Source organism: Streptomyces sp. NPDC001393 (genome assembly GCF_053597455.1).
Genome location: NZ_JBSFIH010000001.1, coordinates 511576 through 567678 on the forward strand (window position 1 = coordinate 511576; position 56103 = coordinate 567678).

The following is a 56103-nucleotide window of genomic DNA, read 5'->3' on the forward strand; positions in this document are numbered from 1 at the left end:
TCCGCTGCGCCTCAGTTCGACCTCGAACTCCGTGTTGCCGTCGGACGACGTACGGGGCGCGAAGCGTTCGAGGCGGACGTCCGGGAAGCGTGCCGCGACGGCCGCCATGAGCCCCTCGGGACCGCAGGCGTAGACGGCGGCCCCTGCGGGCACCTCCAGCGCGTCGAGGTCGGGCCGCCCCGCCACGACGGTCACCCGGTCCCCGCCCAGCTTCCCGACCTCCTCCAGGAACGGCATCGAGGCCCGGTCGCGCCCCGCGTACAGCAGCCGCCACTCGGCGTGCTCCGGCAGGGCCCGCAGCATCGGCAGGAGCGGGGTGATCCCGATCCCGCCGGCCACGAAGACGTACGACTCCGCCTCGACCAGCGGAAAGCGGTTCCGCGGGCCCCGCACCTCCAGCTCCATGCCCTCGGTGACCTGCTCGTGCACCTCGCGCGAGCCGCCCCGCCCGTTCTCGACCAGCCGGGTCGCGACCGTGTACGAGGAGGTGTCCTCGGGGTCGCCACACAACGAGTACTGCCGCACGAGTCCCGACGGCAGGACGAGGTCGAGATGGGCTCCGGGCTCCCAGCGCGGCAAGTCCCGCCCTTCCAGCCGGAGTTGCACGACCCCGTCGGCCACCGTCTCGCGCGCGGTCACCAGCAGCCGCAGCGCCCGCGAGCGCGGCCGGCCCGACGTGGGCTCCTCCAGGGCGGGCATCGGCCACAGCGGTGAGACCTGGATGCGGCGGCGCAGGGCACCCCGGGTCAGCAGCACGGCACCCGCGACGAGCGCGACGGTACGCAGCTTCGGCATCAGGCGCCCCTCTTCTCCGCCGCCGTGGCCGCCGGGGAGGCGGCCAGGTAGGCGACGGCCTGCGCGGTGTCGCCCTCCTGCGAGGGGTGGTAGTCCCGGCTCAGATAGCGGGGGATGGACCTGAGCATGTCCCCGGTCGCGGGGAGCAGCCCCTGCCTGCCGCGGACATAGAGGTCCTTGAGGGAGGCCCTGCCGTCGACGAGGGTCGGGTCGTTCTCCATGAAGAACCGCGTCCCGCGCTGCCACAGGAACACCAGCGCCGTGAAGGCCGTGGCCCAGGTCCGTACGCGCCGGCGGTAGCTGCCGTCGACGTGCATGAACAGCTCGAAGGCGACGGAGCGGTGCTCGACCTCTTCCGCGCCGTGCCAGCGCAGCAGGTCCAGCATGGTCGGGTCGGCGCCGCGCCGGTCCAGTTCCTCGGCGTTGAGCACCCAGTTGCCGAGGAACGCGGTGTAGTGCTCGATGGCCGCGATGAGCGCGACCCGCTCCATCAGCCACCAGCGGCGCGGCCGGCCCGGCGGCAGCGTCCGGTCGCCGAGCAGCTTCTCGAAGAACCAGTCGACCTGCGCGGTGTACGGCGTCGGATCGAGCCCCTGCCCCCGCAGGTGCGGCAGCACCTCGTCGTGGGCCTGGGAGTGCATGGCCTCCTGGCCGATGAACCCGATGACGTCCTCGCGCAGCCGCTCGTCGCGGATGTACGGCAGCACCTGCTTGTAGACGTGCACGAACCACCGCTCACCGGCGGGCAGCAGCAGGTGCAGCACGTTGATGGTGTGCGTGGTGAACGGATCCTCCGGCACCCAGTGCAGCGGCGTGCCGTCCCAGGAGAAGGACACCTTGCGTGCCTTGAGCGGCACCCGGGCCTGCGTGTTAGACATGGCGTCAATGTACTGACGGGTAGGCCCGCTGAGAACCCCTGTGGCAGGGCTTATTTACGGTGCTGTCAACAAAGGGGGCCTGTCAACAGAGGGGGCCTGTCAACAAAGGGGCTACTTCAATCCGCCGACCTCGGTTCCGTCGGCCAGCGTGCCCTTCAGCGTGGCCCGGGCCCCCTGCTTGGCGCGGGCCGCCAGGAACTGTCCCTGACCCGCGGCCTTGACCTGGCCGCCCGCCTGGATCGACGCCGTGTCCCGGTCGCCCGCCGCCAGCAGATACCAGTGCCCGGCCGCGGACTTCCACAGCACCCCGGCGAGCACATGGGGATCACGAGGACCGCAGGACCGCGCGTCCGTGCCCCTGGCGACCGCCGCCCCGACCCGGTGGCCCGGCAGGCCGAACAGGGCCAGCGAACCCGTACCGTCGCCGCGCCAGGTCTCGGCCCTGGCGCACACCCATGCGGCCGATCCGCTGCCGTCGGGCAGCGGCTGCTCGGCGAACGACCAGGCGTTGACGCTGCGCACCCCGCCGGAGCGCTCCGCGTCCAACGCGCAGGCGAACGGCGCCCAGGCCCGCAGCCCGGCCGACCCGGACGCCTCGCCGGCCGAGCCGGGCCCACCCGCGGTGAGATGGGCCGGTACCAGCTCGCCCAGGTCGGTGGTGAGCGCGGTGCCGGAGGCGCCGGTCAGCTGGAGCACGGTCCAGGAGGTGCACTTGCCGGGCTGCAGCGCGGGGCTGGCCAGCGGGGCGGTGACGCCGTCGGTGACCTTCAGGGGGGTCGCGGCCGAGTCCGGCTTCGTCAGGTCCCGGGCGGCCACCTTCTTCACCCAGGGCGCGGTCAGGTACTGGACGTTGCCGTCGGAGCGGCCCAGCACCAGCGCGCTCGCCTCGGCGCCGGTCGCACCGTCGGCCCGGGCGAGGTCCAGGGCCGCGCCCTGGGTGCCGTCGACCGGCTCGGCGTAACGGGCGATGCGCAGACCGTCGTAGAACATCACCACGCGGGCGCCCCCGACCTGGCCTGCGTACAGCAGCTGGGGCGGGCCGGCCGGGCCGCCGGTCTGGGTGCCGGGGGTCGCCGAGACGTGGACCGTCGCGCCGGGGCGGGCCCACACCGCGAGGGCGCGGTGCAGCAGGGCCGTGTCCCCGGTGAGCGGGCCGCGCGCGGGCCACACCGAGAAGTCGGTGCGGGCGGCGGTCGTCCAGTCGGCGGGGGAGGCCTGGATCAGCCGGGCCGGGTCGAGGGCGGCCTCGGCGGCCGGGTTCTGGGCGTAGACGGGCGCGGCGGCGCCGTCCGGGCCCCAGCCGCCCGGGGGCAGGGCGACCAGCGCGCCGCAGACCGCGAGCGCCGCGGCGGCGGCGAGGGCGGCCTTGGTGTGCTGGCGGCGGCGCATCAGGTCGGTGGGCCGGGCCTGGAGCAGACAGGGGTCGAACTCGGGGGAGGAGAGCAGCGCGGGCTGGGTGGGCACGCCGTTCGCCGAGGCCAGCGCGCCGCCCGGGTCGTCCACTCCGGCGGCGGTGAGCAGTGTGCGGATCTCGGCGTCGGAGAGCTTCTCCAGGCCGCGCAGCACATACGCGGCGCGGGCCGGGCCGGACAGCGCGGACAGCCGCTGGTCCAGGGCGAGTTCGTCGGCGCCGCCCGAGCGCGGGAACAGCTTCAGGCCCCACACCTGGGGCAGCAGGGGCGGCAGCTGGGAGAGCCGGGGCAGGCCCTTGCGGGGCCGGGCCGCCTCCAGCGCCATACGCAGGACGCGCTCGCGCAGGAAGGCGTACCCCGGGTCGCCCTCCCGCCCGGAGGCCGGGGCCGGGATCGCGGGCTGCTGCTTCCGGCCGCTGGGCAGGGCACGCTGGGCGAGGGAGTGCGCGGTCAGCACCCGGCGGTTGCGGCCGAGACCCGGCGGCAGCACCAGATAGGCGATCCGGACCAGCCGTGGATAGTGCTCGACGAGCGCGGCCTCGGCCTGCTCGACATCGACCGGTCCGGCGTTCTCGGAGGCGGGCGCGTGACGCTGGGCTACATCCTGTGACTGCACGTCATGCACAACGAGCGAACCGTGGGTTGGTCACCACCGGATGGGTGATTCACTCGACCGCCATCCCGCCCCCGGCCCGCCGACGGCCTGTCCTCAGGTCCGCCGACGGCCTGCCCCTGGCTCGCCGACGGCCTGTCTTTCGGTCCCGCCGATCGTCCGCCTCCGGGTCTACCGACGGCCTGCTCTTCGGTCTGCCGAGGGACCGCGCCCGGTCCGCACCTCGGTCGGCCGACAGCCGGGCTCTCAGTCGGCCGACGGCCTGCGCTGCGGCCGCTGGCAGCCCGGCGCGCTTGGTCCGTCACAGGCCGCGTCCCAGTCGGCCGACGGCCAGGCTCTCGGTTCGACGGCAGCAGCCCCTGAGCCCGCTGCGACGGTCGGCCTTTGGTTCGCCGGGCGGTCGCCCCTCAGCCTTCCGCCACGGTCGGCCCTCGACGGCGGGCATCCCGCCCCGGGTTCGCCAGCCGCGCGGCTCCCCGGCCGACGGCAGCGTGGCTCCCGGGTTGCCGGTGATGTGGCTCCCGGTGTGCCGGTCGCCCGTTCTCAGTCCTGCGGGGTGACCAGGGCGCGGGCGTAGTTTGCCATCGAGCGTTGGTAGCGGGGCAGGTGGGGGGCCAGGGCGCCGAGGGCCAGGGACAGGCCCTCGCGGTCGCGGCCGAGGCTGGACAGGCACAGGGCGAGACAGGCCCGAACCGCGTCGTCCAGTTCGTCGGAGGGGGCGTCGAGTTCGGGGGTGAGCAGCTTGAGGCCCTCCTCCGCCTCGCCGATGTTGCGAAGCGAGCTCGACAGCTGGATCTTGGCCCGGCGGCCCTTGTACTGGCTCGCCTCGCTCAGCCCGCGCGCCAGCGCCTCCCGGTACAGCGGCACCGCCTTGTCCGAGTGCCCGGTGGAGTCCCAGGCGCTGGCCTGCTCGAACAGGCCCAGCGGGCTGCCGTCCGGCAACTCGGCGACCAACGCGTCGATCAGCGCGCGGAACTCGTGCGCGCGCTCTTCCGGATAGTCGTCGAGGGTGGCCCAGGCGGCGGCCACGCGGTCTTCCCAGTCCTTGTTCACCGGGTCACCTTCGCACACCTGTGCCACTCCGGCAGCGGATTTGAGCGGACGGCGCCCCTCAGCCGTATCCGAAGGAGCTGAGTCATGCTTGGCCCACAGGACCGGAGGAACAGATGAGGGTGACACGACTGCTGCCGGCCGCCGCGGCCGTACTGGCGCTGGCGGGCTGCGGTTCGGGCGGGGACACCAAGGCGGTCCCGCCCACCGCCACCGGCAGCCTGGAGAGCCTGGCCGCCGAGGTGAAGTGCAGGCCGAACATGCAGACCGACGCCGACACGATCCGCCAGGCCATCTGCACCAACACCGACGGCAAGTTCATCCTCGCCACCTTCTCCACCGACCGCGGCCAGCGCGAGTGGATCAACGACGCGAAGGACTACGGCGGTTACTACCTCGTCGGCCGCAAGTGGGTCGCCGTCGGTGACGACGGGGTGGTCAAGGCGCTGCGCGGCACCCTCGGCGGGGACGTGGAGATCGGCACGAACCACGCCGCCCACGCCTCCCATTCCGGGCACGGCGGCTGACACACACGGGCGCTGACACACCCGCGCTGACACACACGCGCTGACACACACGGGAAAGGCCGGTGACGGGAGGGGGGTCCGTCACCGGCCTCGTTCTCGGCCCGGTCAGCAGGTCAGGCCCGGTCAGCAGGTCATGCGCAGTTCTGACCGTTGTTGATGCAGCTGGCGATCCTGTTGGCCAGGCCGCCGGTCGTGACGCTGATGAAGTCGTCGTGGTCGGTGATCGGCTTGTGCAGCTCCTCGGGGAAGCCGTCCACCGCGTAGGCGTTCTTCACCGTGCCGTCCGCCTGGATGACCGGCTGCGGCACGTTGTACACCAACCGCATCGTCAGCTGCGGGATCGCCTTGAAGCCGTTCGGGCAGACACCGCTGCCGGGGTCGGCGAAGGCCACGTGCGTACGGTGGTTGGCGCTGTCGATGTTCTGACCGTCCCAGCAGCTCTGGAAGGCGAACGAGCGCACCACCTTGCTGCCCGCCGGACAGATCGGGTACTTGTCCGTCAGCTGCACCCTGTTCTCGAAGCCGGTGCAGCTCCAGTGCGCGTTCGCGTTCTTCGGACCGTTGACGAAGGCCTTGGCGTCACCGGTGATGATCCGCAGGAACTGCGGCATCGCGACGACCTTGCTCGCCGGGCTGCCCACGTACTTGATCTGGGCCTGCTGGGCGACCAGGATCTTGCCGACGTTGAGGTCCTTGCCACCGCCGTCCGCGTTCGCGTCCTTCTCCTGGGTGCCGTCCTGCTCGCGGATGACCGGCCAGTAGTACGCCGACAGGTCGTTGCGGTTCTGGCAGCTGGTGCCGCCCTGCAGGAACGTCTGGTTGCTGGAGAACGCGTTGACCTTCTGGTTGCCGACGTAGTCGTGCACGTGGTGGGCACCGTTGGTCACGCCGGGCGCGACGATCACGTTGTCGCTGTTGTGGTTCTGGTTCGCGTTCACACCGCAGCGCGTGGTGAACGTGCCCGTCGAGGCGTTGGGCGTCTTGTTCGGCTTGGACTGGACGTTCGGCGCGACCTTGGTGATGTCCACGAAGTCCGCCGCGGAGGGCCCGTCGCCGGCCTGGCCGCCGTTGTTGCCCTGCTGCCCGCCCTGCTGCTGCCCGCCTTGCTGTTGGCCGCCCTGCTGCTGGCCACCGTTGTTCTGTTGCTGGCCGCCGTTGTTCTGCTGCTGGCCACCGCTGTTCCCCCCGGCGGTGGTCTGGTTGGCGGTCTGCGTCGTACAGGCGGCCAGCTGCGACAGGGCGTTGTTGAAGCTCCCGCCGACGCGCTGGATGTCGATCCGGATCCGGTCGATCGTCGCCGCCCTCTTGTCCTTGAGGGGACCGACGATCGCGTTCTGTACGAAGCTCGGATCCTTGGACTGCGCGTCGCGCGTGGAGGCGAGCCGGGTGTAGGCCTCGGTGATCTGCTTGTCGAGGTTGGCCAGCTCCGTTGCCACACCCTGGCGGGCCCGCCAGGGCACATTGGTCAGCTGCTGCTGGACGTCCGGACAGGAGATCGTCGCGACCTGCGCCGTCGCGGCCTTCGTCTGGTTGCCTCCCCACGTCTGGTTGTTCGACTCGTGTGCAGAGGCGTAGAAGTTCGCCCAGATCAGCCCGCCCCCACCGAGCGCTAGGGCCGCCGATGCGGCTATGGCCTTGGCAGCCAGCGGCGTACGGCGTTTTCGTGTGTTGCGTCCCATGGAACTCCTCTGACTTCCTTGCGGGGCAGCATCGAGGCGCCCGACAGGAGTGAAGCGGCGCCCTTCCATACGGACGCCGCCCCAGAGGTGTTCACCGGTCTCACAAATTCCTCGCAGAAACAGGCGAGTTGCCAGGTCAGCGGTCCCGGTCCAGATAGGCGAGGACCGCCAGCACGCGCCGGTTGTCGTCGTCCGACACCTCCAGGCCCAGCTTGGTGAAGATGTTGGAGGTGTGCTTGGCGACGGCCCGTTCGGTCACCACCAGCTGGGCCGCGATGCCCGCGTTCGACCGGCCCTGGGCCATCAGCTCCAGCACCTCCAGCTCGCGCGGGGTGAGGCCCGCGAGCGGCCGGTCGTCGGCCCTCCGGGACAGCAGCTGCTGGATCACCTGCGGGTCCATCGCCGTACCGCCGGCCGCGACGCGCCGTACGGCGTCGATGAACTGCTCGGCGTCGAACACCCGGTCCTTGAGCAGATAGCCGATCCCGCCGCCTCCGTCGGCGAGCAGCTCGCGCGCGTACAGCTGCTCCACGTGCTGGGAGAGGACCAGCACCGGCAGCCCCGGCCGCGCCGTGCGGGCCGCGAGCGCGCACTGCAGGCCCTCGTCGGTGTGCGTGGGCGGCAGCCGTACGTCGACCACGGCCACGTCCGGCACCAACTCGGCCAGGGCCCGGGCGAGTTCGGGTCCGGACTCGACGGCGGCCGCGATCTCGAAGCCGAAGGCCTCCAGCATCCGGACCAGCCCGTCGCGCAGCAGAAACAGGTCTTCGGCTAGGACAACGCGCACGGGATCTCCATGGTCACCAGGGTGGGGCCGCCGACGGGGCTGCTGACGGCCAGGACGCCGTCGAAGGTACCGAGCCGGCGCTCGACCCCGGCGAGCCCCGACCCGGCGCCGACCGCCGCGCCGCCCCTGCCGTTGTCGGTCACCGTGATCCGCAGCCGGCCGTCGGCGTGCAGCACATCGACCCAGACCCGGTCGGCGCCGGAGTGCTTGGCGGCGTTGGTGAGCACCTCGCTGACCGCGAAGTAGGCCGCCGACTCCACCGGCGCCTCCGCCCGGCCGGGCAGCTCCACGCTCACCTCGGCCGGCAGCGGCAGCCGCAGCGCCAGCGCCCGTAGGGCGTCGCCGAGTCCGCGTTCGGCGAGGACCGGCGGGTGGATGCCCCGCACCAGGTCGCGCAGCTCCTCCAGGGCCTCGGCGGAGTTCCGGCGGGCCTGGGCGAGCAGCCGCCTCGCCTGGGCGGGGTCCCGTTCCACCAGCATCTCGATGGTGCCGAGGTCCATGCCCATGGCGACCAGCCGGGCCTGCGCCCCGTCGTGCAGGTCCCGCTCGATGCGCCGCAGTTCGGCGGCGGAGGTGTCCACGGCGTCCCGCCGGGTCTCGGTCAGCACCCGGACGCGCTCGGCGAGTTCCGCGTCCCCGCCGAGCACGGCCCGGGCGAGCCGGAAGTGCGCGGTCAGCAGGCGCGGAACGAGACGCCAGGCGACGGCGAGGACCGCGGCGCCGAGCGCGGCGGCGAGGAGGGCGGTGCCCTGACCGGAGACCGGCACGAAGGCGTACCAGTAGGTGCCGCCGCCGCTCACGTACGGCCGCCACAGCCCGGCGGCCAGCAAGAACCCCTCGACCGGGTAGAACAGCAGCACCGCCGGCAGCAGCGCGGTCACGAAGCCCGCCGTCATGGCGACCGGCAGCCACCGCACGTCCCGGAGCACCTGGGGGTCGCGCAGCAGGGCGAAGGTGAGCGTCCAGGGGTTGCGGCTCGCGGGGAGCGGCCGGTACACCGCCGGGATCCGGATCCCGCGCCACTCCGCGGCCAGCCTGCGGTGGACGCCGGCCAGCACCCGTACGCCGGTCAGCACCGCCGGCGTCGTGACGAGCCCGACGCCGAGCGGCACGAACGCCACGGAGAGCAGGGTCAGGACGAGGAAGGCCACCGAGCAGGGCAGGACCGCTACGGCCAGCACGAGCCCCCGTACGGCGTCCAGCACCACCCCTCGGGCCCGGGCACGGAAGTCGTCCGTGTGCGTGTCGGTCGTCATGCCGCCAGTCTCACCGAGCGCGGCGTGCGGGTCACTCGTGCGAGGCCCCCTCTTCGGAGGTGGTGTCAGGTACACCATCCGCCGCGGCCAGCACCTTTGCCTCCGCCTCCGGATCGAGCCCCAGCGGCGGCCGGTCCGGACGCCGAGGTGCCGTACCGCCGATGTCCGTCAGCCACCGCCAGGTGTCCGCGACGGTCTCCCGGACCGGCCGGCATCGCAGGCCCGTGGCCAGTGCCCGGGACACGTCACCGCGGTGTGCGGCGTCGTGCAGGTCCGTGCCCGGCGGCGTCCACACCGGCAGCTGGGTCCACGGCGCGATCCCGGCATCGAGGATCACCTGCGGGTCGGTCCAGCGCAGCTCGGCGTCCGCGCCGGTGACCCGGACGCACTCCTGGAGCAGCTCGCCCATGGTGGTGTGCCCGGACGGGCCGGCCAGGTCGTACGGCCCGCTCAGCCGCTGCTCGGCCGCGCCGAGGATCCAGTCCGCGAGGTCGCGTGCGTCGATGTACTGCAGCGGCAGCTCGCGCGGCCCCGGGGCCAGGACCGGGCCACCGCGGGCGATCCGGGTCAGCCACCAGGGCAGCCGGCCGACGTTCTCGTACGGGCCGAGGATCAGCCCGGCCCGCACCAGCAGCGAGCCGTCCGCGCCGAAGGACTCGACCGCGGCCAGCTCGCCGCCCCGCTTGTCCCGCTCGTAGTCCGTCGGCCCCGCGTCGGCGGCGGCGCCCTCGACCACCGGTCCTTCCTCGGCGGGCCCGCCCAGGGACGGCCAGGGCCAGGTGTACACGGACCGGCTGGAGACGTACACGTACCGCTCGGAACGGCCCCGCAGCAGTCGTGCCGCCGCCAGCACGGCCCGCGGCTCGGCCGACCAGGTGTCGATCACGACGTCCCAGGAGCCGGGCTCGGAGGCCAGCGCGGCAAGGCCGTCCGGGGCGGTGCGGTCGCCGTGCAACGCCCTTGCACCGGGCGGGGGTTGGTGCCGTCCCCGGTTGAAGACGGTCACCTCCCAGCCCCGCTCGAGCGCCGCCTCGGCGACGGCCCGCCCGACGAACTCCGTACCGCCCAGCACCAGAAGTCTCATACCCCTGATCGTGCCCGCTCCGGGCGCGCGGCGGTACGGGACTCTGCTCAGGGCAGAGCGGCGGCCGCGTCAGCGGGCGGTCGGCGGAGTGTACTTGTAGCCGACCCGGCGCACCGTCTGGATCGACTGGCGGTGCTCGGCGCCCAGCTTGCGGCGCAGCCGGGCGATGTGCACGTCGACAGTGCGGCCGTCCCCGACATGGCCGTAGCCCCACACCGTGGTGACCAGCTGGTCGCGGGTGTGCACCCGGTGCGGATGGGCCACCAGGTGCGCGAGCAGCTCGAACTCCAGGTAGGTGAGGTCGAGTTCACGGCCGTCGACACTGGCGGTGCGCTGCACGGGGTCGATCTGTACCACCGGGGCGGTCTGCGGGTCCGGGCCCGGGGCCGCCGTCTCCTGCTGGTCCGGCGCCGCGACCGGCAGGAACGGCGGGTGCTGGTCGGCCGGGACCAGCACCAGGTAGCCGACCATCGGCGGCTGCCCGGGCAGGGTCGGCAGGGTGTGCTGCGGCGCGGGCAGCCAGGTGGCGCCCGGCGGCAGGAAGTCCGCGACGTCGACCACCTCGTCCCGGTCGACGGCGCGCAGCCGGTGCCGGGCGGGGGCGGTGAGGGTGGAGGCGGGGGAGAGAGAACGAGTGGTCGCCATGAGAGGTCAGCTCTTTCGCGCGAGAGGTTCGTCGAGGGGAGCGACGGCCGCGATTCGTGGTCGGGCGCGCCGGAGGACGTACGTCGTTCGCGCTGGCCGAAGGCCGGGGGTTACGGCTTTAGAGGGCCCGCGCGTTCACCGCGCGGCAACACACCCGGTCGAAGTCGTGGTGCTGACGGGAAGGCCAGAAGGGCTCGAGGTCATGGCGACCCGTCGCGGTGTACTTCTGGAAGCTGGCCATGGGCCCATTGAAGCAGACGCGGGCCTCGGAGAGGACCCCTGCGCGAGATGTCGTCTCGGTATCCGGACAGCGCATCGCTCAGACCTCGCCGGGCAGCGGCAGTTCGGCGGTGCGCAGCAGGTTCTCGGCGGCGAGCCGTACGCGGGGCCAGGGGTGGCCTCCCCCTCCCAGTCGGTCTCCATCGGGCGCACGATACGCAGCAGGGGCGCCCACCATGGCGGTGGGCGCCCCTGTCGGAAGCGGGACGGATCAGACCTGGCCGGCCTTCTCCAGCGCGGTGCAGCAGGTGTCCACCAGCAGGCGGGTCACCACGTACGGGTCGACGTTGGCGTTCGGGCGGCGGTCCTCGATGTAGCCCTTGCCGTCCTTCTCGACCTGCCACGGGATGCGGACCGAGGCGCCGCGGTCGGAGACGCCGTAGGAGAACTTGTCCCACGGGGCGGTCTCGTGCAGACCCGTCAGGCGCTCGTCGATGCCGGCGCCGTAGTTCTTGACGTGGTCCAGCGGCTTGGAGCCCTCGCCGAGCGACTCGCACGCGGTGATGATCGCGTCGTAGCCCTCGCGCATGGCCTTGGTGGAGAAGTTGGTGTGCGCGCCCGCGCCGTTCCAGTCGCCCTTGACCGGCTTGGGGTCGAGGGTCGCGGAGATGCCGAAGTCCTCGGCGGTGCGGTAGAGCAGCCAGCGGGCCACCCACAGCTGGTCGGAGACCTCCAGCGGGGCGAGCGGGCCGACCTGGAACTCCCACTGGCCCGGCATGACCTCGGCGTTGATGCCCGAGATGCCGAGACCGGCCTTCAGGCAGTTCTCCAGGTGGGCCTCGACGATGTCACGGCCGAAGATCTCGTCGGCGCCGACACCGCAGTAGTAGCCGCCCTGCGGGGCCGGGAAACCGCCCTCGGGGAAGCCGAGCGGGCGGGAGCCGTCGAAGAAGGTGTACTCCTGCTCGATGCCGAAGACCGGTTCCTGCGCGGCGAACCGCTCGGCGACCTCGGTCAGCGCGGCCCGCGTGTTGGAGGCGTGCGGGGTCATGTCCGTGTTGAGGACCTCGCACAGCACCAGGACGTCGTCGCCGCCGCGGATCGGGTCCGGGCAGCTGAAGACCGGCTTGAGCACACGGTCGGAGGCGTGGCCCTCGGCCTGGTTGGTGGAGGAGCCGTCGAAGCCCCAGATGGGCAGCGCGTCGAGACCGGCCGGGGCACCCGTGATGATCTTCGTCTTGGAACGGAGCTTGGCCGTAGGCGCGGTGCCGTCGATCCAGATGTACTCGGCCTTGAAGGTCACGGGGCCACTTCCTTCGGGGTGGTCGGGCGCACTCGGTGCGGGTGCTGCGGGGTGCTGCGGCGCTACGGCACCGGGGCGCCGCGTCGATCTGCCGCGCAGCCTGTCAACAGGCGGTTTCCCGGCCATTGCTCTTGTGTGAACCCCGTGTTACCTGGTCGTTCTGTGTCCCGGCTCATGTTGTGAGGTCTCGGCGGGCGGGGTATGGACCCCCTCCGCCGCGACCTGCCGCACCCCGTCGAGGAAGTCCCGGATCGCGGCCCGCTGGTGGTCGTCGTAGCCGCGCAGCAGCTCCAGCGTCCGCTCGATCAGCGGCCCGAAGGAGGCCTGTCCGAGGTCCACGGCATCCTCCGTCACCTCCACCACGACCTTCCGCCGGTCGGTCGTGCCGCGCACCCGCCGGACGTGGCCGGCCCGCTCCAGTCGGTCCAGCAGAGCGGTCGTCCCCGCCGAGTTGAGCCCGAGCAGGGCCCCGAGCCGCCCGGCGGTCAGCTCCTCGCCGGACCGCCGGGCGTCCATGAGCGCGATGAGGGCGCGTACGTCCGTGGGGTGCATGCCGTTCGCCTGCGCGAACCGGGCGCTGTGCAGGCCGAGTTCGACGGCGACGGCACGCAGGAGGTGGACGATCTCCATGTCGGGCTGCACGCAGGACCTCCGAAGCTATTATCTCGTTGAGCGAATGTCTCGCTCAACGAGATAATAGGGGGCAGTGCCGTGGCGGGATACGACAGCGGGGCCTTCCGGGTTGCGTACGACAGACTTCTGGCCGCGTGGCCCGCCGAACGGGAGGCGCTGACCGTCGCCACGCCCTTCGGCGACACCCGCGTCAACACCTGCGGCCCCCGCGACGCGCCCCCGCTGCTCCTGCTGCCGGGCGGCGGCGGAGCCACCTCGCTGTCCTGGTACGCCCAGGTCGCGGAGCTGGCCCGGGTGCGCCGGGTGCACGCGGTCGACGTGATCGGCGCGCCGGGCCTGAGCGTCCCGGCCGGCGACCGCCACCCCCGTGCGGTCGCCGACCTGACGCTCTGGCTGGACGCGGTGCTGGACGGCCTGGGCGTCACCTCGGCCGACCTGGGCGGGCACTCGTACGGCGGCTGGATCGCCCTGCACTACGCCCTGCGCGCCCCCGACCGGACACGCCGCCTGTTCCTCCTGGACCCGACCCAGTGTTTCGCCGGGTTCAAGGCGGCGTATCTGTTCCGCGCCCTGCCGATGCTGCTGCGGCCCGCGCCCCGCCGGGTCCGCGCCTTCCTGGAGTGGGAGGCCGGGGGAGCACCTCTGGACCGGGACTGGCTCGCGCTCCAGGAGGCGGCGGCCGGCTTCCCGGCCGCGAAGCCGGTGACCGGCCCGCGCCCGGCGGCACAGGCGCTGCGGTCCCTGGACGTGCGGGTCCTGCTGCTCGTGGCCGCGAACAGCAGGACCCATGACCCCGCTGAGGTGGCTGCCAGGGCCGAGGCGCTGCTGCCGCGCGTGGAGACCGCCGTACTGCCGGACGTCTCGCACCACGCGCTGCCGCAGGCGGCACCCGCCGCCCTGGCCCGCCGCCTCACCGAGTTCCTGTGCGGTCCCTGAGCCTCACCCCACCTTCTCGATCCGGGCGTGGCGGATGAGGAACTTGCCGGGTTCCCGGACCTGTTCGAAGGCCGCGTTGTTGAGGAGCACACAGCTGCCGGAGACCGAGGTCACCTTCACCGTCGTGGACTTGTTGTTGTCCAGGTTGGTGACCTTCAGCGTGGTCCCGGCCGGGAACTGGTTGCTGGAGGCGGCCGGGGCGCCGGCCTCACCGGAGAGCGTGACCGTGGAGCCGTTGCAGACCTGCTGACCGGAGGCCGCGGCGGCGCCACCGCCGTTGTTCCCCGCGGCGGCGGACTGCGAGGGCTGCGCGCTCTGCTGCCCCGCGCCCTGTCCGGCCTGTTGACCGGCACCCTGCTGACCCGCGCCCTGTTGGCCGGCGCCCTGCTGCCCTGCGCTCTGCTGGCCGGAGCCCTGCTGACCCGCCTGCTGCCCGGTCTGGGAGCCCTGAGCCGACTCCCCAACCGTGCAACCGGCCGCCTTCTGCTGGACCTCGATCTGTTTGATGACCGCCTCGCGGTTGGCGATCCGGGCCGCCGACTGCGCGTCCGGGTGCGCCTTCTGGTCCGCGATGAACCGGTCGTTGTTCCCGTGGGCCGTGGCCAGCCCCTGGCAGACGGTCGAGTTGTCCGCGGCCGACAGGGTCTTCGCGCCCTGCGCGGGCTGGGCCGCGTTGGACGTCGTGGCCAGCGCGAAGGCCCCGCCGCCGGCCACCGCCGCGGCACTGACGAGCACCGCGAGCTTCTTCTTCGTACTGAGCGTGCGCCTACGCGACATGCGCGCCTCCTGGAGAGGTAGGGGAGCGTACGCCGCTATGTACGAGATACCGAACGGGGTTACTCAGCGGTTGTGGAGGTCGGTGAAGTGTCGTGTATCACAGGGGAGTTGAGCACGGCTCAGCTCTTGCTGTGGTCCAGGGCCTCCCGTACCGCGTCCTCCGAGCGGGCGACCAGGGCCGTTCCGTCGTCGGCGGTGATGATCGGCCGCTGGATGAGCTTGGGGTGCTCGGAGAGCGCGGCGATCCACCGGTCCCGGGAGTCGTCGTCCCGCGGCCAGTCCTTGAGCCCCAGCTCCTTGGCGACCGCCTCGCCGGTCCGGGTGATGTCCCACGGCTCCAGGTTCAGCCGCTCCAGCACGGCCCTGATCTCGTCCTTGCTCGGCACGTCCTCCAGGTAGCGGCGGACGGTGTACTCGGCCCCCTCGGCGTCGAGCAAGCTGATGGCGCTGCGGCACTTGGAGCAGGCCGGATTGATCCAGATTTCCATGCCGGACACGGTAGCGAAGCCCCGCCGCCGCCCGGCGGCACAGGTCACTCCCGGAGCCGGACCGTGTCCGCGACGACCGCGGTGCCTCCCACCCGCACCTGCGGTACGGCCGTCCGCCCGGACCGAGGCCGTACGGTCGCGGTGACGGTGGCCGGGGAGCCGATGGCGTCCCCCAGGTCGGCGGTGATGCCGGCAAGGCCCCGGCCGGCGAGATGGGCGGCGAGACAGCCGGTGCTGTTGGCGTTCGCGATGTCCTCGGCCACGCCGATCGACGGCGCGAACATCCGGGCCGCGAGGCGCCCCCCGGCCGTCGGCTCCGTGTACACGTAGCAGCCCAGCAGCCCGCTGCGGTCGCAGGCCGAGCGCAGCAGGTCGACGTCCGGTGCCAGTGCGGCGAGGCGGGACCGGGTGGCTACGGGGACGAGCAGCCGTGGCCGGCCCACCGAGGCCACCCGGAGCGGGCCGGACAGCGCCCGTACGGCGATGCCCAGGGCGTCTAGGACGGGCTCCGGTTCGCCGGGCCCGGGTGCGCGCAGGCCGACGGGGCCCAGGGTGAACTCCGCGTCGAGGCGGCCGTTCGTGCGGACCGTCTGCCCGGTGAAGACGCGTTCCCGGGTGCGGAGGGTGGCCCGGTACTCCACGCCTCCGGCGCGTTCGGCCAGGCATGCCAGTGCGGCGACCGTGCCGTGGCCGCAGGCCGGCAGTTCCCCGGTGGCGGTGAAGAAGCGCAGGGTGACCTCGGGGCCGCCGGGACCGGTGTCCCGCGTGCCGACGAAGACCGCGTGGGACGTGCCCGCCAGGCCCGGCACGGCCTGCCGGGCGGCGTCGTCCAGGCCGGTGTCCGCCAGTACCGCGGTGGGGCTGCCGCCGACGCCGTCCCGTACGCACGCGTGCACGATCGTCGCGGTGAGGGCGTCGCCGCCGGACATGTCGTCGTCAGGCATCCGGGCGTCCGTCGGCCGGGAACCCGGGGGCCCAGCTCTCCGGCTCCAGCAGAAGGGAGTTGGCGACCTGGCTGATGGTCCGGTACCAGCCCACCAGGACGAGGAACTCCAGCAGCCGGGAGTCGTCGTAGTGGGCACGCAGGCCGTCCCAGGCCGAGGGGGAGAGGTGGGCGGTGTCGTGCAGTTCGTCGACGGCGTCGAGCAGGGCCCGGTGGCGCGGCGTCCACGCGGCACCGGCCGCGGGGTCGGGCCGGGTGGTCGCCCGGAGCCGGTCCGGACCGAGGCCGACCTGTGCGGCGAAGGCGGCGGCGTGTACGCCCCACTCGTAGGCGCATCCGGCGCGCGCGGTGACCCGGGCGATGACGATCTCGCGGTCGAGGGCGGGCAGCAGCCCATGGCCCAGCAGCCCGGCGCCCAGGGCGAACATCCGCGAGGCGAGCTCGGGATTGCGGTGCAGCACCCGGAACAGGGCGATCGGCTCCCGCGCGACGCCGGGCGGCATCCAGCGGCGCAGCGCCCGGTCGACGGGGTCGGGATAGGGAGGGGCGAGTGGTTCGATGCGGGGCATGCGACAACACCTCCTGCTTCGATTTCCGAAACATCGTTGCGCTTCGAATTCAGAAGCGCAAGGGGGTGTGGACGGCGAGCGGAGCGGAGGGGGTTCAGTCGCCGGCGCCCGGATGCTTCTCCGTGGACCCGGTGAGCGTTTCCGCCCATCGGCTCGACCAGCGCACGAGGGGGCGCAGGGCGGAGTGGGCCTCCGTGCCGAGTGGTGTGAGGCCGTATTCCGTGCCGTCCTGCTGGGTGACGAGTCCCGCCTCGGTCAGTTCGCGGAGCCGCTGGCGCAGCACGCTGGAGGACATGCCGTCGCAGCGCTGCTGCAGGGTGCGGAAGCCGATGGGTCCCGCGTGCAGCTCCCAGAGGATGCGCAGGGTCCAGCGCCGTCCGAACAGGTCGAGTGCCGCCATCAGGGGGCGGCCCGTGGCCGATCCCCGGACCGGTCGTCCGGGCCTGGGTGCCGTCATGCCGTCCGTCCGTGCAATCCGTGGCGATGTGTCTGTTTCCGAAACGCTAGCATCGGTCGCCGCACTGCGGCGTGTTCGAATTGATGCCGGCTCACCCGCCACTTCGGGAACTGGTGTGACACGGCGCCAGTTTCCATGCTGAGCTGGGGATTTGGCAGGACTCGCAGTCCCCCCGTTGTCAGTGGCCGGCAGTAGACTGGAAGCAGCGTTCGAGGGCATCGCCGGGCTGTCCGGCCGGTGCCCGACCGCGACAGGAGGATGCCCGTGCCCGCTGCCGCCCTGAAGCCCAAGCCGTCGCCGACCCAGTCCACCGCCCAGCATCCCGTGCTGTTCGACTCGCCCTACGTGCCCCGGGCGAAGCGGCCGCTGCCGGCCGGACGGCCGCGCGAGTGGTACGTCGCCCACAACCGCCGCCTGAAGGCCATGCGCCTGGCCATAGCCCTGCTCGACTCCGGCATCTACCTCCCGGCCCAGGCCCGCGACGACACGATCCGCAGCACGGCGGAGGAGATCGGCATGCGCCCGCCGTCCGACACCACGTGCCGCATGGTCCGGGCGTTCATGCGCTACAGCCGCTGACACCGGCCCCGGGTACCCCCGCGCGTTCCTCGGGGGTACCCGGCGCCGCAGCGGTGTGCGGGATCTCTCAGCCGTACCGCTCCAGCAGCCCGCGCACATACGCCTCCATGCGCGCGCCCAGCACCTCCGGGGTCAGATCCGTACGGCCGAGCCCGCGCCACGGTCCGGCCAGTTTCTCCGCGCCGGACGCGTAGTGGAGGGCGTCCAGCAGCCGCCAGTACAGATGGTCCCGGCCGTCGGCCAGGCCGTGCCCGCCCTGCCGCTCGTACCGGTCCCGGAAGGCCAGCCCGTGCTCCGGGCCGTGCAGCAGGGCCAGCGCGGTCGAGCAGTGCGCCACGTCCAGGTCGGCCGGGCCCCAGGAGGTCTCCACCCAGTCCACGACCCCGCTGATCCGCAGTTCGTCGCCCGCGCCCGTGAAGAGCACGTTCCCCGGGTGGTAGTCCCGGTGCAGGAAGCGCCCCCGGTACGGCGGCGGGTCCCGGCGGAGCGCGTCCAGGGCGCGCTCCCACAGGTCCCCGGCCGGGACGCGGACGTGCTCGGGCGAGGTCCACGCCTCGTACGCACGCGGGCGGTCGTCCGGAACCACCGCGTGGATCCGGACCAGTTGGGCCGCCAGGAGGTCGAGCCGGTGGCCCAGGGCGGCCCGGTCCCCGCCGTCCACCAGGACCCGGCCCGGCAGCCGGGTCATCAGCAGGGACGGATGGTCGCAGTGCTCGGCAGTCGCGTCCACGGCGACCAGGGCCGGCGCCGGGACGTCCGCCTCGCCGGCGAGCAGTGCGAGGACCGCCGCCTCCCGGGACAGCAGAGCGGGCGCGTGCCGCCGGAAGAAGGGCTTCACGAAGCTGCGCAGCACCAGTTCCTCCCCGTCGTCGAGGACGAGCCCGCGCATCTGCGACGACCAGCCGCCCTGGAGCATCCGGGTGCCCGTGACGGTACGGCCGGCGGGCACCTGCTTGGCCACCCAGCCCCGGGTCGCGGCCCACCCCCGCTCCCCGTCGAGCCCGCTCACCAGCGCCGTCACGAACTCCCGCCGGTCCTCGGCGTGGTCGCGGAACCACAGCCCCAACCGGTGCTCGGCCTCCGGGAGTTCGAAGCGCGTGTACTGGGCGCGAGTCGACAGCGCGTCCTGTACGGCCTCGGTCACGGCCGGCGGGATGACCGCGTCGGTGCCCGGGACCGCCAGCACCGCCCGGCCCTCGTACGCCCGGAACGCCTCCAGGGCGGGCGAGGCCCGCCAGCTGTCCGGGGTGCGGATGATCCCGCTGAACCGGCCCCGGCTGTCTCCGAACGGCACCTCCCAGGCCTCGGAGGCGTACACGGCGGGTGCGCACAGCCCGACGGCCGCCACCCGCGGGCCGTAGTGCCGTACGAGATCGGCCACCGTCTGCCCGCTCATACTGAAGCCGACCAGGACGAGCGGACCCTGAGCCGGTGTGTGCGCGTCGACCACCGCCACCGCCTGCTCGAACCGCCGACGCAGGCTGAGCTCCGCTAGGGATCCGGTGCTCTCGCCATGGCCGGTGAAGTCGAACGCCAGCGCGTGGCAGCCGTGCTCGGCGAACTCCGTGAGCAGGGGCAGCAGGCGCTGCTTGCTGCCGGCACCCGCGCCGTGCAGCAGTACGGCCGTGGCCCGGCCTGGTGCTCCCGCGGTCAGGCCGTGAAGGCGTTCGCCGTCGAAGTCGTGGGTGAATGGGGTGAGTTCGCTCATGAGGCCATTCACTCACGGCGGGCCCGCGCCCGGCCGAAAACGGGATGCGGTCGCCGCCACCGCGTCCCTACGCTGAACAAACGGCACGAAGCCGACACACTCCACCCCAGCCACCCGCGCCCCACGGAGGAGGTCCGTCATGCGTGGCATCGTCGCAACCGGGACCGTCGTCCTGGTGATCCTCGGAATCGGAAACCATCTGTGGTGGCTCGCCGCCGTCGCACTGCTGTATCTGTACGCGACGCACGGACGTGGTTCCCCCGGCACACCACCACCCGCCGGCGCGGGCACCCCGCCGACGCCGGAGAGCTACCGCGCCTACCGCGAGCGCCGGGACCGGCTGGCGAAGTGGGAGCGCCGCTACCGCAGGGAGCGCCCCTTCGAGACCCGCCGGCAGGAGCGCGAGAAGAGCAGGTGAGCCACGGCGTCCCCGGTCACAGGCCGGGGGCGCCCCACACCGGGAACCAGCGGCCGAGGTCCTGCTCGATCCTGAGGTCGTTCGCGAGCGTCGCCTTCACCTGGAGCTCCAGCGCGTTGTCCCGCCGCTCGGCGCTGCCGGGCAGCGGGGCGAAGGGGTAGAAGGTGCCCCGCTTGTAGAGGTAGACCAGCGCCAGCCTGCGGCCGCCGTCGTCCGTGAAGGCGGCCAGGGAGCACAGCAGCTGCGGGCCGAAGCCGTTGATCTCCATCGCGCTGTTCACCGCGTGCAGGTCGTTGACCAGCTCCGGCAGCTGCTCGGGGCCGCGCGCGGACACCAGCCAGGAGTAGCCGTAGCCGTCCCGCCGCAGCTCCACCGGCGGGCCGCTGCGGTCGGTGTCCGCGTCCAGCAGCGCCTGCACCTCCCGGTGGGTCTGCTCGAAGGCCGCGCCCTCCACCGTGGCGAAGCACACCGCGCCGGTCCCGGTCGGTGTGAAACCGGCCGCGGCCTGAAGGGTCACGGCCGCCGAAGGCAGCGCGAAGAGCTGGTCGAGATCGGGCGCGACCGGTTTCGTACGGCCCAGCAGGATGTCCAGCAGCCCCAACGCTCAGCCCGCCTTCCGTAGTGCCATGTGTTCAGCTCGCTCCGCCCGGGGTGGCGGCCTCGCCCAGCTCCGCCGAGATCCGGCCCAGCTGTTCCAGCCGCTGCTCCAGGGTCGGGTGCGTGGAGAAGTACCGCTCGATGCCCGGCTCCTTGCCGGTCGCCGGGGTGAAGTAGAAGGCGTTGAAGGCCTGGGCGGTGCGCAGGTCCTCGGTCGGGATCCGGGCGATGTCCCCGGTGACCTTGGTGAGCGCCGAGGCGAGGGCCGACGGGCGGCCGGTGAGATGGGCGGCCGCACGGTCGGCCGCCAGCTCCCGGTACCGGGACAGTGCCCGGATCAGCAGGAAGCTGATCGCGTACACCGCCGCGGAGACGCCCATGATCGCGGCGAAGGCGACGGCGGTGTTCTGGTCCCTGCGGCCGCCGCCGAAGAGCTGGGAGTAGAAGGCGAACCGCACGATCAGGCCCGCCAGCACACCGAGGAAGGACGCGATCGTGATCACGGCGACGTCCTTGTGCGCCACGTGCGACAGCTCGTGCGCCAGCACGCCCTCCAGCTCGGCCGGCTCCAGCCGCCGTAGCAGCCCCGTGGTCACGCAGACCACGGCATGGTCGGGATTGCGGCCGGTCGCGAACGCATTCGGCATGTCCATGTCGGACACGGCGACCACCGGTTTGGGCATGTCCGCGAGTCCGCACAGCCGGTCGACCACCGCGTGCAGCTCGGGATACTCCTCCCGCTCCACCACCCGGCCGTGCATCGCGAACATGGCGATCCGGTCGGAGAACCAGAACTGCGCCACGAACATCGCCCCGACCACCACGACGACCAGCACCCAGGACCTCAGCAGCGCGATCAGCGCGGCAACGAAGCCCACGTACAGCAGACCGAGCAGGAACATCGTCAGACCCATGCGCACGGTCAGCCGTCGGTCGCTCCGGAAGCGGCTCTGCATCTTGCATCACCCCGCAGTCAGGCACTCGTCCCGCTGTCCAGTGTGCACCAGCCGACCCCCATGAACAGGTCCTGAAGGGCCCTAGGAGCAGCAAAACGTATCTGTGAGTCGGCCGGCTGTCGCTGAGCGTCCCCGGTTCCCGCGCGCCGGGTACGACCGTCCTAGTAGGAGGAGCCGAACTGCACCAGCCCGATCAGCACCATGACCACGATCACGCAGCCGATGACCACGGCCGTCGACGCCCATGACGTCCGGCGCGTCACCGGTTCCGGGTCGGCGCGGAAGGGCGCCGGATTCGGCGGGTTCTCCTTCCAGCGCGCGGCCAGCATCCGGGCCCGGGCCGAGGGCTCCTTGTGCTCGGCGGAATTCGCCCAGCGGTGATCGAACTCCCGCTCCCAGTCGTCCTGTTCCGTCATCCCCGTTCAACCTCTCTCGTCCGGCACGGTCAGGAGGGATGATCCCCCGACAATAGGAAGTCTGTGAAGCGGGAAAAGTTGCACCGGGCGGCGGGGCGGGCGCGGCGCACGGGCCGGGGGCACGGGGAAGGCCCCCCGGCTGAGCCGGGGGGCCTTCCTCATCCGCAGGGGACCGATCCGCAGGGGACTGGCCCGCAGGGACCGTCTGTCACACGTCGAAGTACAGCTCGAACTCGTGCGGGTGCGGACGCAGCTGCAGCGGCGCGATCTCGTTGGTGCGCTTGAAGTCGATCCACGTCTCGATCAGGTCCGGCGTGAAGACGTCGCCCTGGAGGAGGAACTCGTGGTCGGCCTCGAGCGAGTCGAGAACGGCCGGCAGCGAGGTCGGGACCTGGGCGACGTTCGCGTGCTCCTCGGGAGCCAGCTCGTACAGGTCCTTGTCGATCGGCTCGGCCGGCTCGATCTTGTTCTTGATGCCGTCCAGGCCCGCCAGCAGCAGGGCGGAGAACGCCAGGTACGGGTTGCCGGAGGAGTCGGGCGCGCGGAACTCGACGCGCTTGGCCTTCGGGTTGGAGCCGGTGATCGGGATACGCATGGCCGCGGAGCGGTTGCGCTGCGAGTACACCAGGTTGATCGGCGCCTCGAAGCCCGGGACCAGACGGTGGTACGAGTTCACCGTCGGGTTGGTGAAGGCCAGCAGCGACGGGGCGTGCCTGAGGATGCCGCCGATGTAGTAGCGGGCGGTGTCCGACAGGCCCGCGTAACCGGCCTCGTCGTAGAACAGCGGGTCGCCGTTGCTCCACAGCGACTGGTGCACGTGCATGCCCGAGCCGTTGTCGCCGAAGATCGGCTTCGGCATGAAGGTCGCGGTCTTGCCGTTGCGCCAGGCCACGTTCTTCACGATGTACTTGAACAACTGCAGGTCGTCGGCGGCGGCCAGCAGGGTGTTGAACTTGTAGTTGATCTCCGCCTGCCCGGCGGTGCCCACCTCGTGGTGCTGGCGCTCGACCTTCAGGCCGGCCTTCTCCAGCTCCAGGGAGATCTCGGCGCGCAGGTCGGCGAAGTGGTCGACCGGCGGGACCGGGAAGTAGCCGCCCTTGTAGCGGACCTTGTAACCACGGTTGTCCTCCAGGGCACCGGTGTTCCAGGCGCCCGCCTCGGAGTCGATGTGGTAGAAGGACTCGTTCGCCGAGGTGGCGAAACGCACGCTGTCGAAGACGTAGAACTCGGCCTCGGGGCCGAAGTAGGCGGTGTCGGCGATACCGGTCGACGCCAGGTACGCCTCGGCCTTCTTCGCCACGTTGCGCGGGTCACGGGAGTACTGCTCGCCCGTGATCGGGTCGTGGATGAAGAAGTTGATGTTGAGCGTCTTGTCCCGGCGGAACGGGTCCACACGGGCGGTGGACAGGTCCGCGCGCAGGGCCATGTCGGACTCGTGGATGGCCTGGAAACCACGGATCGACGATCCGTCGAAGGCGAGCTCCTCGTCCGGGTCGAACGCCTCAACGGGCACCGTGAAGTGCTGCATGACGCCCGGCAGGTCGCAGAAGCGGACGTCGACGAACTTGACGTCCTCGTCCGCGATGAACTTCTTGGCCTCGTCGGCGTTCTGGAACATCCAGCTCCTCCTACTCCCGACCGTCCTCGCCGGGGTGGTAGATCGTTCGTGCGGCCAGTGCGGTGGCACACGCTGGTCATGACCCTAGGGACGGGTGATTTCTCGGGCGTGACCCATTTGTTTCGCAGAAGTTAACCGGCCACCTGTCCACCGTAGCCCCGGCACACCCCTCGGCGCAGTGCCCGGAACCGGGCCCAGTACCGTGGACGGGTGGACAACAGGCAAGCACTCGGATCGTGGCTCTCCGGGCCCCGCGCGGCCATGGAGGAGGCCGGTGCGGACTTCGGCTACCGGGGTGAGCAGCTCGGGCTCCCCGAGGAGGGGCCGAACTCCGTCGCCCGGCCGGGCCGGCGGCTCGGCGCGCTGGCGGTGGACTGGGGCCTGAGTGTCCTGATCGCATACAGCTTGATCACGGGTGGCTACAAGGTCCCTGCCACGAGTAACTGGGCGCTCGGCGTCTTCTTCGTCATGAGCGTGCTGACCGTGGGCACGATCGGCTTCACCCCGGGCAAGCGGCTCTTCGGCATCCGGGTGGTGGCCCTGGAGACCGGCACGGTCAACCCGCTGCGGTCGCTGCTCCGCACGGTCCTGTTGTGCCTCGCGATCCCGGCGCTGATCTGGGACCGGGACGGGCGCGGCCTGCACGACCGGCTGGCGAAGACCGTGGAAGTACGGGTCTGACCCTTTTCGGCTGCGCCTTCGTGGGGACCTGCGCGACAGGCCACGACGGACCCGCACCCGGCAATGCTCCAGATGCCCCCATCCGGTTGCCCGGTACATCCCCCGACGGCATCGTCGCCGTATGACCGATGCGCAGGATGTGATCGCGGCCGAGGTGACGCCCGAGGAGTTCCGGGACGCCATGGCCCGCTTTCCGTCGGGCGTGGTGGTGGTGACCGCCCGCTGCGAGGACGGCACCCCGCGCGGCTTCACGGCGAGCTCCTTCTGTTCCGTCTCCCTGGAGCCACCGCTGGTCCTGGTGTGTCTCGCGGAGACGGCCGACTCGGCGGCGGTCTTCGCGCGGTGCGACCACTTCGCGGTGAGCGTGCTCGCCCCGGAGCACCAGCCGCTGGCCCTGCTGTTCGCCACGAAGGGCGCGGACAAGTTCTCCGACGCCCTCCTGCAGCCGAGCCCCTCCGGGCTGCCGACGGTGCGGCAGGCGCCCGTACAGCTGGACTGTGCCGCATACGCGCGTTACCCGGCCGGGGATCACACGATCCTGATCGGCCGGGTAACGGGAGTACGGCTGGGCGAGGGTTCGCCGATGGTCTACTGCGAGCGGCGGTTCCGGTCGCTGAACTGAGGGAGCTCAGCGCCCCTTCGGCATCCGCATGCCCCTGGGCATGGGCCCCTTTGGCAGCGGCATGTTGCTCATCAGGTCGCCCATGGCCCGCAGGCGGTCGTTGGTGGCCGTCACCTGGGGGCCGGTGAGTACGCGCGGGAACTTCAGCAGGGTCGTGCGCAGCTTCTTCAGCTCGACCTGGCCCTCGCCGTTGCCGACGATCACGTCGTGCACCGGCACGTCCGCGACGATCCGGTTCATCTTCTTCTTCTCGGCGGCCAGCAGGCTCTTCACCCGGTTGGGGTTGCCCTCGGCGACCAGCACGATGCCGGCCTTGCCGACCGCCCGGTGCACCACGTCCTGGCTGCGGTTCATCGCCACCGCCGGAGTCGTGGTCCAGCCGCGGCCGATGTTGTCCAGCACGGCGGCCGCGGCGCCCGGCTGGCCCTCCATCTGGCCGAAGGCGGCGCGCTCGGCCCGGCGGCCGAACACGATCGCCGCCGCCAGCAGACCGATCAGCAGGCCGAAGATGCCCAGGTAGACCGGGTGGCCGAGCAAGAAGCCGATCACAAGGAAGACAGCGAGGGTGCCGATGCCGACGGCCCCGAGCACAAGACCGATCTTCTTGTCGACCTTGCGGGTCATCTTGTAGGTGAGAGCGATCTGCTTCAGTCGCCCTGCGTTCGCGGCGTCCGCCGCGGTTTCCTTCCTCGCCATGTCACGAAGTCTACGTGGCCCCGGGAGTGCGGACGACGGCAGTGCCCGGTGCGCGGGGACCTGTGACTCAGGAGCGGCCGGCGGCCTGCTCCAGGACGCGCTGCGCCTCGACCCGGTCCTTGGCGCGCCGGCGGTCCTCCAGCACGGAGGTCCACGCGTTGCGCCGGGCGGTGCGCTGACCGCCGCTCATGAGCAGGGACTCGACGGCGCGGAGAGCATCGGTGAAGGACGGGATGACGGTGGCGCGTACGGGCGCGGCCTGCATGATCGAGGTCTCCCCTCGGATCGGATGGTGTACGAGGCGTGATACCAGAGTCACTGATTGGTGTTACCAGGGCGTGTCCGACCGGTCAAACGCCAATGAAGCCTTGATGCGGAGCGCTGAAACGCCGACGCGGCCCTGACGCCCGCCCTCATCAGCGAGGACGGTCAGGACCGCGTCGACTCGGCCATTACTGGCCAGTAAGTGCTTGTGCGCGAATTCACACAGCCTGCGTGGCCACGTAGGTGCCGCGCTTCTCGACGGCCATCTGGTACAGGCGCCCGGCCCGGTACGACGACCGGACCAGCGGACCCGACATCACACCGGAGAAGCCGATCTGCTCGGCCTCCTCCTTCAGCTCCACGAACTCCTGCGGCTTCACCCAGCGCTCGACGGGGTGGTGCCGGACGGAGGGGCGCAGGTACTGGGTGATGGTGACCAGCTCGCAGCCGGCGTCGTGCAGCTGCTGCAGTGCCTCGCTGACCTCCTCGCGGGTCTCGCCCATGCCGAGGATCAGGTTGGACTTGGTCACCAGGCCGTAGTCGCGGGCCTCGGTGATGACCTTCAGGGAGCGCTCGTAGCGGAAGCCGGGGCGGATCCGCTTGAAGATCCGGGGGACCGTCTCGACGTTGTGCGCGAAGACCTCGGGCCGGGCGGAGAAGACCTCGGCGAGTTGCTCGGGGACCGCGTTGAAGTCGGGGGCGAGGAGTTCGACCTTCGTACGGCCGCCCTCCCGGCCGGCGGTCTGCTGATGGATCTGCCGGACCGTCTCCGCGTACAGCCAGGCGCCGCCGTCCTCCAGGTCGTCGCGGGCGACGCCGGTGATGGTGGCGTAGTTCAGGTCCATCGTGACGACCGACTCGCCCACGCGGCGCGGCTCGTCCCGGTCGAGGGCCTCGGGCTTGCCGGTGTCGATCTGGCAGAAGTCACAGCGCCGGGTGCACTGGTCGCCGCCGATGAGGAAGGTCGCCTCGCGGTCCTCCCAGCACTCGTAGATGTTCGGGCAGCCGGCTTCCTGGCAGACCGTGTGCAGGCCCTCGCTCTTCACGAGGTTCTGCATCTTCGTGTACTCGGGACCCATTTTCGCCCGGGTCTTGATCCACTCGGGCTTGCGCTCGATGGGGGTCTGGCTGTTGCGGACCTCCAGGCGCAGCATCTTGCGTCCGTCGGGTGCGACTGCGGACACGTCGGCTCCCTGTAGCTTCGATTCTTCGGCGTACACAAGGGTACGCCCGTGTTCATTGCGCCCTGCCGACGAGATCAACCTCGCGCTCGCAGGGTGCATTCCCCCGGACGGCCGACGGCTCAGGCGGTCGCCTTCTCGATCACCCGCGGCTTGAGGTCCGCGTTCTCCAGGATGTCCTTCAGGTGTTTCTCGGCCACCGGCAGGACCTCCTCGATGGTGACGTCCCGGCCCAGCTCGCCCGCGAGGGAGGCGACCCCCGCGTCCCGGATGCCGCACGGGATGATCCGGTCGAACCACTTGTTGTCGGGGTTCACGTTGAGGGCGAAGCCGTGCATCGTGACGCCCTTGGCGACCCGGATGCCGATCGCGGCGATCTTGCGGTCCTCGCGGCGCTGGCCCGCGTTGGACGGGGCGTACTCGGGGCCGTTGAGCCGGGGGTCGAACTCCGGGTCGCTCATCCGCGGGTCGAAGTCCAGGGCCAGCCCGCCGAGCGCCGGCCGCTGCTCGATCGGGTCGCCGAGCACCCACACGCCGCTGCGGCCCTCGACCCGGGTGGTCTGCAGGCCGAACTCGGCGCAGGTGCGGATCAGCGCCTCCTCCAGGCGCCGTACGTGCGCGACCACGTCCACCGGGCGGGGGAGCTTCTGGATCGGGTAGCCCACCAGCTGGCCGGGGCCGTGCCAGGTGATCTTGCCGCCGCGGTCCACGTCGATGACCGGGGTGCCGTCCAGCGGGCGCTCGCTGTCCTCGGTACGCCGGCCGGCCGTGTACACCGGGGGGTGCTCCAGGAGGAGCACGGTGTCCGGGACCTCGTCGGCGAACCGGGCTGCGTGCACCCGGCGCTGCTCGTCCCAGGCCTCCTGGTAATCGACGGCATCCGCACCGAACCCCATGCGGACGAACCGCAACTCACTCACGGCAAGCGCCTCCCTCAGCGACCGGTGTGTCAGGCACGTAAAGCGCCCACGCCACTGTACGTCCGACCGGCGTACGTCAGCCCTGCGGGCGTTTCTCACACGATCGGATGAATGCCGGGCGGAATGTGCGATCGCCTGCTCACTCTCCGCTACATTCGCGCCGTTCGGGTGGCCATAAGGGCTGCTCAGAGGCAGACCGGGCAGTTCACAGGCCCGGAAGGCAGGAGACCGCACCGCAGATGACGGACCGACCCGCGCAGCGCACCCCCAACCGCCAGCTCGCCGCGCTCATCGCAGAAGCTGGGTTCTCCAACGCGGGTCTGGCCCGTCGCGTCGACCAGCTCGGCCTGGAGCACGGGCTGGACCTGAGATACGACAAGACCTCGGTCACCCGCTGGCTGCGCGGACAGCAGCCCAGGGGCACGACCCCCGCCCTGATCGCCGAGGTCTTCACGCGCCGCCTCGGGCGTCGGCTCACGGCCCAGGATCTCGGCCTGGACGCCTGCGCGCCGGTGTACGCCGGGCTGGAGTTCGCGGCCACCCCGGAGGAGGCCGTCGACATCGTCAGCGGGCTGTGGCGCAAGGACTCCGGCAGCCACGCCGAGCTGCGCAAGATCGCGTTCACCCCGGCGGGGCTCGTGGTGCCCAGCCGGGACTGGCTGATCGGCAAGGCCGACGACAAGGTGGCCCGCGAACCGGCACCCCGGGTGCCCGCCCAGGGCCGCCCCGCCCCGGCCAAGCCCCAGGGCCGGCCGGCGCTCGCCCTCCCGCCCCGGGCGCGCGGGCAGGCCGAGCGCGCCCCCGGCAACAAGGTCACCAACGGCGACATCAACGCGCTGCGCTCGGTCGGCGAGCTGTTCCGCACCCTCGACGACCGGTACGGCGGCGGCCACGCCCGGCAGGCCCTGGTGCGCTACCTGGAGCACGAGTGCGAGCCGATGCTCCGCGGCTCCTACGACGAGCAGACCGGCCGCCGCCTCTTCGGTGCCGCCGCCGACCTCACCCGCCTGGCGGGCTGGACCTCGTACGACATCGCCGCGCACGGACTCGCCCAGCGCTACTTCGTGCAGGCCCTGCGGCTCGCCCAGGCGGCCGGCGACCGGGCGTACGGCTCCTACGTCCTGGTCACCATGAGCCGCCAGGCCGTCTATCTCGGCCACGGCAGGGAGGCCGTACAGCTGGCCCGGGTCGCCCAGCAGGGCGCGGGGACCGGTGGACCGCCGGTCGTGCAGGCGCTGCTGCACGCCTCCGAGGCGAGGGCGCACGGCGTGCTCGGTGAGGTGCGGGCGTGCACGGCGGCGCTCGTGCGGGCCGAACGCGCCCTGGAGGCGGCCCGGCCCGGGGACGAGGTGCCGTACTGGGCCACGTTCTTCGACGAGGCGCAGCTCGCCGACGAGTTCGGGCACTGCCACCGGGATCTGCAGCAGTTCCGGGCGGCCGCCCAGCACGCCGAACGCTCGCTCCAGCTCCGCGCGCCCTCCTACGCCCGCAGCCGGCTCTTCTGCCGCGTCGTCCTCGCCACGGCCCGCCTCGGCCTCGGCGAACTCGACCAGGCGTGCGCGCTGGCCGCGGAGGCCGCCGGGCAGGCCGCGGAGATGCGGAGCGCTCGCGCGATCGAGTACGTGCGGGATTTCGAACGGCGACTGGAGCCTTATCGGGATGCGGCGCCGGTGCGGGGGTATCGGGAGAAGGTGGCGGCGTTGGGGTAGCTACTCGCCGTTCTGCCTTGCGGTTGTCTGTTCGGTTTCGCGCTGTCGTGGCTTGTCGCGCTCACGCGGCGGAGCCGCATATCGATACGGCCCCGCGCCCCTTCGGGGCGCCTTACGCCGCCCTTGGCAGAGTAGGTGCCGGATCCGAGCGATTCAGCGAACCCGCCGCGCCCAGGTCGGTCAGGATCGCCGCCGTGGCCCGGTGCGCGGAGTGCAGGGCGCCCTGGACCGTGCTGGTGTCGCGGTGGTCGCCGCAGACGTAGAGGCCGGCGAGGAGCCGTACCGGGCGGCGCAGGTCGTGGGGTGGACGCATCGCCGGGACCGCCTCCGGGGTGTGGTGGACGGCCAGCGTCTCCCAGCGGCGCGTCGAGGTGCCGTACAGGCGGGAGAGGTGGATGCGGACGGCGGTGTCGACGCCCTCGGGCGGAGCCCCGAGCACCGTGGAGGAGATCAGTACCCGGCCGACCGGCGCCCTGCTCGGGTCCACGTTGCTGAGCACCGCCGTGTGCGCCACCGGCCCGCCACGGTCGGCGTCCAGCAGCAGTGAGGTGCCGGTCGGGAAGGCGGCCGCCGGATCATCGGTGGTGTGGTGGACCGTGGTCACCGGGTGGAAGCCGGGCACCCTGAGGCCCGGCAGCAGCTCCGCCGCCGCTCGCGCGTCGGTCGCCAGCAGCACCGCCCGGCAGCGGATCTCGCCGTGCTCGGCGGTGGCCACCGAGGTCGTGGACACCGAGGTGACCCGCACCCCGGTGTGCACGGTGCCCGGCGGCAGCGCCCGTGCCAGCAGCTCCGGCAGCACGTCCGCGCCGCCCTCCGGTACGCACAGCCGGCCGCTCGCGAAGGCGCGCAGCGCGAGATCGGCGCACCGGCTGGAGGTGGTCAGCTCCGGGTCGCACAGCAGGGTGGCGAGCAGGGGGCGCAGGAAGCCGTCGACCGTGCGCGGCGGCATCCCGCGCTGGGCGAGGGCCTGCCGGGCGGGCAGCTCGGGGCGGGCCAGGATGCGCTCGACCGGGGTGGCGGCGATCCGGGCCAGCGCGGCGCCGAGCCGGGCCTGGTCGACCGCGCCGCCCACCGGCGCACCGGCCCGGCCGGGGGCGGCCGCCGGCCCCCTGGGGGCGCTCGCGAGAGCGCGCACCGCATGGAGTGCGCCCCGTGCGCCCCTTGCGCTCCCGCCGGTCGCCGGTGCGCCCGCGCGCTGGGTGCGTCCGTCGCGGTGCAGCAGGACTCCCGGTGCGAAGGTGCGCAGGACCAGGGAGTCCAGGCCCGGGGTCGTGCGGAGTTCGGGGTAGGACGTGGACAACAGCTGTCCGATGCGGTCCAGCCGGAAGCCGTCGACCTTCTCCGTCGACATGCGGCCGCCGACGTAGGGGGCGGCCTCGAGGACTGCGGTCGAGATTCCTGCGCTGGTCAGCCGATGAGCCGCCGAGAGTCCGGCGATTCCGGCTCCCACGATGACGACGTCCACCTGGTACGCGGGCTCAAGCACGAGGCCCCTCCTGTGGTTGCGCGGCCGGTGGAGACGTCATGCCCCCAACTGGCTCCAGGGATACCCGAGTTCGCGTCGAGGTTAGGGCCGTGATCGGTCACAAACAGTCGCGCATCAACAGGGCACAGTCGCATGGAGGTCGCATACGGTCACAAGAGGTCGCAGGACATCCCTTGCGTATGACGGGCCGCCTCGGCCGCTGGGTCAGGCCGCCCGGATCGCCTCCTCGATACCGGGGAACGCGAACCGGAACCCGGACTCCAACAACCGCTTCGGCACCACCCGTTGGCTGCCCAGCACGTCCCCCGCCATTTCGCCCAGCACGGCCCGCAGCACCGGTGCCGGTACCGCGAACGGGGCCGGGCGGTGCAGGACGCGGGACATCGCCGCCGTGATCTCACGGTTCGTCAGCGGCTGCGGCGCCGTCAGGTTGAACGGCCCGGACAGGGCCTCGTCGTCGATGAGGCGGCGGATCGCGGCGACCTCGTCATGCAGCGCGATGTACGACCAGTACTGCCGCCCGTCGCCCAGCCGCCCCCCGAGCCCCGCCCGGAACAGCGGGAACAGCCGCCCCCAGGCCCCGCCGCCCCGCGCCACCACCAGCCCCGTGCGCAGGAACACCGTCCGCACCCCCGCCTCCTGCGCGGGCGCCGCCGCCTCCTCCCACTCCACGCACAGCGAGGGCAGGAAACCGTCGCCCGGCGGGGCGTCCTCGTCCACCGCCCGGTCGCCGGTGTCGCCGTAGATGCCGATCGCACTGCCGCTGACGAAGACCCGCGGCGGCTCGGGCAGCGCGGCCACCGCCTCCGCCAGCGCGGCCGTGCCCAGCACCCGGCTGTCCCGCAGCAGCCGCTTGTACGACGGCGTCCAGCGCCGGTCGGCGATCCCGGCCCCGGCCAGATTCACCACGGCGGCACAGCCGGTCAGCCCCGCCGCGTCCACGTACTGGCCCTCGGGATCCCAGCAGACCTCGTCCGGGGCCGCGGCCGCCCGGCGCACCAGCCGTACCACCTCGTGCCCGTCCGCGGTCAGGGACCGCACCAGGGCGCTGCCGATCAGCCCGGACGCCCCGGCCACCGCGATGCGCATACGCTCCATGACCCCAGCATGCCCGCCGGAAATCCCCGTGAGGCGCACCGGCGGCCCGCCGTAGGGTGATCGTCATGCCGGAGCCGTACATACGCCTCGCCGCGCCCGCCGACGAAGAGGAACTGGCCGTGCTGGACCGGGCCACCTGGTCCACCCTGCACGCCGTGGGACCCCCGCCCCAGGGCCCGTTCTTCGACGAGCGCCACGTCCCGGAGGACTACCTGGTCGCCGAGGCCGACGGGCGGGTCGTCGGCTATGTCCGCATCTGCCGCCCGACCCCGCTCGCCTCCAACGCGCACGTCCTGCAGATCCAGGGGCTCGTCGTCGCGGAGGAGGCGCGCGGGCTGGGCCTCGGGCGCGCCCTGATCCGGGCCGCCGTCGACGCGGCGCGCGGGCGCGGGGCGCGCCGGCTGAGTCTGCGCGTGCTCGGGCACAACGCCCCGGCCCGGGCGCTGTACGAGTCCGAGGGGTTCACCGTCGAGGGGGTGCAGCCGGAGGAGTTCCTCCTCGACGGCACGTACGTCGACGACGTGCTCATGGGCCGGAAGCTGTGACAGCTGTGGGGTACTGGGAGCCGGCCGGCCGGGCTGTGGGTGCCAGGAGCGGCTAGGAGCTGACCAGCTGGCCGGTGTCCACCGCTGCCGTCGCCGTGGCCGCGCGCTGGGCGTCGCCCGCCACCTCGTCCGCCGTCAGCGCATACCCCGTCTCGGCGTCCGAGGTGGAGCGCGCGAAGACCACCCCGAACACCTTGCCGTCCGTGGTGAGCAGCGGGCCGCCGGAGTTGCCCGGCCGGACCGTGGAGCGGATCGAGTAGATGTCCCGGGTGACCGCGGCGTCGTTGTAGATGTTCTGCCCGGTCGCCTGCACCCGGCTCGCCACCGTCGCCGCCTGCAGGTTCAGGCCGCCGTCCTGCGGATAGCCCGCGACCACCGCCGCCTCCCCGCGTGCCGCGCTGGTGTCGAAGTGCAGCACGGGGGCGCGCAGCCCGGGCACATACAGCACCGCCACGTCCCGGCCGGGGTCGAAGAGCACCACCCGGGCCGCGTACGACTGCCCGACGCCGCCGACCCGCACGCTCGGGTGGTCGATGCCCGCCACCACATGCGCGTTGGTCATCACATGCCGCGCGGCATAGACGAAACCGCTGCCCTCCCGGCCCTCGTTGCCCGAGACGCCCTCGATCTTCACCGTGCTGAGCTTGGCGGCGCTCGTCGCGGCCGGGGTGACGCTGTCACCCGAGGGCCGGGCGACCCGCGCCGTGGACTCGTTCTCGAACGGGTTGAAGACCTGCGGGAAACCCGCCTCGGTCAGCGCCGACGTGGCCCGCGAGAACCACGCGGGCGTGGTGTCCGGCATCGCGTCCTGCACCGCGCCGAGCAGCGTCGAGTTCCGTATCGCCGTGTTCAGCGTCTGCGACGGGGCGGCGCCCAGCACGCTCGCCGCCACCCAGGCCACGATCAGCACCGCCACCGAGTTCGCCGCGGCGCCCCCCAGCCCGTCCAGCACCCGCAGCGGGCCCCGGTCCAGCTCCCCGCGCAGCCGCAGCGCCAGCCGGCCCGCCAGTTCGTGCCCCACCACCGCGGGCACCAGCACCGTCACCACCGCGAGCGCCGTCGCCTGCGCCGTACCGCGCTCCACCAGGCCGGTCACCCAGGGCAGCACCCACACGCCGACGACGGCACCGCCGACGAACCCGGCCAGCGAGACACAGCCGGCCACCAGCCCCCGCCGGTAACCGGACGCCGCATAGACGAGGATCACCAGCACAAGCACCAGGTCGAGCAGGTCCACGGAGCCGCCTTTCTCTCGGACCCCTCAGTACGGACGGGAGGGGTCCGATGATCAGTCACCCACGCACGGCACGGCCGCCGGAGGGCGAACCGGCCACGTATGTGTGTACCCCCAGAAACGTCCCGGACCGTGATGATGGTTCCGCCAGGTGGCAGAGCGCACATCGCGGGCACGACCCGACCGCCCGAGAGTGGGCTCATGCACGCCGTCCGAAGAAGACTGCAGACCCCCTGGCACCGTCTCAGGCCGGGGGCATCGCGGATGCAGGGAATGCACACGAAGCCGAACACACAGACCGCCACGGAAACCCCGCAGGCCTGGCCCACCACAGGGAGCCCGGGGACACGAGCCACCTCCGCGAGCCCGGAGGCGGGGGGTGCCTCGGGGAGTCGGGAGGCAGGGGGTGACTCGGGGAGTCCGGAGGTACGGGGTGACTCGGGGAGTCCGGAGGTACGGGTTGCCTCGGGGAAGCCTGGGGCACGGGTCGCCTCGGGGAGTCGGGAGGCAGAGGCCGCCTCGGGGGCTCCGGTGGCACCGGTCGCTTCCGGGGCTCCGGAGGAAGGGGCCCCCTCGGGGAGTCCGGAGGTACGGGTCACCTCGGGGAGCCCGGAGGCGGGGTTCACCTTGGGGGCTCCGGTGGCACCGGTCGCTTCCGGGGCTCCGGTGGCAGAGGCCCCCTCGGGGAGTCCGGAGGTACGGGTAGCGTCCGGGAGCCCGGGGCCTGAGACCCTGGGGCAGCCGGAAACCTCGGGGACGGGGCCGTCGGAGACGTGGGGAGCTCCGGAGACGCCGGAGCTGTCCGCGCGCCGGAAGGCTCCGGGACCCTGGAGACTCACAGGACTCGTCATACCCCCGGCATGCCGGAGAGCCCGCCGGGCGCAGCAGCCAACGACAGCACCGGAGACGCCCGGGACTTCGCCCACGCCGCCGACCTCCCGGATCTCGCAGACTCCCGAGGCGTCCGGAACACCCGGCACTTCGGAGGCCCTGTGCACCCCCGGCATCTCGGAGCCACTGGCACAGTCGGACCAGTCGGGGCCATCGAGGCCGTCGGACGTGCCGGAGATCTCCGGAACCCCTGGCACTTCGCAGGCCCTGCAGACCCCCGGGATGCCGGAGCCACCGGAGCCGTCGGATCGGCCGGAGCCGCTGGGGCCACCGCGGTCCTCGGACCTGCCAGGGACCCCACGGCCGCCGGAGAGACCGGAGCGACCCCGGCCGTCTGACCTGCCAGGGACCCCACGGCCGCCGGAGAGGCCGGAGCGACCCCGGCCGTCTGACCTGCCAGGGACCCCACGGCCGCCGGAGAGGCCGGAGCCGGCGCCGTTGCCGCGGCGTCGGTCCGGGCGGCGGATATCCCGTGCGCTGGTGGTTCTGCCCGGGCTGGTGGCCGTGCTCGTGCTGACGCTGTGCGCCCGTGGTGCCGAGCGCCCCGCTGCGGACCGCCTCGCCGGTCCCGTCCCGGCCCGTAACGCGGCCGCTCACCGCGCCCCCCGCCCACGCATCGTGCCCCGCACCGTCTGGCTGGGGGCCGCCGGGCGCGTCCAGCCGCCGCCGCGCTACGACGACAAGGTGCTCGCCGTCTTCCTGCACCACACCGACTCGCCCAGCGCATACGACTGCGCCGATGCGCCGGAGATCATCCGCCGCCTGTATGCCGGACAGACCGGCGCCCGGCACTGGGACGACATCGGCTACAACTTCCTCGTCGACCGCTGCGGCACCATCTACGAAGGCCGCGCCGGAGGTACCGACCGGCCCGTCACCGGCGCCCACACCCAGGGCTTCAACCACCGCACCGCCGGCATCGCCGCACTCGGCACCTTCACCGAGGGCGCGACCGTGCCACGGGCCATGACCGACGCGATCGCCGCACTGGTCGCCTGGAAACTCGGCCTCGCGGACATCGACCCGCGCGCCGGGGTCCGCCTGGTCTCCAGCAACAGCCTCAGCCGCTACAAGGCCGGCACCACCGCCATCCTGCCCGCCCTGTCCGGCCACGACGCCGGGTTCATGACCAGCTGTCCCGGTGCCGCCCTCACCGCCCGCCTCCCCGAGATCAGGGAGCAGGCCGCGCGCCTCCAGGGCCGGACCACGGCACGGCTCACAGCAATCCCCTAGACGCCACGCAGCCCGTTCCGAGCCCCGCGCCCTACGGTCGTGCACATCACAAGCCGACGGGAGGCGGGGGTCATGAACAGGAGTCGTACCCACGTGAAGAGCACGGACGAGAGGACGTACAAGAGCACGGACGAGAGCGCGGACAAGCGCACGGAGCGGGTGCGCTGGACGCGGGCCGCGCGCGGCCCCTGGGCGGTGCTCTGCGCGGCCGCGACCGTCGTCCTCGGTCCGGCCGCGGTCACCGCCTCCGCCCTCGACCAGGCCAACTCCGCGCCGCCGCACCACGCGGTGCGGGCCGACCAGACCCAGGCCTACCTGCCGGCCGACAGCACCCGCAGGCGCACGGCCGGCTGAGCCGGGGCCGGCTACTCCCGGAAGCGGTCCCACAGCCGGGGGAAGCGTACGGCGAGCGCACGCTCGTTCTCGAAGTCCACCGGCGAGCCCTCCGGTTCGGCGGGCGCCGGCGCGATGCCCAGCTCGGGCGCGACGGTGCCGGTCAACTGCTCGTAGGCCTCGTCCGCCGCGTACCCCAGCTCCTCACCGTCGCCGTCGATCTCCTCGTCGAACTCGTCCAGCAGCTCCGCCAGCGAGTCGGGATCGTGCAGGGCGCCCTCGTAGACCTCCCGGCCCTGGCCGATCAGCCAGCACCGGAAGAAGTCGAACGCGTCGTCGCTGGCCCCGTCCAGCAGCACCCAGGCCGCGCCCCACAGGTCCCAGCGGTAGGCGCGGTTGTAGCGGGCCTCGAAGTGACGGGCGAAGTCCAGAATCAGCTCGGGGTCCAGCTGGAGCAGCCGGTCCACGAGCGCGTCGGCCTGTTCCTCGGGGTCACCCTCGGCGGCCTCGCGAGCGGCATCGATCAGCTCCCAGAACTCCGTCTCGTCCATCACGGCACCAGCATCGGGCCTCCACCGGTGGGGCGCACGCGGAGTACGCCGGAGTACGGCGGATCGTTATCCGGCGCCGGTACGACCGGGGCGTCACCCGGTGTCCGTACGGTGGGCCGGGGCGTCACCCGGTGTCCGTACCGTGGGCCGGGGCGTCATCCGGTGTCCGTACGGCCATGGGGGCGCGGACCGCCGTACAGCGCGGCCAGCCGTGCCGCGTCCCGCGCGAACCGCTCCCGCAGGCTCTCGGGGGCCAGCACCTCCGCCTCCGCACCGAGCGCCGTCAGCTGGGCGTGCGCCACTTCCTCGGACTCCACCGGCAGCGTCACCGTCACCCGGCCGGCCACGTCCGGCTCGAGCGGCCCGCTCAGCGCCTCACGCGCCGCCACCGGATCGACGGCGTACCGCAGCATGCGCACGCCCTCCGGGGACAGCCGTACGACGACCTCGGCGCGCAGGATCGAGCGCGCGAACCGCTCGGCCTGCTCGGCCCAGTGGCCGGGCAGATCGAACTCCGGGTCACGGGTGAAGCGTTCCTCCAGGGCTTCCACGGCGCCGAACCGGTCGATCCGGTACGTCCGGAAGTCGCCGTGGCCGTCGGACACCCGCGCGCACAGGTACCAGACGCCCGCCTTCAGCACGAGCCCGTACGGCTCCAGCTCCCGCTCGACCGTGCTCTCCCCGCGCCGGTAGACCGCGCGGATCCGCCGGTCGTCCCACACCGCCTCGGCCACCGCCGGCAGCAGCGCGGGCGTCTCCGGCTCCCGGAACCAGGCCGGCGCGTCCAGATGGAAGCGCCGGGCGGCGCTGTCCGGGGCGTCCCGCAGCGAGGGCAGCAGGGCGGCCGACACCTTCAGCCGGGCCGCCGAGGCCGCGTCGTCCAGGCCCATCTCCCTGAGCGCCCCCGGCACCCCGCTCAGGAACAGCGCCTCCGCCTCGCTCCTGGCCAGCCCCGTCAGCCGGGTCCGGTACCCGCCGACCAGCCGGTACCCTCCGGCCCGCCCCCGGTCCGCGTACACGGGCACGCCCGCCTCCGACAGCGCCTGGGCGTCGCGCGTGACGGTCCGCTCGGACACCTCCAGCTCGCCGGCCAGCTCGGCGGCGGTCATGGAAGGACGGGACTGCAGGAGAAGCACCATCTTGATGAGGCGTGCGGCGCGCATACGGCCCATCATGCAACGAGGCCCCCGCCGCAGCGGGGGCCTCGTCGGCGCTCTTTACAGTCCGTATTACAGCCTGTACTTGTCAGGGATTACAGCCCGTACTTGTCCCGGGCCTCCTTCACCGCCGTCGCCTTGACCTCGCCGCGCCGCGCGAGCTGGGCCAGGGCCGCGACGACGATCGACGGGGCGTCGATGCCGAAGTGGCGGCGGGCGGCCTCACGGGTGTCGGAGAGGCCGAAGCCGTCCGCGCCCAGGGAGGAGTAGTCCTGTTCCACCCACTGCGCGATCTGGTCGGGAACCTGGCGCATGTAGTCGGACACGGCCAGCACCGGGCCCTCGGCGCCCTGCAGGGCCTGGCGGACGTACGGCACCCGCTCCTCGCCGCGCAGGAGGGCGGCGTCCGCCTCCATCGCGTCGCGGCGCAGTTCCGTCCAGGAGGTCGCCGACCAGACGTCGGCCGCGACGCCCCACTCCTCGGCGAGCAGCTTCTGTGCCTGAAGGGCCCAGTGGATCGCCGTACCGGAGCCCAGCAGCTGGATGCGCGGCGCGTTGGCGGCGGGGGACAGGCCCGCCGACTCCGCCGTGTTGAAGCGGTACAGGCCCTTGACGATGCCCTCGTCGATGCCGAGGCCGGCCGGCTTGGCGGGCTGCGGCAGCGGCTCGTTGTAGACCGTCAGGTAGTAGAAGACGTTCTGGTCCTCGCCCGGCTTGGCCTCGCCGTACATCCGGCGCAGACCCTCACGGACGATCACCGCGATCTCGTAGGCGAACGCGGGATCGTACGTCAGCGCCGCCGGGTTGGTCGCGGCGATCACCGGGGAATGGCCGTCGGCGTGCTGCAGACCCTCGCCCGTCAGGGTCGTACGGCCGGCCGTCGCGCCGACGAGAAAGCCGCGGCCGAGCTGGTCGCCGAGCTGCCACATCTGGTCGGCGGTGCGCTGCCAGCCGAACATCGAGTAGAAGATGTAGAAGGGGATCATCGCCTCGCCGTGCGTCGCGTACGCGGTGGACGCGGCGATGAAGTCGGCCATCGAACCGGCCTCGGTGATCCCCTCGTTGAGGATCTGGCCGTTCTTGGCCTCCTTGTAGTACATCAGCTGGTCGCGGTCGACCGGCTCGTACGTCTGGCCCTTGGGGGAGTAGATGCCCAGCGACGGGAACAGGCTCTCCATGCCGAAGGTGCGCGCCTCGTCGGGGACGATCGGCACCCAGCGCTTGCCCGTCTCCTTGTCGCGGACCAGGTCCTTGACCAGGCGGACGAAGGCCATCGTCGTCGCCACGTTCTGCGAACCCGAGCCCTTGTCGAAGGAGGCGAAGGCCTTCTCGGCGGGGGCGGGCAGCGGGGCCAGCGCGTGCGTACGGCGGGCCGGGGCCGGGCCGCCGAGGGCCGCGCGGCGCTCCTGGAGGTAGCGGACCTCGGGGGAGTCGGCGCCCGGGTGGCCGTAGGGGACCACGCCGTCGACGAAGTCGCTGTCCTTGATGGGCAGTTCGAGAAGGTCGCGCATCGCCTTGAACTCGTCCACCGAGAGCTTCTTCATCTGGTGGTTGGCGTTCTTCGACGCGAAGCCCTCGCCGAGGGTGTGGCCCTTGACCGTCTGGGCCAGGATCACGGTCGGCGCGCCCTTGTGCTCGACGGCGGCCTTGTACGCGGCGTAGACCTTGCGGGCCTCGTGACCACCACGGGAGAGGTGGAAGCACTCAAGGATCTTGTCGTCGCTCAGCAGCTTCGCCATCTCGACGAGCGCCGGGTCCTTGCCGAAGAAGTCGGCGCGGATGTAGGCGGCGTCGCGGGTCTGGTACGTCTGCACCTGGGCGTCCGGTACCTCGCGCAGACGGCGTACGAGCGCACCGGTCGTGTCGAGCGCGAACAGCTCGTCCCAGGCCGAGCCCCACAGCGTCTTGACGACGTTCCAGCCGGCGCCGCGGAACTGGGCCTCCAGCTCCTGCACGATCTTGAAGTTGGCGCGGACCGGGCCGTCGAGGCGCTGCAGGTTGCAGTTGATGACGAAGGTCAGGTTGTCGAGGCCCTCGCGGCTCGCCAGCGCGAGCGCGGCCGTCGACTCGGGCTCGTCCATCTCGCCGTCGCCGAGGAAGGCCCAGACGTGGGAGGCGGAGACGTCCTTGATACCGCGGTTGGTCAGGTACCGGTTGAAGCGCGCCTGGTAGATCGCGGAGAGCGGGCCGAGGCCCATGGAGACGGTGGGGAACTCCCACAGCCAGGGCAGGCGGCGCGGGTGCGGGTAGGACGGCAGGCCGTTGCCGCCGGCCTCCTGGCGGAAGTTGTCCAGGTGCGCCTCGGTCAGGCGGCCGTCGAGGAAGGCGCGGGCGTAGATGCCGGGGGAGGCGTGGCCCTGGATGTACAGCTGGTCGCCGGAGCCGTCGCCCTCCTTGCCCTTGAAGAAGTGGTTGAAGCCGGTCTCGTAGAGCCACGCGGCCGAGGCGAAGGTGGCGATGTGGCCGCCGACGCCGTGCTTCGCACCACGGGTCACCATCGCGGCCGCGTTCCAGCGGTTCCAGGCGGTGATCCGGGCCTCCATCTCCGGGTCGCCGGGCAGGGCCGGCTCGGCGGAGGTGGGGATGGTGTTGACGTAGTCGGTTTCGAGGAGCTTCGGCAGCGCGATGCCGCCCGCCTCGGCGCGCTCCAGCGTGCGGCGCATCAGGTATGCGGCGCGGTGCGGCCCGGCCTCCCTGGCGACGGCGTCGAGGGAGGCCTGCCATTCGGCGGTCTCCTCCGGGTCGCGGTCGGGGAGCTGGTCGAGCGCGCTCGGCTGGATGGCGTTGGGGTCGGTCATGTCGCCGCCTTCCTCAGTCGAAGGGGGTTCCCTCATCGGTAAGGGTTCGGGGGTGCCCTTGGTCTTTGGCAGGACAGGGCAGGCGGGCTTCGGTAGAAGTCCGTCGGCGACTGTAACTCCCTGATCGATGATCGATCAAAGGGTTGAGCTCGAAAACCTCTCGATTCCGAGAAAGTCGGCACCCGGTGCCTTCAAGAATGGCACCGGGTGACGCCGAATGGCCTTGTTTTCGCAGGTGGGGCGGCGTTTGAGCGGGGGTCTGCTCGACTGCTCAAGCCCGCGTCAGGCGCGCGGCGCGCACCCCAGGACGTGTGCCTTCACGATCTCGGGGATGCGGGGGTCCCGCCTCTTGAACGCGGCCACCAGCTCCTCGTGCTCCTCCGCGTACGACTGCTGGACCGTGCCCAGCCAGCGGATGGACAGCGCCGTGAACACCTCGATGCCGAGGCCCTCCCAGGTGTGCAGCAGCACCGAGTTCTGCGCGGCGCGGACGAGTTCGCGGTGGAAGCCGACGGTGTGGCGCACCTGGGCGGTGCCGTCCGCGTTGCGGTCGGCGTCGTACAGGGCCAGGACGTGCGGCTCCAGGGCCGAGCAGTCCTCGGCGAGGCGGTCGGCCGCAAGCTCCGCCGCGATGGCCTCCAGGCCGGCCCGGACGGGGTAGCTCTCCTCCAGGTCGGCCGCCGTCAGGTTCCGTACCCGCACGCCCTTGTTCGGCGCGGACTCGATCAGCCGGAGCGACTCCAGCTCGCGCAGGGCCTCGCGGACCGGGGTCTGACTGACCTCCAGCTCGGTGGCGATCCGGCGCTCCACGATCCGCTCACCCGGCTGCCAGCGCCCGCTGACGATTCCCTCCACGATGTGCTCGCGGATCTGTTCGCGCAGCGAGTGGACGACGGGCGCGGTCATGGAGGGCTCCTTAGGGAGGGCTGACGTTTAGACAATACGGCGGGTTCGCTCCGCGGGTAGGGCACGTGGGGGTGCTTTCGTGCAGGTGAGACAAGGCGCACACCTCCGGTGGTGGGGCCGGGCGCCGAACAGCTCGGTTCCGTCCGTTGTCGGGCGGGTGCGGGTCGTCGGTGGTTCCTCGCGCAGTTCCCCGCGCCCCTGGGGAGTTGCAGCCGACCCCCTGCAAAGGCGGCGCCCCGTCCGGAGAGACTCCGGACGGGGCGTCGTACTACCTGAGCAGGGCAATCAGAGGCCCAGCTCGACCTCGAACTCGCCCGCCTCCAGGATCGCCTTGACCGCCGTCAGGTAACGGGCCGCGTCGGCGCCGTCGACCAGGCGGTGGTCGTAGGAGAGGGTCAGGTAGGTCATGTCGCGGACGCCGATGACCGTGCCCTCCTCGGTCTCGATGACGGCCGGACGCTTGACCGTGGCACCGATGCCGAGGATCGCGACCTGGCCCGGGGGCACGATGATCGTGTCGAACAGCGCGCCGCGCGAACCGGTGTTGGAGATGGTGAAGGTCGCGCCGGACAGCTCGTCCGGGGTGATCTTGTTGGCGCGGACCTTGCCCGCCAGCTCCGCCGTGGCCTTGGCGATGCCCGCGATGTTGAGGTCGCCGGCGTGCTTGATGACCGGGGTCATCAGGCCCTTCTCGGAGTCCACCGCGATACCGATGTTCTCGGAGTCGAAGTAGGTGATCGTGCCCTCGGCCTCGTTGATCCTGGCGTTGATGACCGGGTGGGCCTTCAGCGCCTGGGCCGCCGCCTTCACGAAGAACGGCATCGGGGAGAGCTTGACGCCCTCGCGCGCGGCGAAGGAGTCCTTGGCCTGGGCGCGCAGGCGCATCAGGCGGGTGACGTCGACCTCGACGACCGACGACAGCTGCGCCTGCTCGTGCAGCGCCTTGACCATGTTGTCGCCGATGACCTTGCGGATGCGCGGCATCTTGACGGTCTGGCCACGGAGGGGGGAGACCTCCAGCGCCGGGGCCTTCCTGGCGGCGGCCGGAGCAGCGGCGGCCGGAGCCGGGGCAGCGGCGGCGGCCTTCGCGGCCTCGGCGGCGGCGATGACGTCCTGCTTGCGGATACGGCCGCCGACGCCGGTGCCCTTGACGGTGGCCAGGTCGACGCCGTTCTCGGCGGCGAGCTTGCGCACCAGCGGGGTGACGTAGGCACCCTCGTCCGTCGCCTGGGTGGCGGTCGGGGAGGTCGGCGCGGTGGCCGGCGTGACCGGGGCCGGGGCGGGCGCCGGAGCGGCCGGAGCCGGGGCAGCGGCGGCGGGCACCGGAGCCGGAGCCGGAGCCGGAGCGGCGGGGGCCGGGGCCGGGGCAACCGGAGCCGCGGGGGCGGCCGGAGCCGGGGCCGGAGCGGCCGGGGCAGCGGCGGCGGGGGCCGGGGCGGCCGGAGCCGGAGCGGCGGCCGGGGCGGCACCCGGGGCGCCGATGACGGCGAGCTTGGCGCCGACCTCGGCGGTCTCGTCCTCGCCGACCACGATCTCCAGCAGCACGCCGGAGGCGGGCGCCGGGATCTCGGTGTCGACCTTGTCCGTGGAGACCTCGAGCAGCGGCTCGTCGGCCTCGACGGTCTCGCCGACCGACTTCAGCCAGCGGGTGACGGTGCCCTCGGTGACGGACTCACCGAGCGCGGGCAGGACCACGTCCGTGCCCTGGGCGCCACCGGCGGGGGCGGCGGCCGGAGCGGCGGCGGGGGCCGGGGCGGCGGGGGCCTCGGCGACCGGGGCCGGAGCGGGCTCGGCGGCCGGAGCCGGAGCCGGGGCCTCGGCGGCGGCCGGGGCCGGAGCGGCAGCCGGCGCGCCGGTGCCGTCGTCGATCACGGCCAGCTCGGCGCCGACCTCGACCGTCTCGTCCTCGGCCACCTTGATGGAGGCCAGCACACCGGCGGCCGGCGAGGGGATCTCGGTGTCGACCTTGTCGGTCGAGACCTCGAGCAGCGGCTCGTCGGCCTCGACGCGTTCGCCCTCGGCCTTCAGCCAGCGGGTGACAGTGCCCTCGGTGACGCTCTCGCCGAGCGCCGGAAGGGTTACGGAAACCGCCATGGTTTCGGTTGCTCCTAACGAATTGCGGAAGTCTGTGTCGTCGCGCCCGTGGACCGAAGGCTCAGTCGTGGGAGTGCAGCGGCTTGCCGGCGAGCGCCAGGTGCGCCTCGCCCATCGCCTCGTTCTGCGTCGGGTGGGCGTGGATGAGCTGGGCGACCTCGGCCGGCAGCGCCTCCCAGTTGTAGATCAGCTGGGCCTCGCCGACCTGCTCACCCATGCGGTCGCCGACCATGTGGACGCCGACCACGGCACCGTCCTTCACCTGGACGAGCTTGATCTCGCCCGCGGTGTTGAGGATCTTGCTCTTTCCGTTGCCCGCCAGGTTGTACTTCAGAGCGACGACCTTGTCCGCGCCGTAGATCTCCTTGGCCTTGGCCTCGGTGATACCGACGGAGGCGACCTCCGGGTGGCAGTACGTCACCCGCGGGACACCGTCGTAGTCGATCGGAACGACCTTCAGACCGGCCAGACGCTCCGCCACCAGGATGCCCTCGGCGAAGCCGACGTGCGCGAGCTGGAGCGTCGGGACGAGGTCGCCGACGGCGGAGATGGTCGGGACGTTGGTCCGCATGTACTCGTCGACCAGGACGTAGCCACGGTCCATGGCGACGCCCTGCTCCTCGTAGCCCAGGCCCTGCGAGACCGGGCCGCGGCCGACGGCGACGAGGAGGACCTCGGCCTCGAACTCCTTGCCGTCCGCCAGGGTGACCTTCACGCCGTCCTGGGTGTACTCGGCCTTCTGGAAGAAGGTGCCGAGGTTGAACTTGATGCCGCGCTTGCGGAACGCGCGCTCGAGAAGCTTCGAGGAGTTCTCGTCCTCGACCGGGACGAGGTGCTTCAGGCCCTCGATGACCGTGACGTCCGAGCCGAAGGACTTCCACGCCGAGGCGAACTCGACGCCGATGACACCGCCGCCCAGGATGATCGCGGACTTCGGCACGCGGTCCAGGACGAGGGCGTGGTCGGAGGAGATGATCCGGTTGCCGTCGATCTCCAGGCCCGGCAGCGACTTCGGCACGGAGCCGGTCGCCAGCAGGACGTGGCGGCCCTGGACGCGCTGGCCGTTCACGTCGACGGAGGTGGGGGAGGACAGCCGGCCCTCACCCTCGATGTACGTCACCTTGCGGGACGCGATCAGACCCTGCAGGCCCTTGTACAGGCCGGCGATGACGCCGTCCTTGTACTTGTGGACGGCCGGGACGTCGATGCCCTCGAAGGTGGCCTTGACGCCGAACTGCGCGCTCTCGCGGGCCTGGTCGGCGATCTCGCCCGCGTGGAGCAGGGCCTTGGTGGGGATGCAACCCCGGTGCAGGCAGGTGCCGCCGACCTTGTCCTTCTCGATCAGGGCGACGTCCAGGCCCAGCTGCGCTCCGCGCAGGGCTGCGGCGTAACCACCGCTACCACCGCCGAGGATCACTAGGTCGAAAACGGTGCTGGCGTCGTTCGCCACGTCACGTCCTCCATGCATGTGCGCCTTGCGCCGGTCTCCTGTGACCGGCGGGCGGCTGGTGTCCGGCCGCTTGATGCTTCGGCCCTTCGGTGGGGGCCCTGTCCTGCCGGGCTCCATCTTTGCACTTGTTCGAGGCGGACGAGACGCGGGGCTGGAGTGTGAGACGTCCCACTAGAGCGCCCCGAAGGGGCGCGGGGAACTGCGCGACCAGTCCCCACGCCCCGAAAGCCGCCATACGGCAGTGCGACCCGAGTCAACAGGCGAACCTCAGCCCAGGTCACCCGCAGCGGTCAGCTCGGCGAGCCGCACCAGCGTCCGCACCGCCGACCCCGTGCCACCCTTCGGCGTGTACCCGAAGGGACCGCCCTCGTTGAAGGCCGGCCCGGCGATGTCGAGGTGCGCCCAGGTGATGCCCTCGCCCACGAACTCCTGCAGGAAGAGGCCGGCGACCAGCCCGCCGCCCATCCGCTCACCCATGTTCGCGATGTCGGCGACCTGGGACTCCATGCCCTTGCGCAGGTGCTCCGGCAGCGGCATCGGCCAGGCCGGCTCGCCGACCTCCTCCGCCGCCTCGTGCACCGCGGAGCGGAACGCGTCGTCGTTGGCCATGACACCGAACGTCCGGTGGCCCAGGGCCAGCACCATCGCGCCGGTCAGCGTGGCCACGTCCACGATCGCGTCCGGCTTCTCCTGCGAGGCCGCCCACAACGCGTCGGCGAGCACCAGCCGGCCCTCGGCGTCGGTGTTGAGGACCTCCACGGTCTTGCCGCTGTACATGCGCAGTACGTCACCGGGGCGGGTGGCGGAGCCGGACGGCATGTTCTCGGCCAGCGCCAGCCAGCCGGTGACGTTGACCTCCAGGCCGAGGCGCGCGGCGGCGACGACGGCGGCGAACACGGCCGCCGCACCGCTCATGTCGCACTTCATCGTCTCGTTGTGCCCGGCCGGCTTCAGGGAGATGCCGCCCGAGTCGTAGGTGATGCCCTTGCCGACGAAGGCCAGGTGCTTCGCGGCCTTCGGGTGCTTGTACGACAGCTTCACCAGGCGCGGGGTGGCCGCCGAGCCACTGCCGACGCCGAGGATGCCGCCGTAGCCGCCCTTGGCCAGGGCCTTGTCGTCGAGCACCTGCACCTTGATGCCGTGCTCCTTGGCCGCGGTCTGCGCGATGCCCGCGAAGATGGCGGGGTTCAGGTCGTTCGGCGGGGTGTTGATCAGGTCGCGGGCGCGGTTCAGTTCCTCGGAGACCGCGACGGCGCGGGCCACGGCCGCCTTGTGGGCGGCGTCGCGCGGCTTGCCGCCGAGCAGCGCGGCCTCGGCCAGCGGAGCCTTGCCGTTCTTGGCCTTGGCACCATCGTTCGCCTGGGCGGCGTTCTCCTTGTAGACGTCGAAGGAGTAGGCGCCCAGCAGGATGCCCTCGCTGATCGCACCGATCGCGCCGGGGCCGTCGACGGGCAGCGCGAACGCGGCCTTCCTGGACCCGGCGAGCGCGCGGGCGGCCACGCCGGCGGCCTTGCGCAGCGCCTCGGCGCCGTAGGCCTCGTCGGCCTCGCCGTCCTCGTTCTCGCTCTTGGCGTCCGGCTCCGCGCCGAGGCCGACCGCCACGACGATCGGTGCCTTGAAGCCGGCCGGAGCGGGCAGTTTCGTCAGCTCGCCCTCGGCACCCGAGGCGCCGAGGGTCTCCAGGACGCCGGCCAGCTTGCCGTCGTACGCCTTGTCCACGGCTTCGGCGCCCGGCGCGATGACGGGGCCCTTGGTGCCCTTGGCGACACCGATCACGATCGCGTCGGCCCGGAGGCCGGGCGCCGCGGCGGTGCTGAGAGTCAGAGCAGTCACGGTGGTGAAATCTCGCTTCCGATGTGAAGTTGCTGTGGCCGATGGGGGGTGGGTCGACCGGGCCCGAGAGCCGACCCTAGGTCCATCCCTGGGCGCGGGTGGCAACCGGGGCCTTCACCCTGTCGGCGAACACCCGGGACGAGACTACGCGCGTGCGCGCGTTCACTCATTCCTGCGGGCGTTCACCTGTGTGTGGCGCCGCGGTCACTTCCGCGCACCGCGCACCCCTACTCCGCCTGCTGGAACGCGCCGAGGACGCAGGTGCCGGCCAGCCGGTCGGCGAGGGAGCGGCGGCCCGGGAGGACCACCGACAGGGCGTTGACCAGGAACAGCAGCACAGCGATGGCCCACACCAGCACCGAGAGACCGAACTGCCCCTCGATGAGCAGCACACAGGCCAGCGCGTACACCGCGACGTCGGCGACGGTGGTGACGGCGGCGCGGCGCAGGGCGTGCCCGGGCAGCCGTGGGGTGACGCGCAGGCCGAGCAGGCCTTTGCCGAGGGTGCGGCCGAGCAGGGCGAGGCAGGCCCACTGGTAGAGGAACGCGATGACGACGAGCGCGCCGAAGGCCTCCTCCACGTCCAGGACCACCTTGTCCCACAGGGACAGACCCAGGTGTTCGGAGGCGCCGATGACGTCGCCGCGCGAGGTCACGAGGTCGAGGCCGCCCTTGGTGGCCAGCGAGGGCACGTCCGTGACGAGGGCGGTGACGCGGTGGAAGGTGAGCACGGCCAGGAGGGCGGCCACCGACGCCACGAGTGCGAAGTCTATGGACCAGGACAGGGCACGGCGCAGCCTCAGCACGGAATTCCCCCCACATCACAACTCTCTTGTCCGTGTACGGCCGTGAAGCTTATCGGCCCAGGGACAGCACCACGAGAGCGGTGGTCGCCGCCGTCTCGGCCACGGCGCCGAAGACATCCCCCGTCACCCCGCCGAAGCGGCGTACGCAGCGGCGCAGCAGGAGTTCGGCCGTGCCCAGGGCCAGCAGGACCGCGGCGGCGGCGCGCACGGCGGCGTACGGACCCGTGACCGCCCCCCAGGCCGCCGCGGCCGACACGACCGGGAGCGCCACCGACAGCGCGCCGCCCACCGGCACCACCCCGGCCACCGCCGCCCCCAGCCCCTCCGGGCGGGCGGCCGGCACCCCGGTGCGGGCGGCCAGGGTGAGGGCGAGCCGGGCCGTGACCGCCGAGACGACGGCCGCCAGGGCACCCCGGGCCCAGGAGTCGCCGTACAGCTGGGCCAGCACCGCGACCTGCGCCAGCACCACCAGGACCAGGGTGATGACCCCGAAGGGGCCGATGTCCGACTGCTTCATGATCCGCAGTGCGTCCTCGGCGGGCTTGCCGCTGCCCAGGCCGTCGGCGGTGTCGGCGAGGCCGTCGAGGTGCAGTCCCCGGGTGAGGGCCGCGGGTACGGCGACGGAGGCGGTGGCGGCGAGCAGCGGGCCGGCGCCCAGGGCGAGGAGCAGCAGTCCGAGTCCGGCCGCGCCAAGGCCCACGACGAGTCCGGCGACGGGGGCGTTCAGCATGCCGCCGCGTGCGGCCGCGCGGTCCCAGCGGTGCACCCGGACGGGCAGCACGGTGAGGGTGCCGAAGGCGAAGCGGAGGCCGTCGAGGGGGGAGGTCTTGCGCACCGGCGCAGGTTACCCGGCGGTCGCGGAGCTGCCTGCCGCGCCCGGGGATAAGGTGCGCATATGGGGCACTGGTGGGTGCGGAACATCGTCGAACCGGGCAAGCTCCCGCTGCTGCTCGCCCTCGTCGCCTTCCTGCTCACGTTCGTCGTCACCCGGGTGATCACCCGGCTGATCCGGGCCGGCAAGGGCCCGTTCGGGAACGTCAGGGCGGGCGGAATGCACATCCACCACGTGGTGCCCGGGGTCGTCCTCACCATTGTCGGCGGGTTCGGCATGCTCGCCAGCGACTGGCACGGCGCCGGCGGTGCGGTCGCCGCCGTGCTGTTCGGGATGGGCGTCGGGCTGGTGCTGGACGAGTTCGCGCTGATCCTGCATCTGGACGACGTCTACTGGACCGAGGAGGGCCGCAAGAGCGTCGAGATCGTCGTGCTCACCGCCGCGCTCGTCGGGCTGCTGCTCGCCGGGTTCGCCCCGTTCGGCGTCAACGGCCTGTCCCCGCAGGAACTGCAGGACCGCGGCGGTGCCCTCAGCACCATCGGCATGAACTTCCTCTTCGCGCTCATCGCCCTGAGCAAGGGCAAGGCGCGCGTCGCGGTCTTCGGGGTGATCGTGCCGCTGGTCGCACTCGTCGGCGCCGTACGGCTGGCCCGCCCCGGCTCCCCATGGGCCCGCCGCTTCTACGGCCGCCGCCCCCGCGCCCGTGCCAAAGCCGCCCTGCGCGCCTACCGCCACGACCGCCGTTGGGCCCGGCGGAGTCGTGCGGTTCAGGACTGGATCGGCGGCAAGCCCGACCCGCGCTCGGCCCGGCTGTCCGACCGCCGCTGAACGCGCCGCAGCAGTACGCTCGTACGAGCGCCGCGGCCGAAACCGCAGCCAGGTACTCGTACGGCCGCCGCCCCTGCCCCCGCGCCCGTGCCCGGGCAGCCTGCGCGCCTACCGCCACGACCGCCGTTGGGCCCGGCGGAGTCGTGCGGTTCAGGACTGGATCGGCGGCAAGCCCGAGCCGCGCTCGGCCCGGGTGTCCGACCGCCGCTGAACGCGCCGCAGCAGTACGCCCGTACGCGTGCCGCGGGCGAAACCGCAGCCAGGTACTCGTACGGCCGCCGCCCCTGCCCCCGCGCCCGTGCCAGGGCAGCCTGCGCGCCTACCGCCACGACCGCCGTTGGGCCCGGCGGAGTCGTGCGGTTCAGGACTGGATCGGCGGCAAGCCCGAGCCGCGCTCGGCCCGGCTGTCCGATCGTCGCTGAACGCGCCGCAGGACGCGCCGGTACGCGTGCCGCGGGCGAAACCGCAGCCAGGTACTCGTACGGCCGCCGCCCCCTGCGCTCGTGCCAGGGCGGCCCCTGCGCGCCTACCGCCACGACCGCCGTTGGGCCCGGCGGAGTCGTGCGGTTCAGGACTGGATCGGCGGCAAGCCCGAGCCGCGCTCGGCCCGGGTGTCCGATCGTCGCTGAACGCGCCGCAGGACGCGCCGGTACGCGTGCCGCGGGCGAAACCGCAGCCGGTACCCGTAGCGGTGGCGCACCGCCACTGCGAGGCAGATCAGGCCCACGGCCATCAGCGCGGCCAGATGCTCCTTGCCCGCCAGGTTCTGCTTGACCAGGACCTCGGCGACCATCGCCAGGGTCACCGCGCCTGAGGTGGCGTATGCGCCGTAGCGCCAGCTCACGAACACGGCGAGCCCCACCACGGCCGCCGACGGGCCCGTGTCCACCACCTGCGCGTCCGTCCACGGCAGCCCGAACGGGGCGTGCGCGCCGAGCGAGATGCCGACGCGCGCGTAGAGGGTTCCGGCGAGGGTGGCGGCGTACGCGATGACCAGGGTCCGCCACCAGCCGATGCACACCTCGGCGATCCCGAACACCAGCAGGATCTGCGTCAGCGCACCCCACACCGGCAGGTCCAGCGCCGGCACGAACAGGGAGAGGGGCGTGCGCAGCAGGGCCAGCCACAGGGGGTCCTCGGCCCGTACGGCGCCCAGGTCCTGCACGAACTGATAGCCCCACGGCCGGTTCTGCACGTACTGCAGCAGGGTCGTCAGACACACCGCGCCGAGCGTCATCGGGGCCGCCCACAGGTGCCGCTTCAGCAGGACCGTGCGTACGGTGACGTACAGCGGCCCCCACTCCTCACGGGCCCAGCGGACGAGCGCTGTCATCGGTTGGTCCTCACCGGTGTGTGTCCAGGTGTCTGCGGTGCAGCCACTTCGGCAGTCCCGGCGCCGCGGGGCCTGTCGCCGGATTCCCGCCTGCCCCGCGACGCCTGGCACGCACTCCCCCACGCTCGGCTTCGCTCGCGCGGGGGGACCCCCACGCCGCGTTGCCGAAACGCCCACGTGGCTCCGCCACGAGGACGCTCCGGCGCCTTGCGATCGCACGCACCAGACGCCGCGGGGCCCGCCCTCCGGGTGGACGACGGGAATCCGGCGACAGGCCCCCCAGAAAGCCCTCCGCGCGGGCCGACGCGAGGCCGATGCGCAGCAGGTCCGCGCTCTTCTCGAAGAGCAGGAACCGCGGCTCCCAGATGGGCCGGTACTTGGCGTTGGCGCGGTACAGCGACTCGATCTGCCACCAGCGGGAGAAGAAGCTGAGCAGCGACCGCCACAGCCTCAGCACCGGACCGGCACCGAGGCGCGCGCCACGTTCGAAGACCGACCTGAACATCGCGAAGTTGAGTGAGACCTGCGTGATCCCGATCTCGTCGGCGCGCCGCAGCAGTTCGATGACCATGAACTCCATCAGCCCGTTGTCGGAGTCCCGGTCGCGGCGCATCAGGTCCAGGGACAGCCCGTGCGGCCCCCACGGCACGAAGGACAGCAGCGCGCGCAGCCTCCCCTCGGCGTCGGTGCACTCCAGCATCACGCACCGCCCGTCCTCGGGCTCCCCGAGCCGGCCGAGCGCCATGCTGAACCCGCGCTCGGTCGCCCCGTCCCGCCAGTCGTCCGCACGCTCGACGAGATGCGCCATGTCGTCCGCCGGGATGTCCTCGTGCCGCCGGATCCGCACCTCGTACCCGGCCCGCCTCACCCGGTTGTACGCCTGCCGGACCGTGCGCATCGCCCGGCCCTCCAGTGTGAAGTCGGCGACCTCCACGATCGCCTCGTCGCCGAGTTCCAGGGCGTCGAGCCCGTGCCGGGCGTAAACCGTCCCCGCCTCCTCGCTCGCCCCCATCACCGCCGGGATCCAGCCGTGCGCCCGCGCCTGGGCCAGCCACGGCGCGATCGCGCCCGGCCACGCCTCCGGATCCCCGAGCGGATCCCCGGAGGCCAGGCTCACCCCGCCGACCACCCGGTAGGCGACGGCAGCCTTCCCGGTCGGCGACCACACCACGCTTTTTTCCCGGCGCAGCGCGAAGTAGCCCAGCGAGTCCCGCTCACCGTGCCTGTCCAGCAGGGCCCGCAGCTTCTTCTCGTCGTCCTCGGTGAGCGGGTCGACGGCGCGCCGGGAGCGGAACGCGGCGTAGAACACGGCGAGCACGAGGGCCGTACTGAGCACGTTGATCGCGACGTTGGCCCAGTTCGGCGGGTCGATCCCGGGGAAGCGCGACTCGTCGGCGGCCACCGACACCAGGCGCAGGGTGCCGTAGTGCCAGCGCTCCAAGAAGGTCGAACGGGCCGCGTCCGGCGCCTGGTTGGTGGCCGTCACCAGCAGCCCGGCCAGCAGGCTCGCGGTCAGCCCGCCGCCGACGGCGACCGTCGCCGCGAGCCGCGGGTTGGACCGGTCGCCCTTGGCGTAGAACTCCCGGCGGCCCACGAGCAGCGCGCCCACGAACACGGCCGTGAGCGCCAGCGAGACCCAGTTCTGGGCGTACCGCCGGATCTCCGGGAACGCCATGGCGAACGCGAACAGCGCGAGGAAGGCCCCGCTGAGCACCACGTTCAGGATCCAGGCCGCCCGCTTGCGGCGCCGCATGGTGATCGCCAGGAACGCGGTGAACACACCCGAGGCGAAGCCGGCCGTCAGCAGGTACGGGGTGAAGAAGTCGTCCTGGTTGTGCCGGCGCACGTCCTGGCCGAGCGAGACCCAGACCGCGCTGAGGAAGTTGATGAAGGCGACGGTCCGCAGATACCAGACGGCGATGGCGGCGGCCCGCCGGGAGCTCCCGCCGGGCCGCCGCCCCTCCTCACCCGGACGCCCCGGCTCGGCGTGCTGCGGAACGGCATTTCGGGCATCTCCCATGGGGCAGGATCATATGGGGGCCGCTCTGGCGAACCTCACTTTTCCGCCGGGGGCTCGCCCAAACCCCGCTACTCCTGCTCCTCGTTCTGCTTCTCGGCCTCCGGATTCTCCTTCTCGGCCTCCGGCTTCTCGGGAAGCTCGGCGGCCAGTGCCGCGGCGGCCCGCACCAACGGCAGGGCCAACAGCGCCCCCGCGCCCTCGCCGACCTTCACGCCCTGCTCCAGCAGCGGCTCCAGGGCCATCCGGTCCAGCGCCTTCGCCTGTCCCGGCTCCCCGCTGTCGTGCCCCGCCAGCCACCAGTCCGGCGCCCGGAACGCGACCCGCTGCGCGACCAGCGCACACGCGGCGGCCACCACCCCGTCGAGGATCACCGGCAGTTTCCGTACCGCGCACTGCAGCAGGAACCCGGTCATCGCCGCGAGGTCCGCCCCGCCCACGGTCGCCAGCAGCTGCAACTGGTCCCCGAGCACCGGCCGCGCCCGCCTGAGCGCGTCCCGGATCGCCGCGCACTTGCGCATCCACGCCAGGTCGTCGATCGCGAGCCCGCCCCGCCCGGTCACCACCGACGCGTCGGTCCCGCACAGGGCCGCGATCAGCACCGCCGCGGCCGTGGTCCCGCCCACGCTGATGTCGCCGAGCACCACCAGGTCCGTGCCCGAGTCGGCCTCCTCGTCGGCCACGGCGATCCCGGCCCGCAGGGCGGCCTCGGCCTCCTCCAGGGTGAGCGCGTCCTCGATGTCGATACGGCCGCTGCCGCGCCGCACCCGGTGCCGTACCACGTCCTCCGGGAAGGCGTCCGGCGCGCAGTCGAGGGCCATGTCCACGACCCGTACGGGCACCTCCTGCCGGCGCGCGAGCACGGACACCGGGCTCGCACCCTCCAGCACGGCCCGCACCAGCTGCTCGGCGCTGCCGGCGGGGCGCGCCGAGACGCCCAGCCCGGCGATCCCGTGGTCACCGGCGAAGAGGATCACCCGCGGCCGCTCAACGGGCCGTACCGGTACGGCACCCTGTGCGGCGGACAGCCACTCGCCCAGCGCGTCCAGGCGGCCCAGCGCCCCGGGCGGCACGATCTGGCGCTCCCGCCGGGCCTCGGCGTCGCGGCGCACGCCCCCGTCCGGGCGCTCGATCAGATCGGTGAAGTCGTCCAGATTAAGCCTGCTCATTCGCCGAACAGTACCGCCCGGGAACGAACGCTTCCGCGCCACATGGCCACCACACCCCCACAACATCATTGCACCCAAGATCGGCATCCCATACGTTCCGGTTTGCTGCGGAATGTCGCCCAGGGAGTTGCCCATGCCGACCTTGCCTTCCACGCCGACGCCCCTCCCGCGGTCCTCCGACCCGTTCCTCGAACCGGCCCGCGAGGACTGCCCCTGGTGCGGCTCCGCACGGCTGCGCACCCGGGTGCGCGCGGGCGACCCCCTGCGACACCGGCCGGGCCGGTTCGTCGTCGACCAGTGCCGCGCCTGCGGCCACGTCTTCCAGAACCCCCGGCTCACGGCGGAGGGGTTCGCCTTCTTCCACCGGGACTTCTACGAACGGCACCTGGAGGAGTTCACCGCCCGCGTCCTGTCCGCCCGCGCGGTCCGCCGACGGCACCGCGCCGCCGCCCGGAGGCTGTCGGCGCTGGCCGAGGCGGAGAGCTGGCTGGACGTGGGCACGGGCCACGCCCGCTTCCCCGAGGCGGCGAAGGAGTTCTTCCCGTACACGAGCTTCGACGGCCTGGACCCCACGGCCCGGGTGCAGCAGGCCCAGCTGGAGGAGCGGGTCGAAGAGGCCCACCGCGGCTACCTCGCCACGCCCGGCATGACGGCCCGGCTGCGCGGCCGCTACGACGTGGTCAGCATGTTCCGCCATCTGGAGCAGACGCCCGACCCGCGCGCCGAAATCCGCGCCGCGCTGTCGGCCCTGCGCCCCGGCGGCCACCTCGTCGTGGAAGTCGCCGACCCCCGCTGCGGGTTCGCTGCGCTGCTGGGCAGGTTCTGGCTCCCCTACGGCCAGCCGCGCCACCTCCACCTGCTGCCTTTGGCAAATCTGCGGGCGGAGTTGGAGAACCTCGGCTGCACGGTTCTGGTGGTCGACCGCAGGGATCCCCACATGCCCTACGACCTGTCCGCGGCGGTCTCCTTGGCGGTGGCCCAGATCCCGCTGCTGAGAGCCGCCTTGGCACCCGTGCGGATGCTGGCCTCGGCCCTGGACCACGCCCTGGCGCCTCTGTTCCGCCGCACGGGGTTCTCCAACGCCTACAGGATCGTGGCCCGCAAGGACCGTGGCTGACTGGGGGTGCGGGGTGGGCTGGTCGCGCCCACGCGGCGGAGCCGCATATCGATACAGCCCCGCGCCCCTTCGGGGCGCGGCCAGCATCAGTACAGGGTGCCCGTCAACCGCGCAGCACCAACGCCTGCCCCGCCACCACCAACAGCACCTGCTCGCACTCCTCCCCGAACGCCGCGTTCAATCGCCCGAGTTCATCCCGGTACCGCCGCCCGGACGCCGTCGCCGGCACGATCCCCGACCCCACCTCGTTCGACACGGCCACCACCGTCCGCCGCGTACAGCGCACGGCCTCGGTCAACTCCCGCACCCGCTCCCGCAGGGACTTCTCACCGCCGCCCGCCCATTCCGCGTCGTCCCACGCCCCGACGCGGTCCATGGCATCCGTCAGCCACAGCGACAGACAGTCGATCAGCAGCGGCGGCCCGTCCTCGCCCAGCAGCGGCACCAGGTCCGTCGTCTCCGTCGTACGCCACGACCCCGGCCGCCGCTCCCGGTGCGCGGCCACCCGCTCGGCCCACTCGGTGTCCCCGCCCCGCGTCCCACCGGTCGCCACGTACAGCACGTCCGGGAAGGACTCCAGCCGCCGCTCGGCCTCCACCGACTTGCCCGAGCGCGCCCCGCCCAGCACCAGTGTCCGGCGCGGCACGTCCGGCACGTCCTCGTACGCGCCGACCGTCAGCGTCGTACCGTCCGGCACCGCCCGCGCCCCGGCCGCCGCCAGCCGGCGCCGCAACTCGGCGCCGGGCGGCACATCGTGGTCGAGGTGGACGGCGAGCACGTCCGTCGTCGGCCCGGCCGAACCCACCGCCCGCAGGCGTGCCAGCGCGTCCGGGCGCCCGACGACGTCCAGGAGGACCATGTCGTACGACTCCGCGGTCGCCTCCTGAAGACCCGCCGGTGCCCCGCCCGGCGGCAGATACAGCAGCCGCTGCCCGTCCGGTCCGCTCACCGCGTATCCGGTGCCGCCCGCGTCCAT

The 56103-nt window shown here is 72.4% G+C and carries 54 protein-coding genes (2 of these 54 cut by a window edge); 12 read left to right on the forward strand and 42 right to left on the reverse strand.

The features are described from left to right. The 4 genes from ACWC2T_RS02355 to ACWC2T_RS02370 all read right to left on the reverse strand — a co-directional run. On the reverse strand, positions 1-795 hold the 5' portion of the coding sequence (locus ACWC2T_RS02355; protein ID WP_450668582.1) for a PDR/VanB family oxidoreductase. Its footprint begins 228 nt before the window's first position; the window shows 795 of its 1023 coding nt (coding positions 1-795); its start codon is at positions 793-795; the stop codon falls past the left edge of the window. Then, positions 795-1673 carry a metal-dependent hydrolase gene (locus ACWC2T_RS02360; RefSeq protein WP_450668583.1) on the reverse strand — a complete coding sequence of 293 codons (879 nt, stop codon included), beginning with the start codon at positions 1671-1673 and terminating at the stop codon, positions 795-797. Before ACWC2T_RS02360 ends, ACWC2T_RS02355 begins: the two co-directional genes overlap by 1 nt. Positions 1674-1784: 111 nt before the next feature. Then, a complete protein-coding gene (locus ACWC2T_RS02365; protein ID WP_450668584.1) occupies positions 1785-3701 on the reverse strand; it encodes a hypothetical protein in 1917 nt (638 codons plus the stop codon). Between the two features lie 540 nt (positions 3702-4241). Beyond that, positions 4242-4769, reverse strand: coding sequence for a tetratricopeptide repeat protein (locus ACWC2T_RS02370; RefSeq protein ID WP_450668585.1), 528 nt, complete (start codon positions 4767-4769; stop codon positions 4242-4244). Positions 4770-4864: 95 nt separating this feature from the next. Between ACWC2T_RS02370 and ACWC2T_RS02375 the strand changes: the two genes are divergently transcribed. Then, positions 4865-5275 (forward strand): hypothetical protein, encoded by a 411-nt coding sequence (locus tag ACWC2T_RS02375; RefSeq protein ID WP_450668586.1) that lies wholly within the window; start codon positions 4865-4867, stop codon positions 5273-5275. A gap of 131 nt (positions 5276-5406) precedes the next feature. Here ACWC2T_RS02375 and ACWC2T_RS02380 read toward each other — a convergent pair whose 3' ends face one another. The 8 genes from ACWC2T_RS02380 to ACWC2T_RS02415 form a co-directional block, all read right to left on the reverse strand. Then, on the reverse strand, positions 5407-6954 hold the full coding sequence (locus ACWC2T_RS02380) for a DUF1996 domain-containing protein (RefSeq protein ID WP_450668587.1): 1548 nt from the start codon (positions 6952-6954) through the stop codon (positions 5407-5409). Positions 6955-7090: 136 nt separating this feature from the next. After that, positions 7091-7741: a LuxR C-terminal-related transcriptional regulator gene (locus ACWC2T_RS02385; protein ID WP_450668588.1), complete on the reverse strand. Its 651-nt coding sequence runs from the start codon at positions 7739-7741 to the stop codon at positions 7091-7093. Beyond that, complete coding sequence (locus tag ACWC2T_RS02390; RefSeq protein ID WP_450668589.1) at positions 7726-8997, reverse strand: sensor histidine kinase; 1272 nt, start codon at positions 8995-8997, stop codon at positions 7726-7728. Before ACWC2T_RS02390 ends, ACWC2T_RS02385 begins: the two co-directional genes overlap by 16 nt. Positions 8998-9028: 31 nt before the next feature. Next, on the reverse strand, positions 9029-10081 hold the full coding sequence (locus ACWC2T_RS02395) for an NAD-dependent epimerase/dehydratase family protein (protein WP_450668590.1): 1053 nt from the start codon (positions 10079-10081) through the stop codon (positions 9029-9031). Positions 10082-10150: 69 nt separating this feature from the next. Next, the gene (locus ACWC2T_RS02400; protein WP_450668591.1) at positions 10151-10726 is read right to left on the reverse strand and encodes a winged helix-turn-helix domain-containing protein; all 576 of its coding nucleotides are present in this window, start codon (positions 10724-10726) and stop codon (positions 10151-10153) included. A gap of 319 nt (positions 10727-11045) precedes the next feature. Next, positions 11046-11183 carry a hypothetical protein gene (locus ACWC2T_RS02405; RefSeq protein WP_450668592.1) on the reverse strand — a complete coding sequence of 46 codons (138 nt, stop codon included), beginning with the start codon at positions 11181-11183 and terminating at the stop codon, positions 11046-11048. Between the two features lie 33 nt (positions 11184-11216). Next, positions 11217-12248 (reverse strand): glutamine synthetase, encoded by a 1032-nt coding sequence (gene glnII, locus ACWC2T_RS02410; protein WP_450668593.1) that lies wholly within the window; start codon positions 12246-12248, stop codon positions 11217-11219. A gap of 147 nt (positions 12249-12395) precedes the next feature. Further along, complete coding sequence (locus ACWC2T_RS02415; protein ID WP_450668714.1) at positions 12396-12878, reverse strand: MarR family winged helix-turn-helix transcriptional regulator; 483 nt, start codon at positions 12876-12878, stop codon at positions 12396-12398. Positions 12879-12959: 81 nt separating this feature from the next. On the opposite strand from ACWC2T_RS02415, the gene ACWC2T_RS02420 reads away from it, so the two are divergent. Next, entirely contained in the window at positions 12960-13817 is an 858-nt protein-coding gene (locus ACWC2T_RS02420) for an alpha/beta fold hydrolase (RefSeq protein ID WP_450668594.1), read from the forward strand. 3 nt (positions 13818-13820) lie between these two features. Here the strand turns inward: ACWC2T_RS02420 and ACWC2T_RS02425 are convergent, their stop codons facing one another. From ACWC2T_RS02425 to ACWC2T_RS02445, 5 genes are all read right to left on the reverse strand, one after another. Beyond that, positions 13821-14594, reverse strand: a complete 774-nt coding sequence (locus ACWC2T_RS02425; RefSeq protein ID WP_450668595.1) for a hypothetical protein — start codon at positions 14592-14594, stop codon at positions 13821-13823. Between the two features lie 119 nt (positions 14595-14713). Beyond that, positions 14714-15082 carry an arsenate reductase family protein gene (locus ACWC2T_RS02430; RefSeq protein ID WP_450668596.1) on the reverse strand — a complete coding sequence of 123 codons (369 nt, stop codon included), beginning with the start codon at positions 15080-15082 and terminating at the stop codon, positions 14714-14716. A 44-nt stretch (positions 15083-15126) separates the two neighbouring features. Next, positions 15127-16026 carry a PhzF family phenazine biosynthesis protein gene (locus ACWC2T_RS02435; RefSeq protein WP_450668597.1) on the reverse strand — a complete coding sequence of 300 codons (900 nt, stop codon included), beginning with the start codon at positions 16024-16026 and terminating at the stop codon, positions 15127-15129. After that, positions 16019-16594 carry a carboxymuconolactone decarboxylase family protein gene (locus ACWC2T_RS02440; RefSeq protein ID WP_450668598.1) on the reverse strand — a complete coding sequence of 192 codons (576 nt, stop codon included), beginning with the start codon at positions 16592-16594 and terminating at the stop codon, positions 16019-16021. Before ACWC2T_RS02440 ends, ACWC2T_RS02435 begins: the two co-directional genes overlap by 8 nt. 94 nt (positions 16595-16688) lie before the next feature. Further along, positions 16689-17051, reverse strand: coding sequence for a winged helix-turn-helix transcriptional regulator (locus ACWC2T_RS02445; protein ID WP_450668599.1), 363 nt, complete (start codon positions 17049-17051; stop codon positions 16689-16691). A gap of 264 nt (positions 17052-17315) precedes the next feature. Here ACWC2T_RS02445 and ACWC2T_RS02450 point away from each other — a divergent pair, with 264 nt between their 5' ends. Then, positions 17316-17630: a hypothetical protein gene (locus ACWC2T_RS02450; RefSeq protein ID WP_450668600.1), complete on the forward strand. Its 315-nt coding sequence runs from the start codon at positions 17316-17318 to the stop codon at positions 17628-17630. Positions 17631-17697: 67 nt separating this feature from the next. Here the strand turns inward: ACWC2T_RS02450 and ACWC2T_RS02455 are convergent, their stop codons facing one another. Further along, entirely contained in the window at positions 17698-19338 is a 1641-nt protein-coding gene (locus ACWC2T_RS02455; RefSeq protein WP_450668601.1) for an alpha/beta fold hydrolase, read from the reverse strand. 139 nt (positions 19339-19477) lie between these two features. Here ACWC2T_RS02455 and ACWC2T_RS02460 point away from each other — a divergent pair, with 139 nt between their 5' ends. After that, positions 19478-19756, forward strand: a complete 279-nt coding sequence (locus tag ACWC2T_RS02460; RefSeq protein ID WP_450668602.1) for a hypothetical protein — start codon at positions 19478-19480, stop codon at positions 19754-19756. Between the two features lie 16 nt (positions 19757-19772). Here ACWC2T_RS02460 and pspAB read toward each other — a convergent pair whose 3' ends face one another. The 4 genes from pspAB to glnA all read right to left on the reverse strand — a co-directional run bounded on the left by pspAB (position 19773) and on the right by glnA (position 23343). Further along, on the reverse strand, positions 19773-20357 hold the full coding sequence (gene pspAB, locus ACWC2T_RS02465; protein WP_450668603.1) for a PspA-associated protein PspAB: 585 nt from the start codon (positions 20355-20357) through the stop codon (positions 19773-19775). A gap of 31 nt (positions 20358-20388) precedes the next feature. Continuing rightward, positions 20389-21309, reverse strand: a complete 921-nt coding sequence (gene htpX, locus ACWC2T_RS02470; protein WP_450668604.1) for a zinc metalloprotease HtpX — start codon at positions 21307-21309, stop codon at positions 20389-20391. A gap of 161 nt (positions 21310-21470) precedes the next feature. Further along, positions 21471-21725, reverse strand: coding sequence for an SCO2583/SCO2584 N-terminal domain-containing protein (locus ACWC2T_RS02475; RefSeq protein WP_450668605.1), 255 nt, complete (start codon positions 21723-21725; stop codon positions 21471-21473). 208 nt (positions 21726-21933) lie between these two features. Then, positions 21934-23343: a type I glutamate--ammonia ligase gene (gene glnA, locus ACWC2T_RS02480; RefSeq protein ID WP_450668606.1), complete on the reverse strand. Its 1410-nt coding sequence runs from the start codon at positions 23341-23343 to the stop codon at positions 21934-21936. Between the two features lie 210 nt (positions 23344-23553). Here glnA and ACWC2T_RS02485 point away from each other — a divergent pair, with 210 nt between their 5' ends. Continuing rightward, positions 23554-24024 carry an RDD family protein gene (locus ACWC2T_RS02485; protein ID WP_450668607.1) on the forward strand — a complete coding sequence of 157 codons (471 nt, stop codon included), beginning with the start codon at positions 23554-23556 and terminating at the stop codon, positions 24022-24024. A gap of 121 nt (positions 24025-24145) precedes the next feature. Next, positions 24146-24646 carry a flavin reductase family protein gene (locus tag ACWC2T_RS02490; protein ID WP_450668608.1) on the forward strand — a complete coding sequence of 167 codons (501 nt, stop codon included), beginning with the start codon at positions 24146-24148 and terminating at the stop codon, positions 24644-24646. Positions 24647-24652: 6 nt separating this feature from the next. On the opposite strand, the gene ACWC2T_RS02495 is transcribed toward ACWC2T_RS02490, so the two are convergent. From ACWC2T_RS02495 to lipB, 4 genes are all read right to left on the reverse strand, one after another. Then, positions 24653-25342 (reverse strand): DUF4191 domain-containing protein, encoded by a 690-nt coding sequence (locus ACWC2T_RS02495; RefSeq protein WP_450668609.1) that lies wholly within the window; start codon positions 25340-25342, stop codon positions 24653-24655. A 67-nt stretch (positions 25343-25409) separates the two neighbouring features. Continuing rightward, the gene (locus ACWC2T_RS02500) at positions 25410-25607 is read right to left on the reverse strand and encodes an SCO2195 family GlnR-regulated protein (protein ID WP_450668610.1); all 198 of its coding nucleotides are present in this window, start codon (positions 25605-25607) and stop codon (positions 25410-25412) included. A 217-nt stretch (positions 25608-25824) separates the two neighbouring features. Further along, a complete protein-coding gene (gene lipA, locus ACWC2T_RS02505) occupies positions 25825-26790 on the reverse strand; it encodes a lipoyl synthase (RefSeq protein WP_351203710.1) in 966 nt (321 codons plus the stop codon). A 119-nt stretch (positions 26791-26909) separates the two neighbouring features. After that, entirely contained in the window at positions 26910-27707 is a 798-nt protein-coding gene (lipB, locus tag ACWC2T_RS02510) for a lipoyl(octanoyl) transferase LipB (RefSeq protein ID WP_450668611.1), read from the reverse strand. Between the two features lie 239 nt (positions 27708-27946). Here lipB and ACWC2T_RS02515 point away from each other — a divergent pair, with 239 nt between their 5' ends. Beyond that, a complete protein-coding gene (locus tag ACWC2T_RS02515) occupies positions 27947-29416 on the forward strand; it encodes a regulator (RefSeq protein WP_450668612.1) in 1470 nt (489 codons plus the stop codon). A 112-nt stretch (positions 29417-29528) separates the two neighbouring features. Here the strand turns inward: ACWC2T_RS02515 and ACWC2T_RS02520 are convergent, their stop codons facing one another. Together ACWC2T_RS02520 and ACWC2T_RS02525 are read right to left on the reverse strand one after the other, a co-directional pair. Next, complete coding sequence (locus tag ACWC2T_RS02520; protein WP_450668613.1) at positions 29529-30902, reverse strand: NAD(P)/FAD-dependent oxidoreductase; 1374 nt, start codon at positions 30900-30902, stop codon at positions 29529-29531. A 204-nt stretch (positions 30903-31106) separates the two neighbouring features. Continuing rightward, on the reverse strand, positions 31107-32000 hold the full coding sequence (locus ACWC2T_RS02525; RefSeq protein WP_450668614.1) for a TIGR01777 family oxidoreductase: 894 nt from the start codon (positions 31998-32000) through the stop codon (positions 31107-31109). Between the two features lie 65 nt (positions 32001-32065). Between ACWC2T_RS02525 and ACWC2T_RS02530 the strand changes: the two genes are divergently transcribed. After that, positions 32066-32545, forward strand: a complete 480-nt coding sequence (locus tag ACWC2T_RS02530) for an N-acetyltransferase family protein (RefSeq protein WP_450668615.1) — start codon at positions 32066-32068, stop codon at positions 32543-32545. A 52-nt stretch (positions 32546-32597) separates the two neighbouring features. Here the strand turns inward: ACWC2T_RS02530 and ACWC2T_RS02535 are convergent, their stop codons facing one another. Next, positions 32598-33782: a MarP family serine protease gene (locus ACWC2T_RS02535; RefSeq protein ID WP_450668616.1), complete on the reverse strand. Its 1185-nt coding sequence runs from the start codon at positions 33780-33782 to the stop codon at positions 32598-32600. Positions 33783-35147: 1365 nt separating this feature from the next. On the opposite strand from ACWC2T_RS02535, the gene ACWC2T_RS02540 reads away from it, so the two are divergent. Further along, positions 35148-35903 (forward strand): peptidoglycan recognition protein family protein, encoded by a 756-nt coding sequence (locus ACWC2T_RS02540; RefSeq protein WP_450668715.1) that lies wholly within the window; start codon positions 35148-35150, stop codon positions 35901-35903. 159 nt (positions 35904-36062) lie between these two features. Next, the gene (locus ACWC2T_RS02545; protein ID WP_450668716.1) at positions 36063-36257 is read left to right on the forward strand and encodes a hypothetical protein; all 195 of its coding nucleotides are present in this window, start codon (positions 36063-36065) and stop codon (positions 36255-36257) included. Positions 36258-36268: 11 nt separating this feature from the next. On the opposite strand, the gene ACWC2T_RS02550 is transcribed toward ACWC2T_RS02545, so the two are convergent. The 9 genes from ACWC2T_RS02550 to ACWC2T_RS02590 all read right to left on the reverse strand — a co-directional run bounded on the left by ACWC2T_RS02550 (position 36269) and on the right by ACWC2T_RS02590 (position 48666). Continuing rightward, a complete protein-coding gene (locus tag ACWC2T_RS02550) occupies positions 36269-36787 on the reverse strand; it encodes a DUF4240 domain-containing protein (protein ID WP_388753566.1) in 519 nt (172 codons plus the stop codon). A 155-nt stretch (positions 36788-36942) separates the two neighbouring features. After that, the gene (locus ACWC2T_RS02555) at positions 36943-37950 is read right to left on the reverse strand and encodes a helix-turn-helix transcriptional regulator (RefSeq protein ID WP_450668617.1); all 1008 of its coding nucleotides are present in this window, start codon (positions 37948-37950) and stop codon (positions 36943-36945) included. A gap of 89 nt (positions 37951-38039) precedes the next feature. Beyond that, positions 38040-40742 carry a pyruvate dehydrogenase (acetyl-transferring), homodimeric type gene (aceE, locus tag ACWC2T_RS02560; protein WP_450668618.1) on the reverse strand — a complete coding sequence of 901 codons (2703 nt, stop codon included), beginning with the start codon at positions 40740-40742 and terminating at the stop codon, positions 38040-38042. 282 nt (positions 40743-41024) lie between these two features. After that, positions 41025-41648, reverse strand: coding sequence for a GntR family transcriptional regulator (locus ACWC2T_RS02565; RefSeq protein WP_450668619.1), 624 nt, complete (start codon positions 41646-41648; stop codon positions 41025-41027). 285 nt (positions 41649-41933) lie between these two features. Continuing rightward, positions 41934-43742, reverse strand: coding sequence for a 2-oxoglutarate dehydrogenase, E2 component, dihydrolipoamide succinyltransferase (gene sucB / locus ACWC2T_RS02570; protein ID WP_450668620.1), 1809 nt, complete (start codon positions 43740-43742; stop codon positions 41934-41936). Between the two features lie 61 nt (positions 43743-43803). After that, a complete protein-coding gene (gene lpdA, locus ACWC2T_RS02575; RefSeq protein WP_450668621.1) occupies positions 43804-45192 on the reverse strand; it encodes a dihydrolipoyl dehydrogenase in 1389 nt (462 codons plus the stop codon). A 267-nt stretch (positions 45193-45459) separates the two neighbouring features. Continuing rightward, the gene (locus ACWC2T_RS02580; RefSeq protein WP_450668622.1) at positions 45460-47025 is read right to left on the reverse strand and encodes a leucyl aminopeptidase; all 1566 of its coding nucleotides are present in this window, start codon (positions 47023-47025) and stop codon (positions 45460-45462) included. A 227-nt stretch (positions 47026-47252) separates the two neighbouring features. Continuing rightward, positions 47253-47783: an RDD family protein gene (locus tag ACWC2T_RS02585; RefSeq protein ID WP_450668623.1), complete on the reverse strand. Its 531-nt coding sequence runs from the start codon at positions 47781-47783 to the stop codon at positions 47253-47255. Between the two features lie 97 nt (positions 47784-47880). Then, positions 47881-48666 (reverse strand): adenosylcobinamide-GDP ribazoletransferase, encoded by a 786-nt coding sequence (locus tag ACWC2T_RS02590; RefSeq protein WP_450668624.1) that lies wholly within the window; start codon positions 48664-48666, stop codon positions 47881-47883. A gap of 60 nt (positions 48667-48726) precedes the next feature. On the opposite strand from ACWC2T_RS02590, the gene ACWC2T_RS02595 reads away from it, so the two are divergent. Beyond that, complete coding sequence (locus ACWC2T_RS02595; RefSeq protein ID WP_450668625.1) at positions 48727-49491, forward strand: hypothetical protein; 765 nt, start codon at positions 48727-48729, stop codon at positions 49489-49491. A 568-nt stretch (positions 49492-50059) separates the two neighbouring features. Here ACWC2T_RS02595 and ACWC2T_RS02600 read toward each other — a convergent pair. The 3 genes from ACWC2T_RS02600 to cobT all read right to left on the reverse strand — a co-directional run bounded on the left by ACWC2T_RS02600 (position 50060) and on the right by cobT (position 54010). Next, positions 50060-50824: a hypothetical protein gene (locus ACWC2T_RS02600; protein WP_450668626.1), complete on the reverse strand. Its 765-nt coding sequence runs from the start codon at positions 50822-50824 to the stop codon at positions 50060-50062. Positions 50825-50834: 10 nt separating this feature from the next. Further along, entirely contained in the window at positions 50835-52844 is a 2010-nt protein-coding gene (locus ACWC2T_RS02605) for a phosphatidylglycerol lysyltransferase domain-containing protein (RefSeq protein WP_450668627.1), read from the reverse strand. A 68-nt stretch (positions 52845-52912) separates the two neighbouring features. Next, positions 52913-54010: a nicotinate-nucleotide--dimethylbenzimidazole phosphoribosyltransferase gene (gene cobT, locus ACWC2T_RS02610; RefSeq protein WP_450668628.1), complete on the reverse strand. Its 1098-nt coding sequence runs from the start codon at positions 54008-54010 to the stop codon at positions 52913-52915. A 133-nt stretch (positions 54011-54143) separates the two neighbouring features. On the opposite strand from cobT, the gene ACWC2T_RS02615 reads away from it, so the two are divergent. Next, positions 54144-55127: a methyltransferase domain-containing protein gene (locus ACWC2T_RS02615; protein WP_450668629.1), complete on the forward strand. Its 984-nt coding sequence runs from the start codon at positions 54144-54146 to the stop codon at positions 55125-55127. A gap of 103 nt (positions 55128-55230) precedes the next feature. On the opposite strand, the gene ACWC2T_RS02620 is transcribed toward ACWC2T_RS02615, so the two are convergent. Beyond that, positions 55231-56103 carry the 3' portion of a bifunctional adenosylcobinamide kinase/adenosylcobinamide-phosphate guanylyltransferase gene (locus ACWC2T_RS02620; protein ID WP_450668630.1) on the reverse strand. 330 nt of this gene lie beyond the right edge of the window, so the window shows 873 of its 1203 coding nt (coding positions 331-1203); its start codon lies beyond the right edge, outside the window — the gene reads right to left on this strand; it ends in the stop codon at positions 55231-55233.

Coding starts and splice junctions, on each gene's coding strand:
- ACWC2T_RS02395 (WP_450668590.1), bottom strand. CDS start 10,081: ATGAGACTTCTGGTGCTGGGCGGTACGGAGTTCGTCGGGCGGGCCGTC.
- ACWC2T_RS02595 (WP_450668625.1), top strand. CDS start 48,727: ATGGGGCACTGGTGGGTGCGGAACATCGTCGAACCGGGCAAGCTCCCG.
- ACWC2T_RS02405 (WP_450668592.1), bottom strand. CDS start 11,183: ATGGTGGGCGCCCCTGCTGCGTATCGTGCGCCCGATGGAGACCGACTG.
- ACWC2T_RS02550 (WP_388753566.1), bottom strand. CDS start 36,787: ATGGACGAGACGGAGTTCTGGGAGCTGATCGATGCCGCTCGCGAGGCC.
- ACWC2T_RS02600 (WP_450668626.1), bottom strand. CDS start 50,824: ATGACAGCGCTCGTCCGCTGGGCCCGTGAGGAGTGGGGGCCGCTGTAC.
- glnA (WP_450668606.1), bottom strand. CDS start 23,343: ATGTTCCAGAACGCCGACGAGGCCAAGAAGTTCATCGCGGACGAGGAC.
- ACWC2T_RS02435 (WP_450668597.1), bottom strand. CDS start 16,026: ATGCCTGACGACGACATGTCCGGCGGCGACGCCCTCACCGCGACGATC.
- ACWC2T_RS02400 (WP_450668591.1), bottom strand. CDS start 10,726: ATGGCGACCACTCGTTCTCTCTCCCCCGCCTCCACCCTCACCGCCCCC.
- ACWC2T_RS02615 (WP_450668629.1), top strand. CDS start 54,144: ATGCCGACCTTGCCTTCCACGCCGACGCCCCTCCCGCGGTCCTCCGAC.
- htpX (WP_450668604.1), bottom strand. CDS start 21,309: ATGCAGAGCCGCTTCCGGAGCGACCGACGGCTGACCGTGCGCATGGGT.
- ACWC2T_RS02475 (WP_450668605.1), bottom strand. CDS start 21,725: ATGACGGAACAGGACGACTGGGAGCGGGAGTTCGATCACCGCTGGGCG.
- ACWC2T_RS02430 (WP_450668596.1), bottom strand. CDS start 15,082: ATGGAAATCTGGATCAATCCGGCCTGCTCCAAGTGCCGCAGCGCCATC.
- ACWC2T_RS02490 (WP_450668608.1), top strand. CDS start 24,146: ATGACCGATGCGCAGGATGTGATCGCGGCCGAGGTGACGCCCGAGGAG.
- ACWC2T_RS02445 (WP_450668599.1), bottom strand. CDS start 17,051: ATGACGGCACCCAGGCCCGGACGACCGGTCCGGGGATCGGCCACGGGC.
- ACWC2T_RS02380 (WP_450668587.1), bottom strand. CDS start 6,954: ATGGGACGCAACACACGAAAACGCCGTACGCCGCTGGCTGCCAAGGCC.
- ACWC2T_RS02495 (WP_450668609.1), bottom strand. CDS start 25,342: ATGGCGAGGAAGGAAACCGCGGCGGACGCCGCGAACGCAGGGCGACTG.
- ACWC2T_RS02425 (WP_450668595.1), bottom strand. CDS start 14,594: ATGTCGCGTAGGCGCACGCTCAGTACGAAGAAGAAGCTCGCGGTGCTC.
- ACWC2T_RS02565 (WP_450668619.1), bottom strand. CDS start 41,648: ATGACCGCGCCCGTCGTCCACTCGCTGCGCGAACAGATCCGCGAGCAC.
- aceE (WP_450668618.1), bottom strand. CDS start 40,742: ATGACCGACCCCAACGCCATCCAGCCGAGCGCGCTCGACCAGCTCCCC.
- ACWC2T_RS02360 (WP_450668583.1), bottom strand. CDS start 1,673: ATGTCTAACACGCAGGCCCGGGTGCCGCTCAAGGCACGCAAGGTGTCC.
- cobT (WP_450668628.1), bottom strand. CDS start 54,010: ATGAGCAGGCTTAATCTGGACGACTTCACCGATCTGATCGAGCGCCCG.
- ACWC2T_RS02530 (WP_450668615.1), top strand. CDS start 32,066: ATGCCGGAGCCGTACATACGCCTCGCCGCGCCCGCCGACGAAGAGGAA.
- ACWC2T_RS02375 (WP_450668586.1), top strand. CDS start 4,865: ATGAGGGTGACACGACTGCTGCCGGCCGCCGCGGCCGTACTGGCGCTG.
- ACWC2T_RS02515 (WP_450668612.1), top strand. CDS start 27,947: ATGACGGACCGACCCGCGCAGCGCACCCCCAACCGCCAGCTCGCCGCG.
- ACWC2T_RS02555 (WP_450668617.1), bottom strand. CDS start 37,950: ATGCGCGCCGCACGCCTCATCAAGATGGTGCTTCTCCTGCAGTCCCGT.
- ACWC2T_RS02415 (WP_450668714.1), bottom strand. CDS start 12,878: ATGGAGATCGTCCACCTCCTGCGTGCCGTCGCCGTCGAACTCGGCCTG.
- ACWC2T_RS02605 (WP_450668627.1), bottom strand. CDS start 52,844: ATGGGAGATGCCCGAAATGCCGTTCCGCAGCACGCCGAGCCGGGGCGT.
- ACWC2T_RS02440 (WP_450668598.1), bottom strand. CDS start 16,594: ATGCCCCGCATCGAACCACTCGCCCCTCCCTATCCCGACCCCGTCGAC.
- ACWC2T_RS02525 (WP_450668614.1), bottom strand. CDS start 32,000: ATGGAGCGTATGCGCATCGCGGTGGCCGGGGCGTCCGGGCTGATCGGC.
- ACWC2T_RS02455 (WP_450668601.1), bottom strand. CDS start 19,338: ATGAGCGAACTCACCCCATTCACCCACGACTTCGACGGCGAACGCCTT.
- ACWC2T_RS02500 (WP_450668610.1), bottom strand. CDS start 25,607: ATGCAGGCCGCGCCCGTACGCGCCACCGTCATCCCGTCCTTCACCGAT.
- ACWC2T_RS02460 (WP_450668602.1), top strand. CDS start 19,478: ATGCGTGGCATCGTCGCAACCGGGACCGTCGTCCTGGTGATCCTCGGA.
- sucB (WP_450668620.1), bottom strand. CDS start 43,742: ATGGCGGTTTCCGTAACCCTTCCGGCGCTCGGCGAGAGCGTCACCGAG.
- ACWC2T_RS02390 (WP_450668589.1), bottom strand. CDS start 8,997: ATGACGACCGACACGCACACGGACGACTTCCGTGCCCGGGCCCGAGGG.